The organism is Pseudomonas rhizozeae (assembly GCF_031583775.1).
Taxonomy (GTDB): Bacteria; Pseudomonadota; Gammaproteobacteria; order Pseudomonadales; family Pseudomonadaceae; genus Aquipseudomonas.
Map to the genome: position 1 here is coordinate 114,171 of NZ_JAVLSB010000059.1, position 55,331 is coordinate 169,501.

The 55,331-nt window shown below is 61.2% G+C and carries 55 protein-coding genes (2 of these 55 cut by a window edge); 30 read left to right on the plus strand and 25 right to left on the minus strand.

Annotation, left to right across the window (positions count from 1 at the left end):
- Together RG836_RS20860 and RG836_RS20865 are read left to right on the plus strand one after the other, a co-directional pair.
- A protein-coding gene (locus RG836_RS20860) for a sensor histidine kinase KdpD (protein ID WP_310849118.1) crosses the window boundary here: on the plus strand, positions 1-2,356 show its 3' portion. Its footprint begins 296 nt before the window's first position; 2,356 of the gene's 2,652 nt are visible here — the last part of the coding sequence; its start codon lies off the left edge, out of view; its stop codon occupies positions 2,354-2,356.
- A 63-nt stretch (positions 2,357-2,419) separates the two neighbouring features.
- Entirely contained in the window at positions 2,420-3,118 is a 699-nt protein-coding gene (locus RG836_RS20865) for a response regulator (RefSeq protein WP_310849120.1), read from the plus strand.
- A gap of 223 nt (positions 3,119-3,341) precedes the next feature.
- Here RG836_RS20865 and RG836_RS20870 read toward each other — a convergent pair whose 3' ends face one another.
- The gene (locus tag RG836_RS20870; RefSeq protein WP_310849122.1) at positions 3,342-4,379 is read right to left on the minus strand and encodes a patatin-like phospholipase family protein; all 1,038 of its coding nucleotides are present in this window, start codon (positions 4,377-4,379) and stop codon (positions 3,342-3,344) included.
- Between the two features lie 220 nt (positions 4,380-4,599).
- Here RG836_RS20870 and RG836_RS20875 point away from each other — a divergent pair, with 220 nt between their 5' ends.
- The 3 genes from RG836_RS20875 to RG836_RS20885 all read left to right on the plus strand — a co-directional run bounded on the left by RG836_RS20875 (position 4,600) and on the right by RG836_RS20885 (position 6,554).
- Positions 4,600-4,878, plus strand: coding sequence for a hypothetical protein (locus RG836_RS20875; protein ID WP_310849123.1), 279 nt, complete (start codon positions 4,600-4,602; stop codon positions 4,876-4,878).
- A gap of 23 nt (positions 4,879-4,901) precedes the next feature.
- On the plus strand, positions 4,902-5,660 hold the full coding sequence (locus tag RG836_RS20880; RefSeq protein WP_310849126.1) for a CHAD domain-containing protein: 759 nt from the start codon (positions 4,902-4,904) through the stop codon (positions 5,658-5,660).
- A 96-nt stretch (positions 5,661-5,756) separates the two neighbouring features.
- On the plus strand, positions 5,757-6,554 hold the full coding sequence (locus RG836_RS20885; protein ID WP_310849128.1) for an acyl-CoA thioesterase: 798 nt from the start codon (positions 5,757-5,759) through the stop codon (positions 6,552-6,554).
- 4 nt (positions 6,555-6,558) lie between these two features.
- On the opposite strand, the gene RG836_RS20890 is transcribed toward RG836_RS20885, so the two are convergent.
- From RG836_RS20890 to RG836_RS20900, 3 genes are all read right to left on the minus strand, one after another.
- A complete protein-coding gene (locus RG836_RS20890; RefSeq protein ID WP_310849130.1) occupies positions 6,559-6,921 on the minus strand; it encodes a DUF962 domain-containing protein in 363 nt (120 codons plus the stop codon).
- A gap of 209 nt (positions 6,922-7,130) precedes the next feature.
- Complete coding sequence (locus tag RG836_RS20895) at positions 7,131-8,612, minus strand: methyl-accepting chemotaxis protein (RefSeq protein WP_310849132.1); 1,482 nt, start codon at positions 8,610-8,612, stop codon at positions 7,131-7,133.
- 198 nt (positions 8,613-8,810) lie between these two features.
- Positions 8,811-9,617: a TatD family hydrolase gene (locus RG836_RS20900; RefSeq protein WP_310849135.1), complete on the minus strand. Its 807-nt coding sequence runs from the start codon at positions 9,615-9,617 to the stop codon at positions 8,811-8,813.
- 236 nt (positions 9,618-9,853) lie between these two features.
- Here RG836_RS20900 and RG836_RS20905 point away from each other — a divergent pair, with 236 nt between their 5' ends.
- The 3 genes from RG836_RS20905 to RG836_RS20915 all read left to right on the plus strand — a co-directional run bounded on the left by RG836_RS20905 (position 9,854) and on the right by RG836_RS20915 (position 12,365).
- Positions 9,854-11,275 carry an MltF family protein gene (locus RG836_RS20905; RefSeq protein WP_310849137.1) on the plus strand — a complete coding sequence of 474 codons (1,422 nt, stop codon included), beginning with the start codon at positions 9,854-9,856 and terminating at the stop codon, positions 11,273-11,275.
- Positions 11,276-11,374: 99 nt separating this feature from the next.
- Complete coding sequence (locus tag RG836_RS20910; protein ID WP_310849139.1) at positions 11,375-11,809, plus strand: DoxX family protein; 435 nt, start codon at positions 11,375-11,377, stop codon at positions 11,807-11,809.
- A 247-nt stretch (positions 11,810-12,056) separates the two neighbouring features.
- The gene (locus RG836_RS20915; protein WP_310849141.1) at positions 12,057-12,365 is read left to right on the plus strand and encodes a class I SAM-dependent methyltransferase; all 309 of its coding nucleotides are present in this window, start codon (positions 12,057-12,059) and stop codon (positions 12,363-12,365) included.
- Here the strand turns inward: RG836_RS20915 and greB are convergent, their stop codons facing one another.
- From greB to RG836_RS20930, 3 genes are read right to left on the minus strand one after another with little or no spacing between them, the layout of a single operon-like run.
- Positions 12,366-12,863 carry a transcription elongation factor GreB gene (gene greB / locus RG836_RS20920; protein WP_310849142.1) on the minus strand — a complete coding sequence of 166 codons (498 nt, stop codon included), beginning with the start codon at positions 12,861-12,863 and terminating at the stop codon, positions 12,366-12,368. It abuts the gene before it with no gap.
- Positions 12,864-12,897: 34 nt separating this feature from the next.
- Positions 12,898-15,402 carry an ABC transporter permease gene (locus tag RG836_RS20925; protein ID WP_310849143.1) on the minus strand — a complete coding sequence of 835 codons (2,505 nt, stop codon included), beginning with the start codon at positions 15,400-15,402 and terminating at the stop codon, positions 12,898-12,900.
- Complete coding sequence (locus tag RG836_RS20930) at positions 15,402-16,085, minus strand: ABC transporter ATP-binding protein (RefSeq protein ID WP_310849144.1); 684 nt, start codon at positions 16,083-16,085, stop codon at positions 15,402-15,404. Before RG836_RS20930 ends, RG836_RS20925 begins: the two co-directional genes overlap by 1 nt.
- A 10-nt stretch (positions 16,086-16,095) precedes the next feature.
- Here RG836_RS20930 and RG836_RS20935 point away from each other — a divergent pair, with 10 nt between their 5' ends.
- From RG836_RS20935 to RG836_RS20945, 3 genes are all read left to right on the plus strand, one after another.
- On the plus strand, positions 16,096-16,701 hold the full coding sequence (locus RG836_RS20935) for an arylesterase (RefSeq protein ID WP_310849145.1): 606 nt from the start codon (positions 16,096-16,098) through the stop codon (positions 16,699-16,701).
- Between the two features lie 56 nt (positions 16,702-16,757).
- Positions 16,758-17,051 (plus strand): hypothetical protein, encoded by a 294-nt coding sequence (locus RG836_RS20940; protein ID WP_047527147.1) that lies wholly within the window; start codon positions 16,758-16,760, stop codon positions 17,049-17,051.
- Positions 17,052-17,192: 141 nt separating this feature from the next.
- Positions 17,193-18,167: a L,D-transpeptidase family protein gene (locus RG836_RS20945; RefSeq protein WP_310849146.1), complete on the plus strand. Its 975-nt coding sequence runs from the start codon at positions 17,193-17,195 to the stop codon at positions 18,165-18,167.
- Between the two features lie 125 nt (positions 18,168-18,292).
- On the opposite strand, the gene oprI is transcribed toward RG836_RS20945, so the two are convergent.
- The gene (gene oprI, locus RG836_RS20950) at positions 18,293-18,544 is read right to left on the minus strand and encodes an outer membrane lipoprotei OprI (protein ID WP_002553018.1); all 252 of its coding nucleotides are present in this window, start codon (positions 18,542-18,544) and stop codon (positions 18,293-18,295) included.
- A 625-nt stretch (positions 18,545-19,169) separates the two neighbouring features.
- Between oprI and RG836_RS20955 the strand changes: the two genes are divergently transcribed.
- Positions 19,170-19,451, plus strand: a complete 282-nt coding sequence (locus RG836_RS20955) for a GNAT family N-acetyltransferase (protein ID WP_003183779.1) — start codon at positions 19,170-19,172, stop codon at positions 19,449-19,451.
- Positions 19,452-19,530: 79 nt separating this feature from the next.
- Here the strand turns inward: RG836_RS20955 and RG836_RS20960 are convergent, their stop codons facing one another.
- On the minus strand, positions 19,531-20,607 hold the full coding sequence (locus tag RG836_RS20960) for a 3-deoxy-7-phosphoheptulonate synthase (protein ID WP_310849151.1): 1,077 nt from the start codon (positions 20,605-20,607) through the stop codon (positions 19,531-19,533).
- A 130-nt stretch (positions 20,608-20,737) separates the two neighbouring features.
- Positions 20,738-21,181 carry a PilZ domain-containing protein gene (locus tag RG836_RS20965; protein WP_310849152.1) on the minus strand — a complete coding sequence of 148 codons (444 nt, stop codon included), beginning with the start codon at positions 21,179-21,181 and terminating at the stop codon, positions 20,738-20,740.
- Between RG836_RS20965 and RG836_RS20970 the strand changes: the two genes are divergently transcribed.
- The 5 genes from RG836_RS20970 (at position 21,180) to cysB (ending at position 25,130) form a co-directional block, all read left to right on the plus strand.
- A complete protein-coding gene (locus tag RG836_RS20970; RefSeq protein WP_310849154.1) occupies positions 21,180-21,566 on the plus strand; it encodes a thioredoxin family protein in 387 nt (128 codons plus the stop codon). The two genes, RG836_RS20965 and RG836_RS20970, sit on opposite strands and share 2 nt — an antisense overlap.
- Positions 21,563-22,519, plus strand: a complete 957-nt coding sequence (locus tag RG836_RS20975) for a putative 2-dehydropantoate 2-reductase (protein ID WP_310849156.1) — start codon at positions 21,563-21,565, stop codon at positions 22,517-22,519. The genes RG836_RS20970 and RG836_RS20975 overlap by 4 nt, the downstream gene beginning before the upstream one ends.
- Before the next feature lie 23 nt (positions 22,520-22,542).
- Positions 22,543-23,448, plus strand: coding sequence for a 5'-nucleotidase (locus RG836_RS20980; protein ID WP_310849157.1), 906 nt, complete (start codon positions 22,543-22,545; stop codon positions 23,446-23,448).
- A 92-nt stretch (positions 23,449-23,540) separates the two neighbouring features.
- The gene (locus tag RG836_RS20985) at positions 23,541-24,041 is read left to right on the plus strand and encodes a universal stress protein (RefSeq protein WP_310849159.1); all 501 of its coding nucleotides are present in this window, start codon (positions 23,541-23,543) and stop codon (positions 24,039-24,041) included.
- A gap of 114 nt (positions 24,042-24,155) precedes the next feature.
- Complete coding sequence (gene cysB, locus RG836_RS20990) at positions 24,156-25,130, plus strand: HTH-type transcriptional regulator CysB (RefSeq protein ID WP_310849162.1); 975 nt, start codon at positions 24,156-24,158, stop codon at positions 25,128-25,130.
- Positions 25,131-25,137: 7 nt separating this feature from the next.
- Here cysB and RG836_RS20995 read toward each other — a convergent pair whose 3' ends face one another.
- Both RG836_RS20995 and RG836_RS21000 read right to left on the minus strand, forming a co-directional pair.
- Positions 25,138-25,620, minus strand: coding sequence for a GreA/GreB family elongation factor (locus RG836_RS20995; RefSeq protein WP_310849164.1), 483 nt, complete (start codon positions 25,618-25,620; stop codon positions 25,138-25,140).
- Positions 25,621-25,622: 2 nt separating this feature from the next.
- Positions 25,623-26,030, minus strand: a complete 408-nt coding sequence (locus RG836_RS21000) for a hypothetical protein (RefSeq protein ID WP_310849165.1) — start codon at positions 26,028-26,030, stop codon at positions 25,623-25,625.
- Positions 26,031-26,152: 122 nt separating this feature from the next.
- On the opposite strand from RG836_RS21000, the gene earP reads away from it, so the two are divergent.
- Entirely contained in the window at positions 26,153-27,295 is a 1,143-nt protein-coding gene (earP, locus tag RG836_RS21005; protein WP_310849167.1) for an elongation factor P maturation arginine rhamnosyltransferase EarP, read from the plus strand.
- 48 nt (positions 27,296-27,343) lie between these two features.
- The gene (locus RG836_RS21010) at positions 27,344-27,913 is read left to right on the plus strand and encodes an elongation factor P (RefSeq protein ID WP_002554550.1); all 570 of its coding nucleotides are present in this window, start codon (positions 27,344-27,346) and stop codon (positions 27,911-27,913) included.
- A 154-nt stretch (positions 27,914-28,067) separates the two neighbouring features.
- Here the strand turns inward: RG836_RS21010 and RG836_RS21015 are convergent, their stop codons facing one another.
- The 4 genes from RG836_RS21015 to RG836_RS21030 form a co-directional block, all read right to left on the minus strand.
- Positions 28,068-29,078, minus strand: a complete 1,011-nt coding sequence (locus tag RG836_RS21015) for an alpha/beta hydrolase (RefSeq protein ID WP_310849173.1) — start codon at positions 29,076-29,078, stop codon at positions 28,068-28,070.
- A 39-nt stretch (positions 29,079-29,117) separates the two neighbouring features.
- Complete coding sequence (locus RG836_RS21020) at positions 29,118-29,537, minus strand: organic hydroperoxide resistance protein (protein WP_310849174.1); 420 nt, start codon at positions 29,535-29,537, stop codon at positions 29,118-29,120.
- Between the two features lie 312 nt (positions 29,538-29,849).
- Positions 29,850-30,311 (minus strand): MarR family winged helix-turn-helix transcriptional regulator, encoded by a 462-nt coding sequence (locus tag RG836_RS21025; RefSeq protein WP_310849176.1) that lies wholly within the window; start codon positions 30,309-30,311, stop codon positions 29,850-29,852.
- Between the two features lie 69 nt (positions 30,312-30,380).
- Positions 30,381-31,334, minus strand: a complete 954-nt coding sequence (locus RG836_RS21030) for a LysR family transcriptional regulator (RefSeq protein WP_310849178.1) — start codon at positions 31,332-31,334, stop codon at positions 30,381-30,383.
- A 144-nt stretch (positions 31,335-31,478) separates the two neighbouring features.
- On the opposite strand from RG836_RS21030, the gene RG836_RS21035 reads away from it, so the two are divergent.
- The gene (locus RG836_RS21035) at positions 31,479-32,189 is read left to right on the plus strand and encodes a sulfite exporter TauE/SafE family protein (RefSeq protein ID WP_409078100.1); all 711 of its coding nucleotides are present in this window, start codon (positions 31,479-31,481) and stop codon (positions 32,187-32,189) included.
- Here RG836_RS21035 and RG836_RS21040 read toward each other — a convergent pair.
- On the minus strand, positions 32,179-33,033 hold the full coding sequence (locus tag RG836_RS21040; RefSeq protein ID WP_310849341.1) for a LysR substrate-binding domain-containing protein: 855 nt from the start codon (positions 33,031-33,033) through the stop codon (positions 32,179-32,181). The two genes, RG836_RS21035 and RG836_RS21040, sit on opposite strands and share 11 nt — an antisense overlap.
- A 97-nt stretch (positions 33,034-33,130) precedes the next feature.
- Between RG836_RS21040 and RG836_RS21045 the strand changes: the two genes are divergently transcribed.
- A complete protein-coding gene (locus RG836_RS21045; protein WP_310849342.1) occupies positions 33,131-33,352 on the plus strand; it encodes a DUF1127 domain-containing protein in 222 nt (73 codons plus the stop codon).
- A gap of 57 nt (positions 33,353-33,409) precedes the next feature.
- Positions 33,410-34,645 (plus strand): winged helix-turn-helix domain-containing protein, encoded by a 1,236-nt coding sequence (locus tag RG836_RS21050; protein WP_310849182.1) that lies wholly within the window; start codon positions 33,410-33,412, stop codon positions 34,643-34,645.
- A 98-nt stretch (positions 34,646-34,743) separates the two neighbouring features.
- Here RG836_RS21050 and RG836_RS21055 read toward each other — a convergent pair whose 3' ends face one another.
- The gene (locus RG836_RS21055; protein ID WP_310849184.1) at positions 34,744-36,090 is read right to left on the minus strand and encodes a class II 3-deoxy-7-phosphoheptulonate synthase; all 1,347 of its coding nucleotides are present in this window, start codon (positions 36,088-36,090) and stop codon (positions 34,744-34,746) included.
- 149 nt (positions 36,091-36,239) lie between these two features.
- Here RG836_RS21055 and RG836_RS21060 point away from each other — a divergent pair, with 149 nt between their 5' ends.
- Positions 36,240-36,995, plus strand: coding sequence for a spermidine synthase (locus RG836_RS21060; protein WP_310849186.1), 756 nt, complete (start codon positions 36,240-36,242; stop codon positions 36,993-36,995).
- A gap of 199 nt (positions 36,996-37,194) precedes the next feature.
- On the opposite strand, the gene RG836_RS21065 is transcribed toward RG836_RS21060, so the two are convergent.
- Positions 37,195-37,998, minus strand: a complete 804-nt coding sequence (locus tag RG836_RS21065; protein ID WP_310849188.1) for a crotonase/enoyl-CoA hydratase family protein — start codon at positions 37,996-37,998, stop codon at positions 37,195-37,197.
- A gap of 423 nt (positions 37,999-38,421) precedes the next feature.
- Between RG836_RS21065 and RG836_RS21070 the strand changes: the two genes are divergently transcribed.
- Positions 38,422-40,095, plus strand: a complete 1,674-nt coding sequence (locus RG836_RS21070; RefSeq protein WP_310849190.1) for a DEAD/DEAH box helicase — start codon at positions 38,422-38,424, stop codon at positions 40,093-40,095.
- 138 nt (positions 40,096-40,233) lie between these two features.
- Here the strand turns inward: RG836_RS21070 and RG836_RS21075 are convergent, their stop codons facing one another.
- Positions 40,234-41,001: a DODA-type extradiol aromatic ring-opening family dioxygenase gene (locus tag RG836_RS21075; protein WP_310849192.1), complete on the minus strand. Its 768-nt coding sequence runs from the start codon at positions 40,999-41,001 to the stop codon at positions 40,234-40,236.
- A 102-nt stretch (positions 41,002-41,103) separates the two neighbouring features.
- Here RG836_RS21075 and RG836_RS21080 point away from each other — a divergent pair, with 102 nt between their 5' ends.
- Positions 41,104-41,760, plus strand: a complete 657-nt coding sequence (locus RG836_RS21080; protein ID WP_310849193.1) for a thiopurine S-methyltransferase — start codon at positions 41,104-41,106, stop codon at positions 41,758-41,760.
- Between the two features lie 70 nt (positions 41,761-41,830).
- Here the strand turns inward: RG836_RS21080 and htpX are convergent, their stop codons facing one another.
- Entirely contained in the window at positions 41,831-42,718 is an 888-nt protein-coding gene (gene htpX, locus RG836_RS21085) for a protease HtpX (RefSeq protein ID WP_310849194.1), read from the minus strand.
- Between the two features lie 305 nt (positions 42,719-43,023).
- The gene (locus tag RG836_RS21090; RefSeq protein ID WP_310849197.1) at positions 43,024-44,235 is read right to left on the minus strand and encodes a pyridoxal phosphate-dependent aminotransferase; all 1,212 of its coding nucleotides are present in this window, start codon (positions 44,233-44,235) and stop codon (positions 43,024-43,026) included.
- Positions 44,236-44,458: 223 nt separating this feature from the next.
- Here RG836_RS21090 and msrB point away from each other — a divergent pair, with 223 nt between their 5' ends.
- The 3 genes from msrB (at position 44,459) to RG836_RS21105 (ending at position 45,908) form a co-directional block, all read left to right on the plus strand.
- On the plus strand, positions 44,459-44,854 hold the full coding sequence (msrB, locus tag RG836_RS21095; protein ID WP_310849199.1) for a peptide-methionine (R)-S-oxide reductase MsrB: 396 nt from the start codon (positions 44,459-44,461) through the stop codon (positions 44,852-44,854).
- A gap of 110 nt (positions 44,855-44,964) precedes the next feature.
- Positions 44,965-45,450 (plus strand): glutathione peroxidase, encoded by a 486-nt coding sequence (locus RG836_RS21100; protein ID WP_310849201.1) that lies wholly within the window; start codon positions 44,965-44,967, stop codon positions 45,448-45,450.
- A complete protein-coding gene (locus tag RG836_RS21105) occupies positions 45,447-45,908 on the plus strand; it encodes a MarR family winged helix-turn-helix transcriptional regulator (RefSeq protein ID WP_310849203.1) in 462 nt (153 codons plus the stop codon). Before RG836_RS21100 ends, RG836_RS21105 begins: the two co-directional genes overlap by 4 nt.
- Here the strand turns inward: RG836_RS21105 and RG836_RS21110 are convergent.
- A complete protein-coding gene (locus tag RG836_RS21110; RefSeq protein ID WP_310849205.1) occupies positions 45,892-48,213 on the minus strand; it encodes a hybrid sensor histidine kinase/response regulator in 2,322 nt (773 codons plus the stop codon). The two genes, RG836_RS21105 and RG836_RS21110, sit on opposite strands and share 17 nt — an antisense overlap.
- 155 nt (positions 48,214-48,368) lie before the next feature.
- Here RG836_RS21110 and RG836_RS21115 point away from each other — a divergent pair, with 155 nt between their 5' ends.
- On the plus strand, positions 48,369-49,259 hold the full coding sequence (locus tag RG836_RS21115; protein ID WP_310849207.1) for an ATP-binding protein: 891 nt from the start codon (positions 48,369-48,371) through the stop codon (positions 49,257-49,259).
- Entirely contained in the window at positions 49,256-49,738 is a 483-nt protein-coding gene (locus RG836_RS21120; protein ID WP_310849209.1) for a GAF domain-containing protein, read from the plus strand. Before RG836_RS21115 ends, RG836_RS21120 begins: the two co-directional genes overlap by 4 nt.
- Here the strand turns inward: RG836_RS21120 and RG836_RS21125 are convergent, their stop codons facing one another.
- Together RG836_RS21125 and RG836_RS21130 are read right to left on the minus strand one after the other, a co-directional pair.
- Positions 49,739-52,681: an HD domain-containing phosphohydrolase gene (locus RG836_RS21125; protein WP_310849211.1), complete on the minus strand. Its 2,943-nt coding sequence runs from the start codon at positions 52,679-52,681 to the stop codon at positions 49,739-49,741.
- Between the two features lie 72 nt (positions 52,682-52,753).
- A protein-coding gene (locus RG836_RS21130) for a transporter substrate-binding domain-containing protein (RefSeq protein WP_310849213.1) crosses the window boundary here: on the minus strand, positions 52,754-55,331 show its 3' portion. It continues 1,046 nt past the right edge of the window; only the last 2,578 of its 3,624 coding nucleotides appear in the window; its start codon lies beyond the right edge, outside the window; the stop codon is at positions 52,754-52,756.

The following is a 55,331-nucleotide window of genomic DNA, read 5'->3' on the forward strand; positions in this document are numbered from 1 at the left end:
ACCAAAACTGGTGCTGGTCGATGAATTGGCCCACAGCAACGCCCCCGGCAGCCGTCACGCCAAACGCTGGCAAGACATTCAGGAACTGCTCGCCGCCGGCATCGACGTGTTCACCACGGTCAACGTCCAGCACCTCGAAAGCCTTAACGACCAAGTGCGCGGCATTACCGGCGTGCAGGTCCGCGAAACCCTGCCCGACTGGGTGCTGCAGGAAGCCTACGAACTGCTGCTGATCGACCTGCCACCGCGCGAGCTGCTCGAGCGCTTGCGCGATGGCAAGGTCTACGTGCCGGAGCAGGCGCGGGCGGCGATCGATGCGTTTTTCACCCAGACCAACCTCACCGCCTTGCGCGAACTGGCGATGCAAACCGCCGCCGCGCAGGTCGACAATGATTTGGCCCAGGGTTATCGGCAGCTGGGCCAGGCGGCGCCGGCCGTGCGCGGGCGCTTGCTGGTCGGCATCGATGGCGATGCCCAGGCCGAACGCCTGGTGCGTCACGCCAGCCGCGTCGCTCAGCGCCGGCATTTGCCCTGGAGCCTGGTGCATGTGGATAACGGCAGCGCCCGCGACGAACAATCGCGCCAGCGCCTGCAAAGTGCCCAGCAACTGGCCGAACGCCTCGGTGGCGAGGTGGTGCAACTGCGCGCCGGCGAGGTGGCGAAAACCCTGATCCAGCATGCCCGCGAGCGCCGCGCCAGTCTGCTGCTGGTGGGCCAGTCGCAATTGCGCTGGCGCCGTCGAGTGTTCGGCGGTGGCCTGGCGTCACGCCTGCTGCGCGATGCCCGAGGCCTGGAAATCAACGTGCTCGACAGCGATCACGAACAACAGGCGCCACGCCAGCGTTCGCCGCAGGCCTGGGTCTGGTTCGACTACGCGCTGGCGCTGCTGGCGACGGTCCTCGCCAGTGCTCTGGCTTGGGCGGTCGCCGGTGTGCTGGCGTTGCCGAACATCTCGCTGGTGTTCCTCGCGGCGGTGCTGCTAGTGGCGGTGCGCAGCAGCCTCGGCCCGGCGCTGGCCTGTGCGGCATTGTCGTTTCTGGCTTATGACTTTTTGTTTATTCCGCCGAATTTCTCCCTGAGCATCCAGCGCGAAGAAGACGTGCTGACCTTGCTGTTCTTCCTGCTGATGGCGGCGCTCACCGGCAACCTCGCGGCCCGTCAGCGCCGCCAGTTACAAGCGCTGCGCGACACCCAGGAAGAAACCAGCGAGCTGCTCGACCTGTCGCGCAAACTCACCGCCGCTACCGATCGCCAAGCGGTGATCAGCGCCGCCGCGCAACATCTGGAAGGCTGGAGCGAGCTGCAACTGTGCCTGCTCAATCGGGTCGGCCCGGCAGAATGGAAGGTCGAGACCGGCGGCCCGCTGAGCTTCACCGACAGCGAGCGCGCCGCCGCTGACTGGGCCTGGCAACACGATCAACCGGCCGGCATGGGCACCGGCACCTTGCCGTTTGGCCGTTGGTGGTGGTGGCCGTTGTCCGGGGAAGAAGGGCCGCTGGCGCTGCTCGGCGTCTGTGCCAAGGAGGGCACGCAACTGAGCGGCCAGCGCCGCCGCTTGCTCACCGCCCTCAGCCAACCGCTGGCCCAGGCCTTGGCCCGCGCGCAACTGGCCGAAGAGCTGGAAGCCGCGCGCCTGCACGGTGAAACCGAACAACTGCGCAGCGCCTTGCTGGCCTCGGTCTCCCACGATTTGCGCACGCCGTTGACGTCCATGCGCGGCAGCATCGACAGCCTGCTGGCGCTGGGCGAGGCGATCCCGCTGGAGGATCGCCGCGAACTGCTCGAAGGCACCCGCGATGAAGCCGAGCGCCTCGATCGCTACATCCAGAACTTGCTGGACATGACCCGCCTCGGCCACGGCGCGCTGAAACTGGCGCGGGACTGGGTGTCGCCGGCCGACATCGTTGGCAGTTCGCTCAATCGCCTGCGCGCGGTGCTGGCGCCGTTGCAGGTCAGCACCGAGGTCGAACCGCAGTTGCCGTTGTTGTACGTGCACGCGGCGTTGATCGAACAGGCGCTGGTCAATGTGCTGGAAAACGCCGCGCGCTTTTCCCCGGTCAACGGGCGTCTGCAATTGCGGGCCGGCGCCGACGACAACGAGCTGTATTTTTCAGTGGCCGATGAAGGTCCGGGCATTCCGGTGGAGGAGCGGGCGAAGATTTTCGACATGTTCTACACCGCCGCCCGTGGTGATCGCGGCGGCCAGGGCACTGGACTGGGGCTGGCGATCTGTCAGGGCATGGTCGGCGCTCATGGCGGGCATATCAGCGTCACCGAGGGCATCGACGGGCGCGGCACCTGCATCACCTTGCACTTGCCGTTGCAGGCACAGCCGGGGTTTGAAAGTGAAACCTGAGCCGGTGAAGTCGAAGCACGGCTACGTTACTCTCTTGCCACCCCTAATGTTTGATGTGAAACCATGAGCCAGACCGCGACCATTTTGGTCATCGATGACGAACCGCAGATCCGCAAGTTCCTGCGCATCAGCCTCACGTCCCAGGGTTACAAAGTGCTGGAGGCCGGCACTGGCAATGAAGGCCTGGCCCAGGCCGCGCTGAACAAGCCTGACTTGCTGGTGCTGGACCTTGGCTTGCCGGACATGGACGGCCAGCAAGTGCTGCGTGAATTTCGCGAGTGGTCGACGGCGCCGGTGCTGGTGTTGTCGGTGCGTGCGGGGGAAGGGCAGAAGGTCGAAGCGCTGGACGGCGGGGCTAACGATTACGTGACCAAGCCGTTTGGTATCCAGGAATTCCTCGCGCGGATTCGCGCCTTATTGCGCCAGGCTCCGGCCGGTGAAGCTCAGGAAGCGGCGCTGAGTTTCGGCCCGCTGACCGTCGACCTGGCCTACCGTCGCGTGCTGCTGGACGGCGCGGAAATCGCCTTGACCCGCAAGGAATACGCAGTGCTGGCGCAACTGGCCCGCCATCCGGGACGGGTCATCACCCAGCAGCAATTGCTCAAAGACATCTGGGGGCCGACTCATACTGACGACAGCCATTACCTGCGCATCGTCGTCGGGCATTTGCGGCAGAAACTCGCGGATGACCCGACCCAGCCCAGGTTTATCGTCACAGAAGCAGGGGTGGGGTATCGGTTGTTGAGTGATTCTGGGCTCTAGTTTTTGCGTTGGCTGATCCGGCCTCATCGCTGGCAAGCCAGCTCCCACCGGGTTTTGGGTTGTTGAAGTGATTTGCATCAGACTCATCTGTTGTGAGCACTGGGTTAGTTGGAGCGATCTGTGGGAATCTGGATCAGGCACATTTGTTGTGAGCACTGAAGACCCCTGTGGGAGCTGGCTTGCCAGCGATGGGGCCCTGCAAGTCACCCAAAAACCGGCGGCCTTACTCCCGCTCACTCTCATACCGATCCAATGTATCCCGCGCAATCTCGCGGCCCAACGCGATCAATTCCGGCGCTTTGTAAAACTCGAAAAACCGGCACACCCGCTTCGGCACGTTGATCAAAATGTCCGGCGGGTAGCCGGCAATCTTGTACTGCGCCAACGAGGTCTGCATCACCTCGAAACTCTGGTTGATCAAATCCAGCAGCGACGCAGGCCCAACGTTGTCGATGATGAACGATCCGGTGGCGGATTTCGGTGCGCCGGGGCTTTCCGGGGCGGCGGCAGGTTGCTGGGCCTCGGGCTCGGCGCTGTCGAGCCAGGGGTTGATCTCGGCGGCCTCGGCCTTGAGCGCTTCCTGTTCCAGCAACAGCAATTGCTCGGCCTGTTTACGCCGGAACGGCAGGTGCGAGCCGAGCGAACTGACCAGGTTGTTGAAGCGACTTTTGAACGCGGCCGGGCGCGGGATCACCGGCAGTTGGTAGTGCTTCTGATTGGTCGAGTTGAGGTTGACCGCAATGATCAAGTCACAGTGGCTCGACACCACTGGCACGATCGGCAGCGGGTTGAGAATGCCGCCGTCCACCAGCATCCGGTTGCCCTGCATCACTGGGGTGAACAAGCTGGGAATCGCTGCCGAGGCGCGCATCGCCTGGTGCAGGCAACCTTCCTGGAACCAGATTTCCTGCTGGTTGGTCAGGTCGGTCGCCACCGCCGTGTAGGGGATGCGCAGGTCTTCGATGTTGATCTCGCCGACGATCTTGCGGATCTGCCCGAAGACTTTTTCGCCGCGAATCGCGCCGAGGCGGAAGCTGACATCCACCAGCCGCAGCACGTCGAGATAATCCAGGCTTTCGATCCAGTTGCGATACTCATCCAGTTTGCCGGCGGCGTAGATCCCGCCGACCACCGCGCCCATCGAACAACCGGCGATACAGGCGATGTCGTAACCGCGTCTTTCAAGCTCTTCGATGACGCCAATATGCGCATAACCCCGGGCTCCACCAGAGCCCAACACCAGTGCGACACGCTTCTTCATGACTCGGACCTTGAGCGAACAAGGTTCAACAATGCACCCAACCCGGTGCCGGCTTCAATCGTTGTGGTGGCGCTGTCGCATTTGAATAAAAACGCACACACATTTAGCGCCACCTAACGGCCCGGCGCACGGCTATAGTGAGCGCATTGCAGCAAGGCACTTTTTGCCCGGCCCACCGTCTTAACCAGCACGACTGTTTCCCTACCTTGAGGTGTGATTGATGAAAGCCTGGATCTGCGTGCCCCTGATTGCCTTGGCATTGGCCGGTTGCGCCGGCAAGACCGCTTACCGCGACAGCTGCGGCAGCCAACTCGACAGCGCCTGGAAAGAGCTGGACCTGGCCAAGGCCGAAGGCTTTGCCGGCACCGTGAGCTATTCCAAGGCGTTGTCCTTGCTGACCGGCGCCAAGACCCAACAACAATTCGAAGCGTTCGAGGGCTGCGCCAACAAGGCCGAGAAAGCCCGCTTCTACATTCGTGAGTCCCGCGCGGGCCGCTAACCCTTGGTGGATGGAATGACCCGATGATCAATCGCCTGGTGGCGCAGATTCTCAGCCTGGATATTCGCTTGATCGCCTGCCAGGCGCGCCTGAGTGCCAACACCGACTCCGAGGCCCTGCACGATCTGCGCACCACGGTACGGCGTTTGCGCAGTCTGTTGCGTCCGTTGCGCGGATTGCCCGGTGTCGAACAACTGGAAGCGGCAGCCAAAGCCGTGGGCGACCTGACCACGCCGCTGCGTGATCTGGAAGTGCTGGCGGCGTATTTGCACGAGAAAGGTCATCACGTATTGGCCGAGCGCCGCGCCGCGCAACTGGTCGGCGTGTTTCCTGGCGTGGCCGACAGCGATGAAGTGGCGCGCTTGTTGTTGGTGCTGGATGCTTTTCCACGCTTTCTGCGAGCCTCGCAGCGCCAGGGATTGCTCAAGGGCTTGCGCCAGCGCATCGAAAAACGCCTGGCCAAGCAATGGAAGCAACTGGACGCGGCGCTGCATGACCCGGCTCACGACCGCCATCGCTTGCGCTTGCTGATCAAGCGTGTGCGTTACGCCATCGAAGCCTATCCCGAACTCGATCGTCTGCCGGCCAAAGCCATGCCACGCCTCAAGTCTGCACAAGCGGCGCTGGGCGATTGGCACGATAGTTTTCAATGGCTGGCCCAGGCTGAACTTCAGGCTGATTTGCGACCCTGCATTCCGGTGTGGCAAATGACCATGGCCAAGGCCGAACAGCGCGCCGACCGGGTGCTCGACAAACTCAGCGCCGATTGCTTCAAGGGTTGAGGCTCTTCTGTCCGCGCATTTGGCCGGAATGCGCGCTGTAGAGCACCCTTCGGCTGGTTAAGATCGCGCCATCCGATTCTTGCTTGCGAGGTTTCCATGCGCTTTTGCGATCTGCTCGATGCTGTCCGCCGCCAACCGCTGGATCTCTCCATCCCTGCCGAGTGGGCCCAGGGCCGCGCCAGCTTTGGCGGCCTGGTCGCTGCGTTGCAGTACGAAGCCATGCGCGCCAAGGTCCCGGCGGATCGGCCGGTGCGTTCGCTGGCAATTACCTTCGTCGGCCCGGTGGCGCCCAATACAGGCCTGAGTTTTGAAGTGGATGTGTTGCGCGAAGGCAAAGCCGTCAGCCAAGTGCTGGGGCGCGCGATGCAGAACGGCCAGGTGGTGACGCTGGTGCAGGGCAGTTTCGGCGCCTCGCGGCCCTCCGAAGTGACCGTGACAGCCGAGCCGGCGCCGGAAATGAAGCACTGGGACGAGTGCCAGGAATTACCCTATATCCCCGGCATCACCCCGGAATTCATGCGCCACCTGGCGATGCGCTGGACGGTAGGCGGCTTGCCCTTCAGCGGTAACACGTCACGACAAATGGGGGGCTGGGTGCGCTTGCGCGGTGACGTGAAAGAAGAGCCATTGGGCGAATCGCACATCCTGGCGTTGGTCGACGCCTGGCCGCCATCGCTGATGCCGCACCTGAGCAAACCGGCGGCGGGCAGCACGTTGACCTGGACGATTGAATTCGTTCAGCCGCTGCTGGAGCTGACCACGCTGGACTGGTGCAAATACCTGGTCACCATCGAGCATGCCCGCGATGGCTACGGCCACGCCGCCGCCAACCTGTGGAGCGCCGATGGTCGCTTGATCGCCCTCAGCCGGCAGACGGTGACGGTATTCGGCTGACAGATTAGCGCCGATGGCGATTGCGCCAGGCGCGCCACCAGCCACCACTGAGAATAAAGCGCGGAAAGGTCAGGAATTGCTCCACCAGCAGGCGCGAAACCGCGTCCTTGCGATCAGCGAACGGCTCGGAGGCTTGCGCCTCCAGGCTGTGGCCGTGGCGCTGCAAGGCCAGTGCGGCAATCACGCCGATCACCCCAATGGCCAGGTTGCCGAAGTGCAGGCCCAGCACTCCGCAGATAATCAGCAATGCGGCGACGATAAACAGCGGCACAGCGATCAGGTGCAACACCAGGTTGGTCGGATGCTGATGATTAGCCCCGTAGGCGCGCCATTGCCAGGCGGGCAGGTTGGGGTGGCGTTTACCCATGATCGAACTCCTCAATTCCATGCGTGGTACATAGCCTGAAGAATAGGCCTGGCCCGGTCGCTCGGCGAATCGCGGTTGGCTATGGGAGTGATAGGGCTTGATGGTTTGGATTGATGTTGGTCGGGGGCCGCTATTCGCGAGCAGGCTCGCACAGTGATCTCTGCAAGCATTCAGGCCTCTTGGGAACGAGTCTGCTCGCGAAGACGTCCTCAAAGCTTCAACTGACCAATCGCTCTGTTCAGTTCTCCCGCCAACACCGCCAATTCATGACTGGTGGTCGCCGAGCCCACAGTCTGTCGCACGGTGTTCTCGGTGACATCGCGGATGCTCACCACCGCGCGATTCATCTCCTCGGCGACATGACTCTGCTGCTGCGCCGCCACGGCAATCTGGGTATTGCTCTCGCGCATCTGCGCCACCGCGCCGGTGATCTCGGCCAAGGCCACGCCAGCTTCTTGGGCCTGTTGCACGCAATCGTCAGCCTTGAATGAGCTTTCCTGCATAAAATCCACCGCATCGCGGGTGCCCGCTTGTAGTGCGGTGACCATGCCGGTGATTTCGTCGGTGGAGGCCTGCACCCGTTTCGCCAGGTTACGCACCTCGTCCGCCACTACCGCAAAGCCACGGCCCATTTCCCCGGCGCGAGCGGCTTCGATGGCAGCGTTGAGCGCCAGCAGGTTGGTCTGTTCCGCAATGCTGTGAATCACCCCGACCACGCCGTTGATCTTCTGGCTGTCTTCGGCCAATTGCTCAATCATCCGCGCGGTTTGCTGCACCCCTGTGGATAACCCGCTGATCGATGTTTGCACCCTTAGCACCACGGCATGACCACTGCCGGCCAGGCTGTCGGCGGTTTGCGAGAGGTCGCGGGTGGCGCCGGCGTGTTGAGCGATGTGGTGAACCGTGGCCGACATTTGGTTGATCGCGGTGGCCGCCTGATCGGTTTCGCTTTGCTGGCCGAGCATACCGTGGCGCACTTCGCTCATGCTCGATGCCAGCCGCGCGGCGCCTTCATCCAATTGCCGCGCGGTGCTGGCGACGGTGCTGACCACACGCTGATACCCGGCTTGCATGGCGTTGAAAGCATTGGCCATTTGCCCGACTTCATCGGCCCCCGTCAACGGCACTCGCGCGGACAGGTCGCCCGTTTTTTCGACGTGCAGCATGACATCCTTGAGGGTGTTGAGTTGCGCCAGCAGAAAACGGATCAGCAATTGCGAAGCGCCGAGCATCGCCAGCATCAACACGAACACTGCTACTGCGTAGTGGACGAAACGGTCGCTGAATACCTGGCTCAGGCTTGGGCCATAGGCGAGTACTGCGACTTGCTGGGCATCGGCCCTTGTGAATACCTCGGCACCCATCAACGGATTGTCGCCGAACAGCGGCAGCGCATCGAAGGTCACCCACCCCTGAGCGTCGCGCAATGGCGTCAATGGCTGGTCGTTGAGTATCGGCGTCTGCCCGCGCAGGAAGGTCAGCCAGTCAGCGGCCTTTGGCAGTGGTTGCCCGGCGGGCCAGGCTTTCAACAACTGCGCCTGGCGTTGCGCGGCCATTTGCGACGCCTGGCCGCGCGCCTGTTGCTCTAGCTGCACGGCGTATAGCACCAGCAGCAGGGTCGTGACAAAGGCGACCGCATTGACCGCCCAGAATTTGTACTTCAGCGAGATATTGCTAAGCCAGGCACCCATGGAGGTCTTCTCTGATAGCGGGAACAGTTTCGGCAAGGTGCCATTATTGTGCCGCTACGAGAATGTCGGGATTTGACCCACATCAATGTGGCAATACAAAAACCTGAGCCCGCTCGCGAAAGCGATTTGTCAGTTGAATTCATATCGGCTGACACGCCGCCTTCGCGAGCAGGCTCCCCCACAAAGGAGTTCGGGTAGTCAGGGGAGGGTGGGCAATCCAAAAAACGCCCGCGCACACGCGGTGGTATGCGCCGCCAACTCTTCGTGACTTTCTTCCCGGTGCAACGCCACTTCCCGCAGCACTTCGGTCAAGTACGCCGGTTCGTTGCGGCCGTTTTTCGGCTTTGGGCGCAAGCTGCGCGGCAGCAGGTAGGGCGCGTCGCTTTCCAGCATCAGCCGGCCCCGCGGGATGTCGCGCACCAGCGGATGCAGGTGGGTGCCGCGGCGTTCATCGCAGATCCAGCCAGTGATGCCGATGTGCAGATCAAGGTCGAGGTAGCTGAACAGGGCTTTTTTCTCGCCGGTAAAGCAGTGCACCACTGCGGCGGGCAATTGATCGCGGAAGTCGCGCAGGATCTCCAGCAGACGCTGGCTGGCGTCGCGCTCATGCAGGAACACCGGCAGTTGCAAATCGACCGCCATCGCCAAATGCTCTTCGAGGACTTTTTCCTGCTGCGCGCGCGGCGATAAGTCGCGGTTGAAATCGAGCCCGCATTCGCCCACCGCCACCACGTTCGATTCTTTCAGCAAACTGCGCAGGCGCTGGGCGCTGTCAGCGTTCCATTCGCTGGCCGAATGCGGGTGGATGCCAGCGGTGGCGAACAGCCGCTGAGCGCTCTCGTCCAGTTGTTGGCACAACTCCAGAGCTTGCTCGCTGCCCTCTACACTGGTGCCGGTCAGCACCAGTTGGCAGACCCCGGCGGCATAGGCGCGATCCAGCACCGCTTGGTGTTTATCGGCGAAACTGGGGTTGGTCAGGTTGACGCCGATATCGATGAGTTGCATGGTGCTACCTTCAGGCCAGAGGCCGGAAAGCATATCAGAGCTGTAGATTTATAAGAAAAGCCAAGAACTACAACGAGTTAAAGCTGTCTTTTGATGCCGCGAGGCAGACCGGCTGATGGGTTTTTCCATCGCTGTGCCCGTCTCTCGCACTTTGTCAGCGCTCAGGCGCTCTGTTTCGGTCGTGCGGTTTCTCGATTTTCTGCAGAAACGACCCCCGTATTCTTTCCGGAGAGTGGATGATTCGTCCCTCGGTTTTATTACTGTTGTGTGGTGCGTTGCTGCTGCCCTTACCGGCGGTTGCGCGTTTGGCCGGGCCGGTCGAAGCGGCGGCGCCGAGCAGCGTCCGCGACTTGGCAGAAATCCGCGGCAGTCGCACCTTGCGCGTGCTGGTCAACCAAAGCCGCAACAGCTCCGGCGAAGTCCAGGGCCAATCGATCGGCGTCGAATACCACCGCTTGCGCGCGTTCGAGCAATACCTCAACGGTCACGCCCGTGACGGCCAGGAAATCACCCTCAAGATCATCCCCAAAGCCAAGGATCAACTGCTCGGCGCCTTGCAGCGCGGCGAGGGCGATCTGGTTGCGCCGGGTGAATTGCTCGACCCGACTTCCATGCACGGCATCAGCGCCAGTGAGCCGATCTCCAGCAAAATCCCGTTGATTCTGGTCGGCATCAAAGGCGAGCGCCGGTACACCAAGCTTGAGCAGCTCTCCGGTAAAACTCTCGCGTTGCCCACCGGCAGTGCGGCCGGTGATGCGGTGAGCCAGATCAACCAGAAGCTGGCGCTGCACAAACTGCCGCCGGTGAAAGTCGAGTGGGTCGACCCGAGCCTGGCAGTTGAGGATGTGCTGGAGATGGTCCAGGGCGGGATTTTCCACCTGACCATTGTCGAGCAACCGATTGCCGAGCGCTGGGGCAAGATCCTGCCGAAGTTGCGTTTCGATCGCCAGGTGATGATCAGCGATCCCGGCGAGGAGTTCTGGTTCGTGCGGCGCGATGCGCGGATTCTACGCGCGAGCATCGATCACTTTCTCAAGACCTACAAAACGCCGTCGGATCAGGACGTGGCGTTTCTGCGTATCTACCGGCGGCTGTATCAGGTGCACAATCCGCTGGCCAAGGCTGACCGCCAGCGTCTGGAAAAACTGCGCCCGGTCCTGCAAAAACATGCTGACGCGCAAGGCATGGACTGGCTGAACCTGGCCGCGCTGGCGTTCAAGGAATCGGCGCTGCAGCCCAAGGCACGCGGAGGCGGCGGGCCGACCGGGTTGATGCAGATCACCCCGTCCGCGGCACAGCGGGTCGGGGTCAATAACATTCAGGAACTGGACGCCAACGTCATGGCGGGGGCCAAATACTTGGCGATGATCCGCCGCAAATTCTTCTCTAGTCCCAAACTCAATGAGCGTGAGCGCATGGCCTTCGTCCTTGCCGCCTACAACATGGGTCCGGAGCGAGTGCAGGGCATGCGCGCAGAAGCCCGCCGCCGTGGGCTCAACCCGAATCAGTGGTTCTTCCAGGTCGAACGCATTGCCATGGAGCAGGTGGGAATGGGGGCCGTCAGCTATGTTAATAGCGTGAACAAGTATTACCTGGCGTACGACCGGGAGCGGGACTCGTTGGAGCCACCGACGCAAAAAGTGGCTACACGGAAGTGATCGATTTATTCGATTGTTATGGTGGAAATATTGCGCTTTTAACATAAACAAAACTGATTAATATTGCGGCCAACCAACACTAATTAGGGATAAGGCAACATGAGCACATTCGTCAACAAAGTACTGTTTACCCGCGCTGGCTACGGTTTGACGGTGCTGCGCATCGTGGTCGGGGTGATTTTCGCCGCCCACGGTGCCCAGAAACTGTTCGGTATGTTTGGTGGCTACGGCCTGGCTGGCACCGCGCAGTTCATGGAAAGCGTGGGTCTGACGCCGGGTTACCTGATGGCCGCTCTGGCCGGTGGTACCGAGTTCTTCGCCGGGCTGGCGCTGATCATCGGCCTGCTGGTACGTCCGGCGGCACTCGGCCTGGCAGTGCTGTCGTTGGTGGCGATCTTCTCGGTGCATTTGCCTAACGGCTTGTTTATGGCTAACAACGGTTACGAGTTCGCTCTAGCATTGTTGGGTGGCTCGATCGCGGTGCTGATCGAAGGCGCCGGCAAGTTGTCTGCCGATCGTGCCATCGCCGGCTAACGGCTCTGGCTCAAGGAAAAGGCCCGCATTGCGCGGGCCTTTTTTGTTGCTCGGGATTCTTGACACTCACCAGTCACGTTCTCTAGGATGCCGCTCATGCGCCGATTTAAACAGCTACTTGCGGGGCGCCAGGTAACCCATTCGTTACCGACAGAAGCCATAAACAGGCTTCGAAATACCGCTAAAGCGCTGGTTCGGTGTTGCCTCTCACCTGCCATGCAGACTTTTGAGGCAGAGACACGACACGATGAACGCACTACGCCCTCCAGTTCGCCCCGCGCCGATCACAGCACACCTCACCCAGCGCAATCCCAAAATTCTCCTTGGCGGTAAACACCAGCCGACGCTGCTGCGTTATCTCGATGGCTGGCCGCGTCGCACCGGTGGCCCGGCGGCGTTCCTGATCCAGTTTGTCGACGACGGCGATTCCCTCGCACGTTTTGCCAGCGACAGCTTTGACCTGGCAGTGATTCAGTCACCCAGCCTGGAAGAGGCGCCTGAGGTTATTCGCCACCTGACCCGCGTCGCACGCCAGGGGCTAATCGCACGGCGCTGACTACGGGTAACTGATGGCGGTGATGTAAACAAACTGTTCGCCCGTCGGTGTCTGCACCCGGACTTCAGCGTCCAGTGCCTTGCCGATCAGGGCGCGGGCCAATGGTGAATCGATGCTGATCAGGCCCAGCTTCAAGTCCAGTTCGTCAGGGCCGACGATGCGGTAGCGCGACTCCTTGCCGTCCTCGTCTTCGATTGTGACCCAGGCGCCGAAGTAAACCTTGTTCGGATCACTGGGTTTTTCGCTGACCACTTTCAGCGCTTCGAGACGTTTAGTGAGAAAGCGCACGCGGCTGTCGATTTCCCGCAGCATCTTTTTGCCGTAAGTGTATTCGGCGTTCTCCGAACGATCGCCCTGTGCGGCGGCTTCGCTCACCGATTGCGTCACTTGCGGCCGCCGTACGTGCCAGAGTTCGTGAAACTCGGCGCGCATCCGCGCTTCACCTTCCGGGGTGATCAGCGCGGTGCCAGCGGTGCGAGGAGGACGGTATCGGCTCATGACAGTTTCTTGTAGTGATGAAGGCGCGAGTCTATCAACCCTCGCGCAACACTGTCAGCGGACTGGCATTCAGCGCGCGGCGGGTGCCGAACACCCCGGCACCACCCACCAGCAACGCACCGATGAGCGGCAGGACCAATAACCAAGGGTGTGGATGCCAGGGTAGGTCGAAGGCGTAGCGATACAGCACCAGGCTCACCACTTCCGAACCCAACGCTGCCAATAGTCCGCTGACCGCACCAAGCAAGCCGAACTCAATCCGCCGCGCCTTCACCAGCAAGCGTCGTTCGGCACCCAGCGCCCTCAGCAGGGCGCCTTGGCGAATGCGTTCATCGAGCGTCGCCTGCAAACCGGAAAACAACACCGCCATGCCGGCCGCCAGTACAAACAACAGCACGTATTCCACCGCCAGGGTGACCTGGGCGAGGATGCTGCGCAGTTGTTCAAGCAAGGCCTCGACCTGCAGGATGGTCACCGCCGGGAACGAGCGTGACAGGTCGACGATCTGCTGATCGTTGCCCGCCGCCAGGTAGAAACTGGTCAGGTACGTGGCTGGTAAATCCTTCAGGGTGCCGGGCTGGAAGATCATGAAGAAGTTCGGCTGGAAGTTGTCCCAGTTGATCGTCCGCAGGCTGGTGACCTTGGCCTCGCGATTGACCCCGGCCACGGTGAACACCATGTGGTCGCCGATCTTCAGCTTGAGGCTCTCGGCGACTTTGGTTTCCACCGATACGCCCGGCACGTCATCCGAGGGCGCGGCGTTCCACCAGGTGCCTTCGGTGATGGCGTTGCCGTTGGGCAGGTCGGCAGCCCAGGTCAGGCTCAGGTCGCGCTGGATCGCCCGGTCGCCAGCACTGTCCTTGCTGACAATCTCCTGCACCGCTTCGCCGTTAATGCTGATCAAACGCCCTGGTACCACCGGGTACAACGGCGCCGACTGCGCTGACAGCTCGACCAGGCGATCGGTGAAGGCTTGTTTTTCGGCGGGCAGGATGTTCAGGGCGAAGTAGTTCGGCGCGTTTTTCGGCAACTGGTTTTGCCAGGTGTCGAGCAACTCGCCGCGCAACAGTGCGATCAGCGCCATGGACAGCAGGATCAAGCCAAAGGCCAGGGCTTGTCCGGCGGCGGCCAGTGGATGACGCAGCAACTGCCCCAGACCCAGGCGCCAGGGCAGGGCGGAACGCGCCAGCAATCGCCGCAGGCTTTGCAGCAGCAACAACAGCAAGCCACCGAGGATCACCGCCGCGACCACGCCACCGCCGAGCAGGGCGAAGGTCAGCACCAGATCGAGACTCAGGCGCCACATGATCAGGCCCAACGCCGCCAGTGCTGCGCCGTAAACCATCCAGGTACTGGACGGGATCGGCAGCATGTCGCGGCGCAATACGCGCAACGGCGGCACCCGCCCGAGCGCGGCCAGCGGCGGCAAGGCAAAACCGGCGAGAGCCACCAGCCCGGTGCCGATCCCGGCAATGGCGGGCAGCACGCCACCGGGAGGGACGTCGGCCGGCAACAGATCATGCAGCAGGGCGAACAGGCCGAACTGCGCCAGCCAGCCAATCACCGCACCGCTGACACTCGCCAGCAAACCCAAGACTGTCAGTTGCAAGGTGAACAGCACCATGGTTTCCCGGCGCGACAGGCCCAGGCAACGCAACAAGGCACTGGCGTCGAAGCGGCGCGTGGCGAATCGGGTCGCCGACAACGCCACCGCCACGCCGGCCAGTAGCACCGCCACCAGACTCGCCATGTTCAAGTAACGCTCGGCTTTGCCCAGGGCGCCGCCGATCTGCCGGTTGCCGTCTCGCGCATCCTGCAAGCGCTGGTTCGGTGCCAGCCCCGGTTTGACCAGTTGCCGATAGGTTTCCAGGGCCGACGCGTTGCCGCGCCACAGGTCGCGGTAGCTGACTCGGCTGCCCGGTTGCACCACGCCGGTGGCGTCGAGGTCTTGCAGGTTGATCATCACCCGCGGCGTCAAGCTATAGAAGTTACCGGCGCGGTCCGGCTCGTAGGTGAGGATGCGCGCCAGCGTCAAGGTTTTCATGCCGACATCGATGCTGTCGCCTATCTTCAGGTCGAGCGCGGTCAAGAGCCGCGCCTCGACCCAGGTCTCGCCAGGTTTCGGCCCACCGCCAACCTCCTCGGGGGCGAAGGGTTGCGGTGCGCTTTTCAGCTGACCTCGCAGCGGATAGACCTCGTCCGCCGCTTTGATGCTGGACAACTGGATGCCGTTGTCCGTGGCGATCACGCTGGAAAACTCCACCACCCGGGCGTGTTCCAACCCGAGTTCGGTGCCGCTTCTGATCTGTTCCGGGCGCGCCGGCGAGCTGCCTTCCAGCAACAGATCGGCGCCGAGAAATTCGGTAGCGCGCAACATCATTGCGCCATTGAGTCGGGCACCGAAGTAGCCGATGGCGGTGCTCGCGGCGACCGCCACCAGCAGGGCGAAGAACAACACGCGCAACTCACCGGCGCGGGCGTCGCGCAGCAATTGGCGGATAGCGAGACTGAACAGGCGCAACAGCGGCAAGCGTGCCATCAAGGCTCCAGAGGGGCGACCAGCAGGCCGGCTTCAAGGCGGATCAGGCGCCGGCAGCGATGTGCCAGGCGTTCGTCGTGAGTCACCAGCACCAGGGTCGTGCCGCGTTCTTTGTTCAACTCGAACAGCAAGTCGCTGATGCGCTCGCCGGTGTGGCTGTCGAGGTTGCCGGTGGGCTCGTCGGCAAACAGCACGTCGGGCTCGGCGGCGAAGGCGCGGGCAATGGCCACACGTTGCTGTTCACCTCCGGACAATTGCCGTGGCGAATGGGTCAGCCGCGCACCGAGGCCGACCCGCTGCAGCAACTCGGTGGCCCGTTCACGCGCATCTTTGCGGCCGTCCAGTTCCAGCGGCAGCATGACGTTCTCTAAAGCGTTGAGGCTGTCGAGCAGCTGGAACGACTGAAAGACAAAACCCACGTGCTCGGCGCGGATCCGTGCGCGCTGGTCTTCATCGAGGTTGCTCAGGGCCTGGCCAGCCAGGACCACTTCGCCGCTGCTGGGCAGGTCGAGCCCGGCGAGCAAGCCGAGCAAGGTCGATTTACCGGAACCGGACGCGCCGACGATGGCCAGGCTGTCGCCCTTGTTCAGTTCCAGGCTGAGTTCGTGCAGGATGGTCAGCTCGCCTTCCGCGCTGGGTACCACTTTGCTAAGGTGCTTGGCGATAAGAATGCTTGCGCCCATGGAGAATCCGATGCGTGTGTGGTTTTTGAGTGCTGGCCTGGCCTTGATGTGCATGGCCCAGAACGCAGCGGCGGGTACAGTCCTGATCGTTGGCGATAGTATCAGCGCGGGTTTCGGCCTGGATACCCGGCAGGGGTGGGTGGCATTGCTTGAACAGCGGCTCAAGCAAGAGGGTTTTGACGATAAAGTGGTCAACGCCTCCATCAGTGGTGACACCAGTGCAGGAGGCCAGGCGCGGCTGCCGGCGCTGCTTGCAGAGCATAAGCCGGAGCTGGTGATCCTCGAGTTGGGCGGCAACGACGGCCTGCGTGGACAGCCTCCGGCGCAATTGCAACAGAATCTTGCGAGCATGATCGACAGCTCCAAGGCAGCCGGTGCCAAGGTGTTGCTGCTGGGCATGCAAATCCCGCCGAATTACGGCGTGCGCTACACCAGCGCTTTTGCCAAAGTCTTCGGCGATGTGGCCAGCGAAAAAAACATCCCCCTGGTGCCGTTTTTTCTCAAGGACGTCGGCGGAGTTCCCGAGCTCATGCAAGCCGACGGCCTGCACCCGGCCGTCGGGGCTCAGGGCAAGTTGCTGGAGAACGTCTGGCCGACGCTGAAACCGCTGTTATGACGCTTTTCTCGTGGCAGGCTTTCGGCTAATGTGGCGCCCCCGATTTGGAGCCACCGATGCCGCGTCCTGCCTGGTCCCTTTTTGCTTATCAACTGATCGAGCCTGACGAACAGTTGGACCTGTTCGCCTGCCAGGAAGTACGGGTGCACCTGGTGGCGCGTCAGCTGGAATTGGGTGGCTCGGCCGATCGCACCTTGTGCGGCAGCCTGCTGCCGGCGCAGCCGCGCTGGTCGAGTGTCGATCGCCGGGTGTTTCAGGATCAGCGCCTGTGCTCGTTGTGCCGGGCGATCCTCGAGTCACAGAAGCGCGGCACTTCGCCGATCTGGCCGGAATTGCGTTTCGAACTCTAGTTCGACCCTGGCGCAATAATCGCCGGGCCATGAAACATACGTCATCCATCGTTGCTGCGCTTGCCGATCTCCCCGAAGCCGCGGGCGCCAGTGTACAATCGCGTTTTTATACCCTCAGTCGATCTGCGAAGGATTTACCGGATGTTGCCGCGATTCCCTGCCGTCACCCGCAGCCTGTCACTTGCCGCCCTGTGTGTGGCCGGTCCCGTCGCAGCTCTGGAGCTGCCTCTGCCGCCACCCGGTGAAGACATCATCGGCCAGGTGCAGGTGATCAAGGCCAAGTACGAAGACACCTTCGCCGACCTCGGTACAAAATACGATCTGGGCTACACCGAAATGCTGGCGGCCAACCCGGGCGTCGATGCCTGGTTGCCGGGGGAGGGTACCGAGATCGTCTTGCCGACTCGCTTCATCCTGCCGCCGGGCCCGCGTGAAGGGATCGTGATCAACCTCGCCGAATATCGCCTCTACTACTACCCGAAAGGCCGGAACGTGGTGTACACCTTCCCGCTGGGTATTGGTCGTGAAGGCTGGGGTTCGCCGATCGCTCACACCTCGATCACCGGCAAGGTGCCGAACCCGACCTGGACCCCTCCGGCGTCGATCAAGGCCGAGCACGCGGCCGACGGCGACCCGTTGCCGAATGTGGTGCCGGCCGGACCGGACAACCCCTTGGGGCCGTTCAAGTTCCAGTTGGCCACGCCTGGCTACTTGATCCACGGATCGAACAAGAAATTCGGCATCGGCATGCGCACCAGCCACGGCTGTTTCCGCATGTTCAATAACAACGTGCTGGAAATGGCCAGCATGACGCCGATCGGCACCTCGGTGCGGATCATCAACGACCCGTACAAGTTCGGTATGAGTGGCGGTAATGTCTACCTCGAGGCGCACACGCCGCTGGACGACAATGGCAACCCGTCGGTGGTCGACAAGCACACCGCGGTCATCAACGCGATGCTCAAGCGTGAAGACATCACCGGCAACATGCGCATGAACTGGGACGTGGTGCGCGACGTGGTCGCCGCCGAAGATGGCCTGCCGGTGGAAATCGCTGTGCCGAGCGGTGCTACGGCGCCGATGGTGTCGAGCGCGCCGGTCGATCTGCAGCAATAAGTCCGCGCGATAAAAAACCGCCCTCGCTGAACAGCCAGGGCGGTTTTTTTGCGCAGGACAAAAGTCCCGGCCATAAAAAAGCCGATCCAGTGATGGATCGGCTTGATAACAATCCCAAGGGATTATTATTTGCGGCTAGCTTTGTCCAGCATGCGCAGAGCGCGCTCGTTGGCTTCGTCAGCAGTCTGTTGCGCTTTTTGAGCAGCAGCCAGAGCTTCATCAGCTTTACGATACGCTTCGTCTGCACGAGCCTGGGAGCGAGCTGCTGCGTCTTCGGTTGCAGTCAGACGGGCTTCGGTTTCTTTCGATACGCTGCTGCAACCGGTAGCCAGAACTGCGGCCAGAGCCAGAGCAGAGAATTTCAGAACGTTGTTCATCGTGTTCCCCTTCAAGGACTTTCTATTAAGTAGCTATCTCCTCAGATTGAGGAATTAGCCGGCGTACATACTACCCATTACTTGTAGTAAGTAAACTGACGTAGTGCAAGAAGCAAAAAAAATTGTAGGCGTTGATTCTTTTTCGAGCAACTTTTCAGTCGTCTGTATAAAAAATATCCAGCCAGGAGCCCCGGCCTGAGCGATTCTCGGGCAAAAAGTTCCGTATCAAGGCAGCTCTTTTCGAGAGTTTACTAAAGTCGGTCTATATTGATTCGTCTACACTTTTGTTCGGTTTCTGCGGGCAGGGTCACGCATCTTTTTGATGTTCAGGTGACTTTAACAAAGCGTGCTCGTCTTAAGTCTCAACATCCGGCAATGTTACGCATGCGACCAGGCAACTCCCGGTCGAGCCACTTCTACGTGTTATGTCAGCCCCAGTCGACCTGATGACGAGCGTGCCTTGAGCATTTGTGCCAATGGTGCCTACTATTTAGACGTGCTAGTAGCGCGAGATCGGTGCAGCTCTTCTCGGTGTCCATTCAGGCACGGGGTGGCGTAGATGTTCCTTCGCCGGAAAAACATCGGTAAGGTAGGGGTCAGAATTCAAGACCCGCGAGGAGTAGTGATGAGCGAGGCGTTGTCCATCCACCATGACCAGGCTGGTCATCAGTTCGAGACCAATGTGGACGGTCATCGTGCCTACCTGACCTATATGGATCTGGGTAAACAGACCCTGGATATCTATCGCACTTTCGTGCCGAATGCGTTGCGTGGCCGCGGCATTGCGGCGGCGTTGACCGAACGGGCGCTACAGTACGCTGAAGAAATGGGCTACACGGTGATCCCGTCGTGCTCCTACGTCGAGCGCTACATGGAGCGCCACCAGCGCCACGCCGCCAAGTTATGAATGAATCGAACGCATAAAAAAACGCCGGGTTTGAAGCCCGGCGTTTTTGTGTGTTGCGCTTTTTACACGGTAGAGCCGATCAACCGCGAGCGCGGTTAGGCAACACGTTCTTGAGCTTGTTGTGCATGCTGCGCAGCGTGTTCTCGGTGGCGGACCAGTCGATGCAGGCATCGGTGATCGACACGCCGTATTGCAAGTCGGCGAGGTCTTTCGGGATAGCCTGGCAGCCCCAGTTCAGATGACTCTCGACCATCAGGCCGATGATCGACTGGTTGCCTTCAACGATCTGGTTGGCGACGTTTTCCATCACCAGCGGTTGCAGGGCCGGGTCCTTGTTGGAGTTGGCGTGGCTGCAATCGACCATGATGTTCGGCTTGATCTTGGCCTTATTCAGCGCTTGCTCGCAGAGCGCGACGCTGACCGAGTCATAGTTCGGCTTACCGTTGCCGCCACGCAGTACCACGTGGCCGTAAGCGTTGCCCTTGGTGGTGACGATCGACACGCCACCTTCCTGGTTGATCCCCAGGAAACGGTGGGGGCTCGAGACCGACTGCAAGGCGTTGATCGCCACGGTCAGGCCGCCGTCGGTGCCGTTCTTGAAGCCGACCGCCGAGGACAGGCCCGAAGCCATTTCCCGGTGAGTCTGCGATTCGGTGGTGCGCGCGCCAATCGCCGACCAGCTGATCAGGTCCTGCAAGTATTGCGGGGAAATCGGGTCGAGCGCTTCGGTGGCCGTCGGCAGGCCCATTTCGGCCAGGTCCAGCAGCAACTGGCGACCGATGTGCAAGCCATCCTGAATCTTGAACGAGTCGTCCAGGTACGGATCGTTGATCAGGCCTTTCCAGCCGACCGTGGTGCGTGGCTTCTCGAAATACACGCGCATCACCAGATACAAGGTATCGGAGACTTCTGCGGCGAGCAGTTTCAGGCGCTCGGCGTATTCGTGGGCAGCCTTGATGTCATGGATCGAGCAAGGCCCGATGACGACGAAGAGGCGGTGGTCGGTGCCATCCAGAATATTGCGAATGACCTCGCGGCCCTTGGTAACGGTGCGCAGGGCAGCGTCGCTCAATGGGATATCACGCTTTAGCTGATCGGGAGTGATCAGGGTCTCGTTGGAGGCGACGTTCAGGTCGTTGATCGGTAAATCAGCCATCGTGTTACTCGTCAGGTCACGGGTGCCGGCCGCCAGCGATCCCCGCGCGGCGGAGCACAGCAGATTTAAGCGCGTCGGGGAGCGGAACCTTAGCGCGTTACCCGGTTGTTCGGCAATGACGACGCGGCTTTTAATCCGGCAGGGCTTGGGCAAACGCCTTGCGCACGGTGTCGTGGGAGAACTCGTCGGCGTGTTGCTGGACCCATTGCAGTGCCATCGCCTGGACATCCTGTACATCGCGGTGGGCTTCATGCAAACGACAGTAGCGTTCGATCTGGCACACTTGTTCGCCCATGCGTGCGGTGAACAGCATCTGTTCGTCGACAAACGCGATGCCCACCAAGTAACCGCGTTTGCGCCGCAGGCACCACGCGACGTAGCCGAGGTAGCGCAGGTCGGGATTGAGCGTCGGCATGCGCACTTCCAGCGCCGTGCCATGGCGCCAGGCGCGGTGGTAATTGCAAGCCATGCCGCCGAGGCTGATAGTGTGCAGCCGTTGCCGTGAAATGCATTCATGCTTGAGCAGCGTCAGCTCCACGGGCACATCGTCAGGATGAGGAAGAAAACGTCCCATGAACACGGACTCCCTGTGTCGCCCAGTTGACAGCGTTTCCCCCAGTATAGTGGCCGAAGCGCAATTGACCGATTTCGACGCCGATCAGCGATTATTGGCGATGAGTGGCACTTCACTGGTGGTTTTTACCAGTGTCGGCTGCGCCAGTTGCCGTTTCGCCCGCGAGCAATTGCCACACTTGCCGCTGGCGGTTGACCGTCTGTGCTGGATCGACGCCGCCGAGAACGGCGGCGTGGTGCAGCGTTACCAAGTCTTTCACTTGCCGGCACTGTTCGTGGTGCGCGATGGTGAGTTCTACGGGGCGCTGCACGCGAAGCTCACCAGCGCCGACCTGAACGACGGCGTGCGCCGCGCGCTGCAACGAACAGCAGAGGAGTTGCCATGATGGGGGGCGTTGCCAAGCCGAGAATCGGCATTATCGGGACCGGGGCGATCGGCGGGTTTTACGGGGTGATGCTGGCGCGCGCCGGGTTCGATGTGCATTTTTTGCTGCGCAGTGAATTCAATGCCGTGGTCGAGCGTGGACTGCACGTCGACAGCGTGTTGCATGGGCCGCTGGTGCTGCACCCGGCGCAGGCTTATGCCCGGGCCGACGACATGCCGCCCTGCGACTGGCTATTGGTCGGTGCCAAAACCACCAGCAACGCCTCCCTCGCACCGGCAATCATCCGGGCCGCGGCACCGGGCGCCAAAGTCTTGCTGCTGCAAAACGGTCTCGACGTAGAAGATCAGTTACGGCCACTGTTGCCAGACTCGCTGCACTTGCTCGGCGGCTTGTGCCTGATCGGCGTCCACCGCACCGGCCCCGGGCTGGTCGCGCACACGGCGCTGGGCGCGGTGAATGTCGGCTACCACAGTGGCCCGAGCGCGGAGGTTGAAGCGCAAATGGCGATCGTCGAGGAGGGCGCCGGGTTGTTCCGCGCCGCCGGCATCGATTCCCAGGCCATGCCCAACCTGCATCAGGCGCGCTGGCAAAAACTGATTTGGAACATTCCCTACAATGGCCTCTCTGTATTGTTGCAGGCCGGCACCACGCAAATGATGGCCGACGCCGCCAGCCGCGAGTCAGTCCAGGCCCTGATGGCCGAAGTGGTGCGTGGCGCCCAGGCCTGTGGGCATGACGTGCCGCCGGGCTACGCACAGTTTCTGTTCTCGATGACCGAAAAAATGCCCGACTACTGGCCGAGCATGTACCACGATTTCCTGCACCGACGGCCCATGGAACTGGCCGCTATCTACGAGCGACCGCTGGCCGCGGCCAAGGCTGCCGGCTGCGAGTTGCCGAGAATCGAAACCTTGTATCACGCCTTGAGCTTCATCGATCGGCGCAATGGCTGAGCTTCAGACTTGGGGAATGCGACATGGCAAATGCGATAGATGACAAATTGGTGCTGGCGATTTCCTCGCGGGCGCTGTTCGACTTGAGCGAAAGCCACAAGGTGTATTTGTCGAGCGGCGTCGAGGCGTACCGGCAATATCAGATCGAACACGAAGACGAAATCCTCCAGCCCGGCGATGCTTTTCCGCTGGTGCAGAAATTGCTCAACCTCAACGCCCGTCTAGGCCGGGCGCGGGTCGAGGTGATCCTGGTGTCACGCAACAGTGCCGACACCGGTTTGCGCGTGTTCAACTCCATCGATCATTACGGCCTGGCGATTTCCCGCGCGGCGTTTGTCGGCGGACGCAGCCCTTACCCGTACCTCAAGGCTTTTGGTTGCGACCTGTTTCTCTCCACCCATGCCGAGGATGTGCGCAGCGCGCTGGACGCCGGGTTTGCCGCGGCCACCATTTTGTCCGGCGGCGCCAGTCGTGCCGAAAGCGAGGAACTGCGGATTGCCTTTGACGGTGATGCGGTGCTGTTCTCCGACGAGTCAGAGCGGGTTTATCAATCCGGCGGGCTGGCAGCGTTCCAGGCCAGTGAGCGCGAAGCGGCCCGCGAGCCGTTGCGTGGTGGGCCGTTCAAAGGCTTCCTGGCGGCGTTGAATGTGTTGCAGCGTGAGTTCCCCGACGACGCGTGCCCGATCCGTACGGCGCTGGTGACCGCCCGTTCGGCGCCGGCCCACGAACGGGTGATCCGCACCTTGCGCGAGTGGGACATCCGGCTCGACGAATCACTGTTTCTCGGTGGCCTCACCAAATCAGCGTTTCTCGAAGCCTTCGCCGCCGACGTGTTTTTCGACGATCAGGCCGGGCACTGCGAGCTGGCTCGGGAGGTGGTGGCCACCGGTCACGTGCCACATGGCATAAGCAACGAGCTAAAAGTTTAAGTCGAACCTTCAATGTCTTGCGTGCCGTCGTACTGCTCAAGGCGCTGCTAAGCTGAATCCATCTCGGTCATCCTGGCACGCGAGGAGGTCACATGATTGGTTCGATGCTGTACGCCACCGACCTCGGTTTGTATGCGCCGTATGTGATGCAGCATGCCTTGGCGTTGGCCCGCACGTTTGGCGCCGATCTGTACGTGGTGCATGCGGTGGAACCGATGGGGCTGTTCGCCGAATCGGTGTTGCAAAGTTATCTCGATGAACAGGCCCTGAGCGATCTGCACAGCCAGGGCCTGACCAACGTGATGGCCAATATTGAGCAACGGGTGCTCGATACGTTTCGTGAAGAGCTGGGGGAAGGGCAGGAGGATCTGGCGCTGATCACCTCGGTACGGGTGATCCAGGGCGATCCGTCACACGTGATTCTGGAACAAGCCAAAAAACTTTCCGTGGATTTGCTGATCGTCGGCAGCCATAGCCACGGAGCGGGGGGCGAAACGCCATTGGGCCGGACCGCTGCGCGAGTGTTGCAGCTGTCGCCAGTCCCGGTGTACCTGGTGCCGCTGACTCAGCATCGGCGCCATGGCGACACCTGAAACGAGAATAATGGCGTTCTGACAAAAAAGTTCTAGATTTATTGTCCCAACCATTAATATAGTTATATACCGTCGCTGATGCCCGTGGCGTCTACCTTGCTTTGAGGGATTCATATGAAGCTTCAACAATTGCGCTACATCTGGGAAGTGGCGCACCACGACCTCAACGTTTCTGCTACCGCCCAAAGCCTGTACACCTCGCAACCGGGTATCAGCAAGCAGATCCGTCTGCTGGAAGACGAGTTGGGTGTCGAGGTTTTCGCGCGCAGCGGCAAGCACCTGACCCGCGTCACCCCGGCCGGCGAACGCATCATCACCACCGCCGGTGAAATCCTGCGCAAGGTTGAAAGCATCAAGCAGATCGCCCAGGAATTCTCCAACGAGAAGAAAGGCACCCTGTCGATCGCGACTACCCATACTCAGGCGCGTTACGCATTGCCGCCAGTGATCAGCAATTTCATCAAGCAATATCCGGACGTCGCGTTGCACATGCACCAGGGCTCGCCGATGCAGATCGCCGAGATGGCTGCGGACGGCACCGTCGATTTCGCTATTGCCACCGAAGCCCTGGAATTGTTCGGCGACCTGGTGATGATGCCGTGCTACCGCTGGAACCGCTGCGTGGTGGTGCCACACGGTCACCCGCTGACCAAGCTGCCGAAGCTGACCCTAGAAGCCCTGGCCGAATACCCGATCGTGACCTACGTGTTCGGTTTCACCGGCCGTTCCAAACTCGACGAAGCCTTCAGCCATCGCGGCCTGACGCCAAAAGTGGTGTTCACTGCCGCCGACGCCGACGTGATCAAAACCTACGTGCGCCTCGGTCTGGGCGTGGGCATCGTGGCGAAAATGGCGGTCGACGCCAAGCTCGATAGTGACCTGGTGATGCTCGATGCCAGCGAACTGTTCGAGTCCAGCGTGACCAAGATCGGCTTCCGTCGCGGCACCTTCCTGCGCGGTTTCATGTGCGACTTCATCGAGAAATTCGCCCCGCACCTGACTCGCGAAGTCATGGCCAAGGCGATCCAGTGCCACAACAAGCAGGAACTGGAAGAGCTGTTCGACGGCGTCGAATTGCCGGTCCACTAAGCCCGGCCTAGATCACCTCGGTAACGGCGTACTGTTGCCGAGCCCCCGCCACCAGAATCTCCACTTCGTCGCCTTCGAACTTGCCCAACAGGCTTTTGCCCAAGGGTGAGCGCGGGGTGATGACGGTAATCGACTGGCCGACCATGTCGATCTTCAGCCCGGCGGCGTCGGGTGCCAGAAACAGCCACTGCTCACGACCGTTTTCGTCTTCCAGGCCAAGCAATGCCCCGACTTCGATGCCGCGCTGATCGTCATAGGCGCGCAGCGTGAGGTTCTGGCACACGCTCAATGATTGGCGGATTTCCTCCACGCGCCGGGCCTGGCCGGCCGCCAGGTACGAGGCTTCCAGGCCCAGGGTGTCGTACTTGTTTTCGGCAATGTTTTCTTCGTGGGTCGCAGTTTCATACGCGGTTTGCGCGGCGCGCTCGGCGATGTCGAGATCAATTTTGAGCTTGTCGATAATCAACTGGTGGACGGCGTGTTTGTTCATGATCAATCGCAGAACTGCATGACGTTGGCGCGGCTTTTCTCGCTCGGCGCGGTCTGGTCCTGCTGCAGCCAGAACTGGCATTTGGGATTGGACAGGTTGCGTGTATTGCCGCGGGCCTGATCCAGCGCTTGCTGCTGTTCGTACTTGTTGAGGTTCTGCTTGTACTGTTCGAACAATGGGCTTTGCGGCGGGATGTCCGGCACCGGTTGTGCCATGGCTGGCGGTTGCGTCAGCTGTTGCACGTTGGTGGCGACTGGGACCACTTGAGCGCTGAAGGCTTTCGACAGCAGCCAAGCCGTCAACGCAATCGCCAGGAAACCCAGCCACAGGCCAAGCGCAATGCCCAGACTCAACTGCAACGGTTTGACGGTGATCGACAGCGAACGGCGAGCGGCGGGACGGTAGGGCACGGCGGCCTCCTGGCGGTATGAGTCGGGCTGCGGCGATTGTCGCACGAAGATTAATCGCCGTCGGCTCTTCTGCGCGAACGCTTTTATGCGGACAATTGACCCCTTGCCGACTGGAGCCCGCAATGCCTGAGACGAAAATCCGCTGGGACATCTTCTGCACCGTGGTCGACAATTTCGGCGACATCGGCGTGACCTGGCGACTGGCCCGGCAACTGGTGGCCGAGCACCATTGCGAGGTGCGGCTATGGGTCGATGACCTGCGCGCCTTCGAGCGACTGTGTCCGGAACTCGATGTGCGGCGCGAGCAGCAATGGCAGCAAGGCGTCGACGTGCGGCAGTGGCCGGCGCAGTGGATCGCCACCCCGGCGGCCGACGTGGTGATCGCGGCGTTTGCCTGTCAGTTGCCGAGCGCTTATATGGAGGCAATGGCCAGTCGCGAGAACACCCCGCTGTGGCTCAACCTCGATTACCTCAGCGCCGAAGACTGGGTGATCGGCTGCCACGGCCTGCCTTCGGTGAAATACCAGCATGTGCAGAAATACTTTTTCTTCCCGGGTTTCCGCGCTGGTACCGGTGGCTTGCTGCGTGAAGGAAATCTGCTCGAGCGGCGTCAGCAATTTCAGCAGGACCCGCAGGCCCGGCGACAATTCCTGCACAGCCTGGGGATTGTTCAGGCACCCGATGCGCAACTGATCTCACTGTTTGCCTACGAGAACGCAGGTCTGGCCAGTTGGTTCGACACTTTGGCCAGCGGCGCCACACCGACCCACGTGCTGGTGCCGGAAGGGCGGATTCTCGGTGATGTGCAGACATGGCTTGGCGTTCAAGGGTTGGAGGCCGGCGATCTGCATGTTCAGCAGCGATTGACCGTGCAAGTGCTGCCCTTTGTCCGCCAGGATCAGTACGACCTGTTGCTCTGGAGTTGTGATTTCAACGCGGTGCGCGGTGAAGATTCGTTCGTCCGTGCGCAGTGGGCGGGACGGCCGCTGCTGTGGCACATCTACCAGCAGGAGGACGACGTTCATCTGGACAAGCTCGAAGCGTTCCTTGCGCTCTACACGCGGGGCTTGTCTGCGGAGGCGAAAGAGGCGACCAACGGTCTATGGCGAGCCTGGAATGCCGGGCAGGACATGTCCGGACCTTGGCTGGAAAGCCGCAAACACCATCAGGAATTGGCTGAACACGCCGAAGCGTGGTGTCTGGAACAGGCCTTGCAGGCCGATCTTGCCGCAGCGCTGGTGCAGTTTTACCTAAATTGGATATGATACGCGGCCTAGATTTTTGTAAATCCCATCCAAATTCGGATATTCGCAATGAAAACTGGTAAAGAACTGAAACCCGGTACCGTGATCCGTCTCGAAAACGATCCTTGGCTGGTTCAGAAAGCTGAATTCACCAAGTCCGGTCGTAACAGCGCGATCATGAAAACCAAGCTGAAAAACCTGCTGACCGGTTACAAGACCGAGATCGTTTACAGCGCTGACGACAAACTGGACGACGTGATCCTCGACCGCAAAGAAGCGACCCTGTCCTTCATCAGCGGCGACACCTACACGTTCATGGACACCACCGACTACACCATGTACGAGCTGAACGCCGAAGACATCGAAAGCGTTCTGCCATTCGTGGAAGAAGGCATGACCGACGTCTGCGAAGCCGTGTTCTTCGAAGATCGCCTGGTATCCGTAGAACTGCCGACCACCATCGTGCGTCAGGTTGACTACACCGAAGGTTCCGCTCGCGGTGACACTTCCGGCAAGGTGATGAAGCCTGCCAAACTGAAGAACGGTACCGAACTGTCGGTGGCTGACTTCATCGAAATCGGCGACATGATCGAGATCGATACCCGCGAAGGCGGTTCCTACAAAGGCCGTGCTAAATAAGCAGCGCTTTGCAGGTACGAAAAAGCCCGACTTAGTGTCGGGCTTTTTTGTGTCTGCCATCTGAGTAGCACCGCTGACCTTGTAGGAGCGAGACTGCTCGCGAAAGCAGTTGGCGCCTTCGCGAGCGGGCTCGCTCCTACATTGAATCGCGCTGTTACTTCAGATGTTCCTTCAGTTCCTGCGACGCTTGCAGCATCGCCGAGCGCACCGCTGGAACCTGGCTGATCACGTTGAGCAAACCGTAATCGTGGATCAGGCCGTTGTAGCGTACTGCGGTCACCGGAACCCCGGCAGCGTCGAGTTTGCGGGCGTAGGCTTCGCCTTCATCACGCAGCACGTCGGCACCGGCCGTCTGGACCAGCGCAGGCGGCAGGCCTTTGAGCTGTTCCGGAGTGGCCCGCAGCGGCGAGGCGTAGATCTCGTTACGCTGCTTGGCGTCGGTGGTGTAGTTATCCCAGAACCACTTCATCATGTTCTTGGTGAGGAAGTGACCTTCGGCGAACTGATTGTACGAACCGGTTTCGAAGCTTGCATCGGTCACCGGCCACAACAGCACCTGATAACGAATCGCCGGGGTGCCTTTGTCTTTGGCCATCAGCGCAACCACTGCGGCCATGTTGCCACCGACACTGTTGCCGGCGATGGCCAGGCGCTTGCCGTCGACGTTGATCTCTTTGCCGTGTTCGGCCACCCATTTGGTCGCGGCGTACGCCTGGTTGATGGCAACCGGGTAGTGCGCTTCCGGCGAAGGGGTGTAGTTGACGAACACCGCCACCGCACCGGAGCCAGCCACCAGATCCCGAACCAGGCGTTCGTGTGTCGGGAAGTCACCCAGCACCCAACCCCCGCCGTGGAAGAACATGAACACTGGCAACGTACCCTTGACCCCGGCCGGGCGGACGATGGTCAGCTTCAGGGGCTGGCCGTCGACCTGGATGGTCTTCTCGCTGACATCCGCTTTCGGCAGGGTCAACTTGACCCCGGCCTGAGCGCCGACCAACACCGCACGGGCGTCTTGCGGCGAGAGTTGCTCGATCGGCTTGCCGGTGCCGGCATTCAGTGCATCGAGAAACGCCTGGGTCTGATGCTCTACGCCTTCAGCGAAAGCGCTGCTGACGGAGAGGGCGAGAAGGGTACCGGTCAATACTTTGCTGAACCTGTTCATGTTCTTCGTTTTCCTGATTCGGGACGTTTATCGGCGTTTTTAAACAGTGACGTGCAGGCGCACATCAACGTTGCCACGGGTGGCGTTCGAGTACGGGCAGACTTGGTGAGCCGCGTCGACCAGGCTTTGTGCGTCGGCTTGTTCCAGGCCTGGCAGGCTGATGTGCAGGTCGATGTCCAGACCGAAACCACCAGGGATCTGGCCGATGCCGACGTGGGCAGTGATGGCGGCGTCGTTCGGGATTTGGCGTTTGGTTTGGCTGGCGACGAATTTCAAAGCGCCGATGAAGCAGGCCGAGTAGCCCGCGGCGAACAGTTGCTCAGGGTTGGTGGCCGCGCCGCCAGCACCGCCGAGTTCTTTCGGGGTGGCCAGTTTGACGTCGAGGATGCCGTCGTTGGAGATCGAACGACCGTCACGGCCGCCAGTGGAGGTTGCGATTGCGGTGTAGAGAGTTTGCATGGTGTAGGCCTCGTTCGGATATTGGTTGGTTAGTCTGCGCTAAATATTTGCGCGCTAAGTGACTGCGAGGTAAATGTACGACGCCAATAGTTAGTGCGCAAGATAAATTTTCAAAAAAGTTTGAAATAGTTCGAGCGGGTGCGAGAAGGTGGGCGCCAAAAGCCCGATCTAGAAAGGTTTCAAAGCTGATGCAGGGGATAATTTTTGTGGGAGCGAGCCTGCTCGCGAAAGCGCAGTGTCAGTCAAAGCATCTGTAACCGACTAAACGCATTCGTGAGCAGGCTCGGTCCCGCAGGGAATTGTGTTGGGGGATTAGAGGCTGTCCTGCAGATGACTGCGCAGTTCTTGCAAGTCCATTTGCAGTTTCTTCAGTTGCTCCAGGGTTTGGCCGCTGGCGCCGAGGATGCACTGCGGCAGACCCCGCGCCTTGTCGCGCAAGGCGCGGCCCTGCGGCGTGAGTTCGACAATCACTACACGCTCGTCGGTCTTGCTGCGGGTGCGGCTGAGCAGCCCTTCGACTTCCAGCCGTTTGAGCAGAGGTGTCAACGAGCCAGGATCGGTCAACAGCCGGGTGCTGATTTCTCCGACCGTCATGCCGTCCTTTTCCCACAGCACCATCATCGCCAAGTACTGCGGATAGGTCAGGTTTAACGCTTGCAGCAGCGGTTTATAAACCTTGGTCATCATCAGTGACGTGGAATGCAGGGCGAAGCAGACCTGGTTATCCAACAGCAGGTCGTCAGCGTTGTCCGGGGTGTCGCAGGTGGTGTTCATGTCGGAGCCTTGATAGTGATGCTATGAATCTAGCGGTCGAATCTTTAACGCGCCAGATAATTCTCGGAATCAACGACCCAAGGTACTTTGTAGCGCCAGATCCCAGGGCGGCACGGGGCTGAAGCGGCTCTTGAGGTATTCCAGCAACAAACGGCTGCGCGAATTGGTGTTTTGTCCCAGCCGCAAGGCATAAATGCCAGTAGTTTCCGGTTCGGGCAAACCCTGCTCGCAAAACAGTGGCAGCAATTCACCCCGAAGCAGGTGCTCGCTGGCCAGCCAGGTCGGCAGATGCGCAATACCCAGGCCCGCCAGTGCGCCGCTCAGCAACGCTTCAGCGTTATTAGAGAGTAGCCGCATGCGCTGCGGCCGATGCAGTTGCATTTGCCCGTCGAGTTCGAAGCGCCAGGCGAAGTGTGGCGCCAGTCCATCCCAGCCGAGGCCATCGTGCTCGGCCAATTGCTGCGGCGTGCTTGGAATGCCGCGCTGTTGCAGATAAGCCGGGCTGGCGCAGGCGATTCGCACCATGCTCGCCAGCGGCGTGGCCACCAGTCGGGTGTCGGCGATCATACCGGTGCGCAGCACCAGGTCCACCTTGCCCAGATTTGAACCCTGCATGTCGACGAAGCTGTCGATCATATGCAGTTGCACGTCGAGGCCAGGGTAGAGCACCAGAAAATCGGCGATGACCGGCGCCAAGTGCCGTCGCCCGAACGCGGCGGGCGCGTCCACACGGATCAAACCTTCCGGCGCATTGCTCAACGACACCGCTTCGGCCCGCGCCAGGCGCAATTCCGTGACAATTCGGCGGGCCCGTTCGGCAAATGCCAGGCCCGCCGGTGTCGCCGTCACGGCGTGGGTACTGCGGATAAACAATTGGCTGCCGACGGCGTTTTCCAGGCTGTCGATACGCCGTGCCACGGCCGAAGGGGTGAGGGGATGACGGCGGGACGCGGCGGAAAAGCTGCCGGTTTCCAGAACATCGAGGAACAGCCCGAGCTGGTCGGTGAGTTGGTTGGGGTTCATGCGTGATCAATGCTTATGCGAAGTTGGCACAGCCATTGTGCGCTGCTGTGCGTTTCCCCACCAGCGCCGACTGCGTACCATGAAGGCCTACGTGAGGAGTCCGGTGTGATTGAGTCTGTGTTGTTTTTGCTGTTCGGTGCGGCGATGGGGACCTTGGGCGGCTTGTTCGGGATTGGCGGTGGTTTGGTGGCGATCCCGCTGCTCGGGGTGTTTGTCGGGCTCGATCAGCAGATTGCCCAAGGCACAGCGCTGGTGATGGTGGTGCCGAACGTGGTGCTGGCGCTGCGCAAATACCATCAGCGCAATCGCATCGAGTTGCGCCATGCGCTGCCGCTGGCGGTGATGGGATTCATCTTTGCCTGGCTCGGTTCGATCTGGGCGGTGGGCATCGACGCTCAGGCCATGCGCATCGGCTTCGTTGCGTTCCTGGTGGCACTGTCGGTCTACAACGTGGCGCGCATGTTTATCGCCAGCGCGCCGCCGTCCGCTGAGTTGAAGCAACCCTGGCCTTGGCTGGGCGTGCTCGGTGCGGCGTCCGGGACCATGGGCGGTTTGTTCGGCGTAGGCGGGGCGGTGGTGGCGACGCCGGTGCTGACTAGCGTGTTCGGCACCACGCAGGTGGTGGCGCAGGGCCTGTCGCTGGCGCTGGCATTGCCGAGTACCGGCGTCACGCTGGTGACCTACGGCGTTCACCATCAAGTGGACTGGCACGTCGGCATTCCGCTGGCGATTGGCGGTTTGCTCAGCATCACTTGGGGCGTGAAAGCCGCCCACGCCCTGCCAGAGCGCACGTTGCGCGGGTTGTTCTGCGGCTTTTTGGTGGTCTGTGCGGTGATGCTCGCATTTAAAGTTTGAAGCCCTCGACGATGTGCTCGGCCAGGCATTCAGTGATCGGCGACGGTTTGTTAAGGTTGCGCAGCAGCATGATGCTGGCTTCGGGCAATTGTGGCAGGCCTTCAGCTTCACCAAGGATGCGCATGTCCGGGGTGATCAGGCTTTCCAGTTGCGCGGTGACCGCCAGCCCGGCGCTGACCACTGCCATCAAGGCCGAGAGGCTGGAGCTGTTGTAGGCAATCCGATAATCGCGGCCCATGGCGTCCAGCGCATTGCAAGCCCAGGCGCGGCAGAAGCAATCGTCATTGAACATCGCCAGCGGCACCGACGCCTGTTCGTGGGGGCTGTAGCACAGCGCTTCGGCCCAGACAAACCGTTCTTTGCGCAGCAACTGGCCGATCTCGTTGCCCGGCTCGCGAGTGACGATCGACAGGTCGAGGTCCTGGCGTTGTAGCAGTTGCCGGGAGGACTCGCAGTGCACTTCGATCTGAATCAGCGGATAAATCTGCGCGAATCGCGAAAGAATCCCCGGTAAAAACCGCATCACATAGTCGTCGGGCGTGCCAATGCGCACCGTGCCGACCATGTGCGGCTCGCGCAGGGTATTGAACACTTCGCTGTGCAACTTGAGGATGCGCCGGGCGTAACCCAGCAACACCTGGCCTTCGGCGGTGAGCTTGACCTGCCGGCCATCGCGCTGGAACAGCTGACGCTGCAGCACATCCTCTTCCAAGCGTTTCATCTGCATGCTCACCGCTGACTGCGTGCGGTTGACCAATTCACCAGCGCGGGTAAATCCGCCCTGATCGGCAATCGCGACGAAGGTGCGTAGCACTTCGGTGTCGATACTGGGGAAGCTGGACAAATCATCAATCTCCGAGATGTCTACCATCAGAAACATTCGTTGGATTGATCTTAGTCGCGAGCAGAGACTTGAGCCATCCCCAACGGAGGGCAACATGATGAAAGGTCAACACGATTATGCGTTAGCAGAACAGTCCGCAGAACACGGTCATTCCCTGAGCGCGTTGCTGCATAAATTCAGTCGTTGGTACGAGCTGCACCGCGAGCGCGAACTGCTCGCTGGTTTGAGTGATGAGGCGCTCAAAGACATTGGCGTCAGCCGCGCCGACGTCGAGCACGAAGCCGTTCGACCCTTCTGGGATGACCCGATACACAAATGAGGTCTACACAAGTTGTCAGTGATTCAGGTAGGTTGCGGGCAGGAAAGGAGACGTTCCATGCCCGCACCGCCTGCCGCATCCTCGCTGTCCCTCAAACAGGCTCGACGCCTGGCCCTCGCTGCCCAAGGCTTTAATGGTCGGCCCATTAGCGAAGTCAAACCGGCGCATCTCAATCGCCTGATCGATCGCCTGGGTATCCTGCAAATCGACTCGGTCAACGCGGTGGTGCGCTCGCACTATCTGCCGCTGTTCTCGCGCCTTGGCCACTATTCCCCGACGCTGCTCGACCAGGCTGCCTGGAGCCACGGCCGCCGCCGGACCTTGTTCGAATACTGGGGCCATGAAGCTTCGTTGCTGCCGATTTCGATGTATCCGCTGATGCGCTGGCGCATGGCCCGGGCCCGTCGCGGCGAGGACATCTATCAGCACTTGGCCAGGTTCGGCCGCGAGAACCAAGACACGGTTCGTCGGGTATTGGCCTCGGTTGAAGAGCGCGGTGCCCTGGGCGCCGGGAGTTTGTCTACCCGTCAAGACAAGGCCGGGCCCTGGTGGGACTGGAGCGCGGAAAAATCAGCGCTGGAATGGTTGTTCGCCGCCGGTGAAGTCACGGTGGCTGGGCGGCGCGGTTTCGAGCGGTTATACGACTTGCCGCAGCGGGTGTTGCCGGCTTCCGCCCTGCAACAGCCCGAACTCGATGAAGCCAGCGCCCAGCGCGGTTTATTGCTGCATGCCGCCACAGCGTTGGGGGTCGGCACGGAAAAAGACTTCCGTGATTACTTTCGTCTGAACCCCGGTGACAGCCGCGCGCGTCTGGCGGAGCTGGTCGAAGATGGTCAGTTGCAAACCTTCAACGTGCAAGGCTGGACGCAGATTGCCTACGGCTTGCCGTCGCTGGTGGTGCCGCGCAAAGTCAGCACCAGCGCCTTGCTCTCACCCTTCGATTCGCTGATCTGGGAACGCGGCCGCACTGAGCGTCTGTTCGATTTCCGCTATCGACTGGAGATCTACACCCCGCAAGACAAGCGGGTTTATGGCTATTACGTGCTGCCGTTCCTGCACAACGAGCGCATCGCCGCACGGGTCGACCTGCGCACCGAGCGTGCGGCAGGGCGCCTGGCGGTGCATGCGGTGCATGAGGAAGAGCCCGGGCTGGACGAGGAGGGCATGCGGGCGTTGGCGGTCAACCTGGGGCGGATGGCAGATTGGTTGGGGTTAGAGCAGGTTCAGGTGAATTGTGGGCGGGTGAGCGGGGTGAGATTGGTGGCGGCATTGGCGGGGATTTTGGGGGACTGAGCGGGCGCTATCGCGAGCAGGCTCGCTCCCACAGGAAAATGTATTTCAATGTGGGAGCGAGCCTGCTCGCGAAGAGGATCTTACCGCTCCCCCAAATCTCAGCGCCGAACCTGCTTCAACGTCTCGGCAATCAAAAACGCCAGTTCCAGTGACTGGTCGGCGTTCATCCGCGGATCGCAGTGGGTGTGATAGCGGTCCGACAAGCCATCTTCGGTGATCGGCCGTGCGCCACCGATGCATTCGGTGACGTTCTGGCCGGTCATCTCAATGTGAATCCCGCCGGCGTAGCTGCCTTCGGCCTCGTGCACCTGGAAGAACTGTTTGACTTCGCCAAGGATCTGCGCGAAATCGCGGGTCTTGTAGCCACTGCTGGCCTTGATGGTGTTGCCGTGCATCGGGTCGGAGCTCCACAGCACCTGCTTGCCCTCGCGCTGCACCGCGCGGATCAGCGCCGGCAAATGATCGCCGACCTTGTTCGCGCCCATCCGCGCAATCAGGTTCAAGCGGCCGGGATCGTTTTCCGGGTTGAGCACGTCGATCAGGCGAATCAGGTCGTCAGTGTTCATGCTCGGGCCGACTTTTACCCCGATCGGGTTCTTCACCCCACGCAAAAATTCGACGTGAGCGCCGTCCAACTGACGGGTGCGATCACCGATCCACAGCATGTGCGCCGAGCAATCGTAGTAATCGTTGGTCAGGCTGTCGCGCCGCACGAAGGCTTCTTCGTAGTTCAGCAGCAGCGCTTCGTGGGCGGTGAAGAAACTGGTTTCGCGCAATTGCGGCGAACTGTCCATGCCGCAGGCGCGCATGAAGGCCAGGGTTTCATCGATACGATCGGCCAGGTGGCTGTACTTTTCCGCCAGCGCCGAGTTGGCGATGAAGTCCAGATTCCACTTATGGACTTGATGCAGGTCGGCAAAACCGCCCTGGGCGAAGGCGCGCAGCAGGTTAAGGGTCGCGGTGGACTGGTGGTACGACTGCAGCAAGCGCTCCGGGTCGGGCACGCGGCTTTTTTCATCGAAACCGATGCCGTTGACGATGTCGCCACGATAGGCCGGCAGGGTGACGTCGCCGATGGTTTCGTCATTCGCGGAGCGGGGCTTGGCAAACTGCCCGGCCATGCGCCCGACCTTGACCACCGGGCAGCCGGCAGCGAAGGTCATGACGATCGCCATTTGCAGCAACACCTTAAAGGTGTCGCGGATTTTAGCGGCGGAGAACTCGGCGAAGCTTTCGGCGCAATCGCCGCCCTGCAGCAGGAACGCGCGGCCCTGGGTCACTTCGGCGAACTGGCGGCGCAACTCCCGGGCCTCACCGGCAAACACCAGCGGCGGATAACTGGCCAGGGTTTGCTCGACCTGGCGCAAATGCGCCGCGTCCGGGTAGTGGGGTTGTTGCTGGATCGGCAGGGCGCGCCAGCTGTCAGGGCTCCAGGGTTGGCTCATTACGGTCTCTAGTTGTTTTACGCTCGGGCCGTCATGTTAGCAGCAATTAGTGCGTGACCTGTTCCCGCTGCTTGGCCGACAATCGCGCCTTTGCCGCGCCGGGTGCGGTGACCATTGCGTTGCCGCGCCGGTGACGATCAGGAGACGAAATGACTGAGGAGCGCGTCGAGCATCTGCTCGCCGAGGTGCACGACGAATTCGGCATGATCCGTGTGCTGGAAGTGGCCGATTACCGTTTTCTGGAATTCGGCGATGCCATCGAGCAGAGCTGCGTGTTCACCGCCGATCCGAGCTGGCTGGAATACGATTACACCCGCGCGATGCTGATCGGTGCGCTGTGCCATGAACAGCCGGAGAGTGCGCTGTTTCTTGGTCTCGGCGCTGGCACTCTGACCCAGGCGTGTCTGAAGTTCCTGCCGCTGGAAGATGTCGAAGCCATCGAATTGCGCCCGGACGTGCCGCGCCTGGCCATCGAATACCTCGGCCTGGACGATGATCCGCGGCTGTACATCCGCGTCGGTGATGCGCTGGAACTGCTGGAGACCGCCGAGCCGGCCGACCTGATTTTCGTCGACCTGTACACCGACGTCGGTCCGGGTGTCGGGCATCTCGCCTGGGGTTTTCTGGAAAACTGCCAGAAGCGCCTTAATCCCGGTGGCTGGCTGGTGATCAACCAATGGGCCACGGATGACGGCAAGCCGCTGGGCGCGGCGCTGTTACGCGGTTTGTACCACCGTCATTATTGGGAACTGCCGGTGAAGGAGGGCAATGTGATCCTGATCGTGCCGTCGGAGCTGGATCAGGAACTCGACCTGCCGGGCCTGACCGCCCGCGCCGAAGCCTTGGCGCCACGGTTGGGGTACTCGTTGCAGTCGCTGATCAAAGCGATTCGCCCGGCGACGTGATGACTTGGCTTCCGCGGCGAGCGCGCTCATGGCGTGACGTGGATATTCTGGCTGGCGGGCTTTTTGTGGCGAGGGAGCTTGCACCCGCTGGGCTGCGCAGCAGCCCCAAAAACCCGAAGCAAGCTTACCTCTGCCTTGAAACGCGGTCCCTGTGGGAGCGGGCTCGCCCGCGAAGGCGGCCTGACTGCCAACGCATGAATCAGAGCCCTTTGAACACCCCGGGCCGCCGCTCCACCATCGACCTGACCCCTTCCTTGGCATCCTCGCTGGCCAGCAACTTCTTCACCAGCGGCGGCAAGCCCTGGGCCGCCGCAGTCTCGCCTTCATAACGGGCCTGGCGCGCCGACATTAATGTCGCCTGCACTCCCAGCGGCGCCTGCCGTGCAATGCGTTGCGCCAGCTCCATTGCCCGTGGCAGCAAGTCTTCGCTGGCCATCACTTCTTGCACCAGCCCCAAATGCAGCGCCTCATGGGCGTCGAACTCATCGCCGGTCAGCAACCAGCGCATCGCATTGCCCCAACCGGCAATCTGGTGCAGGCGCAAGGTCGCGCCGCCGAAGGGGAAGATGCCGCGTTGCACCTCCTTCTGCGCGAAGCGGGTGTTGCTGGCGCACAGGTTGATGTCCGCCGCGAGCATCAATTCGATGCCGATGGTCAGGCAATACCCCTGGGCGGCGACGATCACCGGTTTGCTCACCCGCGGGCCGGCGAACACGCCCCAGGGATCGCAGCCGCCAACGGGGACTTGCCAGCCTTCGGCCAGCGCGGCGCCGACGCTGACCAGATCGAGCCCGGCGGTAAAATGCTCACCGTGCCCGAACACCACCGCCACCCGTAGTTCGCTGTCGGCCTCGAACTCGCCGTAGGCCAGGCTGAGGTCGTTGAGCAGAGCGATATCGAAAGCGTTGCGCTTGGCCACCCGATCCAGGCCAATCAACAGGACGTGGCCCTGGCGCTCTCGAGTGACCTGGCTGGCTGTGGCGCGGGGAGCGGGCTGATTCATTGGGGCATTTCCTCGGAGGGGAAGGTGGACTCGAGTGAAGAGACAGGGTTATGCAAGGTGAATCGTTTAAGCGCCATCAACCCGCTGGGGCGGGCCTGTGCAAAATAGACCTATCCGCCGTTATCCGCAAAGCCTGTGACAAGCGTGCTTACGTGGCTGGTTTCCGACAAATAAAGCTCCCTTTTTGGGCGAATTCCGGTATAGTGCGCGCCGGTCTTTAGCCAGGCCGCGTTCAGGTAGCGCAATTCCCCGAAGTCAGCTTCGGCTGCACGTCCGCATAGCGGGCTCTTCCTAGACGACTCTTTTCATTCATTCGTTTTCGCAAATCCCCGCCGACAAAGCAGCCAGGGCGACTCTTGAGTCTTACACGGCATGCGCAGCTTTGGAGCATGGGTCTTTGCGGATGCACTTAGAGGCAGACCCATGACCCAGGAAACCGGCGGCTTCGCCGCTTTTAATCTTAATCCGAACATTCTTGCAGCCGTCGCCGCAACCGGCTACGAAGAACCTTCGGCTATTCAGCAGCAATCGATCCCGATCATCATGGCCGGCCAGGACATGATTGGTCAGGCGCAAACCGGTACGGGTAAAACCGCTGCGTTCGCCCTGCCTATCCTGCATTGCATCGATCCTGCCAAGCGCGAGCCGCAAGCCCTGATCCTGGCGCCAACCCGTGAGTTGGCGCTGCAAGTAGCAACCGCTTTTGAAACCTACGCCAAGCAAATGCCAGGCGTGACCGTTGTGGCCGTCTACGGCGGCGCGCCGATGGGCCCGCAACTGAAAGCCATCCGCAACGGCGCACAAATCGTCGTCGCCACCCCGGGTCGCCTGTGCGACCACCTGCGTCGTGACGAAAAAGTCCTGTCGACCGTGAACCACCTGGTTCTCGACGAAGCGGACGAAATGCTCAAGCTCGGTTTCATGGACGACCTGGAAGTGATCTTCAAGGCACTGCCAGCGACCCGTCAGACCGTGCTGTTCTCGGCGACCCTGCCACAGTCGATCCGCGCCATTGCCGAACGCCACCTGCGCGATCCGCAACACGTGAAGATCCAGACCAAGACCCAGACCGTTACCGCGATCGAACAGGCTCACCTGTTGGTTCACGCTGACCAGAAGACTTCGGCCGTTCTCAGCTTGCTGGAAGTGGAAGATTTCGACGCCCTGATCATGTTCGTGCGCACCAAACAAGCAACCCTGGACCTGGCCAGTGCCCTGGAAGCCAAAGGCTATAAAGCCGCTGCGCTGAACGGTGACATCGCCCAGAACCAGCGTGAGCGCGTGATCGACTCGCTCAAGGATGGCCGTCTGGATATCGTTGTGGCCACTGACGTTGCCGCCCGTGGCCTGGACGTTCCGCGTATCACCCACGTGTTCAACGTGGACATGCCTTACGATCCGGAATCCTACGTGCACCGTATTGGCCGTACCGGCCGTGCCGGTCGCGAAGGCCGCGCGCTGCTGCTGGTAACGCCGCGTGAGCGTCGCATGCTGCAAGTCATCGAACGTGTAACGGGTCAGAAAGTCGCCGAAGTGCGCCTGCCGGACGCCCAAGCCGTTCTCGATGCCCGCATCAAGAAATTGACCAACAGCCTGTCGCCGCTGGTCGCTGATGCCGAGTCGACCCACGGTGACCTGCTGGATCGTCTGACCGCTGATATCGGTTGCACCCCACGTGCCCTGGCGGCTGCGCTGTTGCGCAAAGCCACCAACGGTCAGGCCCTGACCCTGGCGGCGATCGAGAAAGAGCGTCCACTGGTGCCGAACAACGCACCCCGTGGCGACCGTCCTGAGCGTACCGGCGACCGTCCGGACCGTGGTGATCGTGAGCGTCGTGCGCCGATCCCGTTGGCCGAAGGTCGTGCCCGTTGCCGTACCGCGCTGGGCGCGCGTGACGGTATCGCCGCGAAAAACCTGCTCGGCGCGATCCTCAACGAAGGCGGCCTGGCCCGCGAAGCCATCGGCCGCATCCAGGTGCGCGACAGCTTCAGCCTGGTCGAGCTGCCGGAAGACGGTCTGGAAAAACTCCTGACCAAACTGAAGGACACTCGCGTTGCCGGTAAGCAGTTGAAGCTGCGTCGCTACCGCGAAGATTGATCCGCTTGCGCTGATTGATCGCCCATAAAAAATCCCCGACTGGTTCGGGGATTTTTTTTGCCTGCTAACGGTGCTTGAATTCTCCCGAGACCTTGTGGGAGCGAGCCTGCTCGCGAACGCCGCACCTCGGTCCAACTGTCAGCCAAAGCGATAAATATCCATACCCAGCGCGCCCATGGTGAACCCCGTGTGCGCCACGCTGAACTCGCCCCCAGCGCCACGGGCGAAGTACAACGGCAACAAATGCTCGTCAGTCGGATGGCTGCGCACCGCGTTCGGTGCCTGGCGACGGTAGTCGTGCAGTGCGATTTCATCGCCGGCCGCCAGTTTGTCGATCATCCAGTCGCGGAAGGCCTGGGCCCAAGGTTCGACGCTTTCCGGGCCGGCGCGCCAGTCCAGCTCCCGCAGGTTATGAGTAATGCTCCCGGAACCCACCAGCAACACACCTTGTTCGCGCAGACTGGCCAAGGCATGACCGACGCGGGTTTGCAGGGCAGGGCCGGCCTGGCTCGGCAGTGACACCTGCACGATCGGGATGTCGGCCTCGGGGTACATCAGCGACAGGGGCACCCATACTCCGTGATCGAATGGCCGGCGAGTGTCAATGCGCGCCGGCAAGTCGCTGGCCTTGAGTAACTCAACCACTTCGCTGGCCAGTTGCGGATCGCCGGGCGCCGGGTATTGCACGGCGAACAGCGCCGGCGGGAAGCCACCGAAGTCGTGCCAGGTTTCAGGGTGTGGATTCCCACTGACCAGCAGCTCCCGACTTTCCCAATGCGCGGAGACCATCACAATGGCTTTAGGCCTCGGTAGCTCGTTCGCCAGGCGTTTCAGGGCTGGGCCGCTCTCGCCGGGTTCGAGGGCCAACATAGGTGAACCATGAGAAATAAACAGGCTGGGAAACATAAAGGGTTCCTGAGCGTTAAGATGGCACCATCTTCAGTCAGATCATTGATCTAAATCTAATATAAGTTTTAGGGTCTTTTGATCGAATTTTTGGGATTAAATATGCAGCCGGAATTTTGGCACAAGCGCTGGGCGTCGAATCAGATCGGCTTCCATCTGCCGCAAGTGAATCCCTATCTGCAACGGTTCTGGCCGCAACTGGCGCTGGAAGAGGGCGCGCGCGTGCTAGTGCCGTTATGCGGCAAGACGCTCGACCTGCTGTGGCTGGCCCGCTGTGGTCACGAGATATTGGGCGTCGAGCTGTCGGAAAAGGCCGTGGAAGATTTCTTCAGCGAGCATCAGCTTGATCCCTACGTCAGTGAACAGGGGCCATTCAAGGTCTACCGCGCCGGTTCCATCGAGCTGTGGTGTGGTGATTTCTTCGAATTGACCGCCGGTGACGTCGCCGATTGCGCCGGCCTGTACGACCGCGCGGCGCTTATCGCCTTGCCGTCGAAGATGCGCGAGCAGTACGCGGCGCACCTGAACCGGATTCTGCCCAAAGACGCTTGCGGACTGTTGATCACCCTGGATTACGACCAGACGCAAAAGGACGGACCGCCGTTTGCCGTGCTCGATGATGAAGTGCAGCGATTGTTTGGCAGTGCCTGGTCGTTAAAGATTCTGGAGGATCAGGATGTGCTGGGCGAAAGCTGGAAATTTGCCGAGGCGGGAGTGACGCGATTGGAGGAGCGGGTGTATCGGCTTTCCGGTCGGTAATCGGCCCGCGCCACCCGCCAGACAAAAAAAGGCCCGCATCTGCGGGCCTTCTCTTTTAGCGCAGTCGCTATCAACCGCGACGACGCAGCGCGTCAATCCGCTCTTCCAGCGGTGGGTGGCTCATGAACATGCGAGCCAGGCCCTGCTTGATGCCGCCATTGATGCCGAATGCGGTCAGGGTGTCGGGCATGTGCACCGGCAGGCCTTGCTCAGAGCGCAGCCGTTGCAGCGCACCGATCATCGCGCTGGTACCGGCCAGACGGGCACCGGCTTCGTCGGCGCGGAATTCGCGTTTGCGCGAGAACCACATGACGATGGCGCTGGCGAGGATGCCCAGGACCAGTTCGGCGAAGATGGTCGCCACGTAGTAGGCGATGCCGCGGCCTTCTTCGTTCTTGAAAATCACCTTGTCGACGAAGTTACCGATGATGCGCGCAAAGAACATCACGAAGGTGTTCACCACGCCTTGCACCAGCGCCAGGGTCACCATGTCACCATTGGCCACATGGCCGATTTCGTGAGCCAGTACGGCTTTCACTTCATCGGGCGAGAAACGCTCGAGCAAACCCTGGCTGACCGCAACCAGCGCGTCGTTCTTGTTCCAGCCGGTGGCGAATGCGTTGGCCTCGTACGCCGGGAAAATCCCCACCTCGGGCATCTTGATCCCGGCTTCGCGGGACAGCTGCTCGACGGTTTGCAGCAGCCATTGCTCGTGGCGGGTGCGCGGCTGGCTGATGATTTGCGTGCTGGTGCTCATCTTCGCCATCCACTTGGAGATGAACAGCGAGAACAGCGAACCGGCAAAACCAAACACCGCACAGAAGATCAGCAGCTGATTGAGGTTCAGATCAACCCCATTGGCCGCCATGAACCCGTTGAAGCCGAACAGGCTCAGGGTGATGCTGGCAATCAGCACGACCGCCAGGTTAGTGGCCAAGAACAGCAGGATGCGCATCATGTTGGTAGAAATCTCCTCATGCTTAAGATGTAGCTTACTGCGGGGTATATAAGGTGCCGCACCGGTCGATTCAACAGAGTGACTATTTCAAACTGTGTCCTAGGACCGAATCCCAATCATCCGGGCGTTTTCCCACGGCCAAAAGCGACACGTACTACAGACACCCGCAGCCCGCCGCCGTTACGCAGCGCGCCGAAACCGGGTTCGAATCGGTAGTGTAGAAGGCGTAGGGAAGTGAGTTGAGCAGATGTGTTGCTGAATCAGACAGCGCGCAACCGATCGGGCGGTCACGCGCGGGTCCCCGGTTACTGGCGGTAGGACTTGAGGAAGTGGCCGATGCGGCCAATCGCCTGTTCCAGGTCATCGACCCGGGGCAGGGTGACAACGCGGAAGTGGTCCGGCCATGGCCAGTTGAACGCAGTGCCCTGGACCACCAGCAGCTTTTCCGAGAGCAGCAGGTCGAGCACGAATTTCTCGTCGTTGTGGATCGGACAAACCTTCGGGTCGATGCGCGGGAAGGCATACAACGCGCCCATCGGCTTCACGCAGCTGACGCCCGGAATGTCATTGAGCAGTTCCCAGGTGCGGTTGCGCTGTTCCAGCAAGCGGCCTTGCGGGAGCACCAAGTCATTAATGCTCTGGTAGCCGCCGAGGGCGGTCTGGATCGCATGCTGGCTCGGCACGTTGGCGCACAGGCGCATGTTGGCGAGCATGTCGATGCCTTCAATGTAGCTCTGGGCGTGCTGTTTCGGCCCGGAAATGGCGATCCAGCCAGAGCGGAAACCGGCGACCCGATAGGATTTCGACAAGCCGTTGAAGGTCAGGCACAACAGGTCCGGCGCCAGCGAGGCGGTGCAGATATGCACGGCGTCGTCGTACAGAATCTTGTCGTAGATCTCGTCGGAGAACACCACCAGATTGTGCTGTCGCGCCAGTTCGAGCATGCCCAGCAGCACTTCTTTGGAGTACACCGCGCCGGTCGGGTTATTTGGGTTGATGATCACCAGGGCCTTGGTGTTCGGGGTGATCTTAGCCTTGATGTCATCCAGGTCCGGCCACCAGTTGGCCTGTTCGTCGCACAGATAATGCACCGGGTTGCCGCCGGACAGGCTGACAGCAGCGGTCCACAGCGGGTAGTCCGGAGCCGGCACCAGCACTTCGTCGCCATTGTTGAGCAAGGCTTGCATCGACATCACGATCAGCTCGGACACACCGTTGCCCAGATAGATGTCTTCGATGCCCACGCCTTCTACCTGCTTCTGCTGGTAGTACTGCATTACAGCCTTGCGCGCGCTGAACAGGCCTTTGGAGTCGCTGTAGCCTTGGGCAGTGGGCAGGTTGCGGATCACGTCCTGGAGGATTTCATCCGGCGCTTCGAAACCAAAAGGCGCCGGGTTGCCGATGTTCAGCTTGAGGATGCGATGGCCTTCCTCTTCCAGGCGTTTGGCGTGCTTGAGCACTGGGCCGCGAATGTCGTAGCAGACGTTGGCGAGCTTGTTCGATTTGCTGACCTGCATGGCAATGTGTTCCCGAAAATGAACGATCCAGGCGGCGTTTGCACGACCGTGCTGGTACTCCTGCGTTTGAACGCGGGCCGATAGCCAGGGGAGTGCGCCGACATTCCGTTTGAATGGGCGTAATCTGGCTGCCAGACTGGCGTCTGACGAGGCGCAATCATACGTGCCGTCCGATCCGTGGAAAAGGTTCAGATCGGGCTTTTTAAGCTGCTGAGGAATGACGATGGAAAAGCTGGATAAAACCCTGGAAGAATGGAAAGCCATGCTCGACCCCGAGCAGTACAACGTGTGCCGCCTCAAGGGCACCGAGCGGCCGTTCTCCGGCAAATACAACGACACCAAGACCGACGGCATTTACCACTGCATCTGCTGCGACGCGCCGCTGTTCGATTCTACGACCAAGTTCGATTCCGGCTGCGGCTGGCCGAGTTTCTATCAGCCCATCGGCGACAGCGCCACGACCGAGGTGCGCGACGTCAGCCACGGCATGATCCGCACGGAAGTGGTCTGCACCCAATGCGACGCGCATCTGGGCCATGTGTTCCCGGACGGCCCGCCGCCGACTGGCCTGCGCTATTGCATCAATTCGGTGTGCCTGGACCTGGTACCGCGCGGGTAAACGAACTGACGCAGGGCGACCGATCCGGTCGCTCTCGGCATTAATTAGATTGCACACAATTCAATTGCACTCTATGTTTGGCGTTTCCCGCCCACCCCGAGAGCGATTTCATGTCCGATACCCTGTTGAATATCCCGTGCACCACGATCAAGGGCGAACAGAAGACCCTGGCCGATTTCGCCGGCAAGGCCGTGTTGGTGGTCAACACCGCCAGCAAATGCGGGTTTACTCCGCAGTACAAAGGCCTTGAACAACTGTGGCAGACCTACAAGGACCAAGGCCTGGTGGTGCTGGGCTTTCCTTGCAACCAGTTCGGCAAGCAGGAGCCGGGCAACGAAGGGGCGATCTCTGAGTTTTGCGAGATGAATTTCGGCGTCAGTTTCCCACTGTTCAAAAAGATCGAGGTCAATGGCGCCGGTGCGCACCCGCTGTTCGTGCAACTGAAAAAACGCGCTCCGGGCCTGCTCGGTTCACAGGGCATTAAGTGGAACTTCACCAAGTTCCTGATCGGCAAGGACGGCCAACTGGTCAAGCGCTTCGCCCCGACCACCAAACCCCAGGACCTGACCCGCGAGATTGAAGCCCTGCTCAAATGAACAGTGGGTCAGCCGATTCGCTGCAGCTCGACAGACAGTTGTGCTTCAAGCTGTACGCCGCGTCCCGGGCGGTGATCCGTGGTTACAAGCCGATGCTCGATCAACTCGGCCTGACCTACCCGCAGTACCTGGTGATGCTGGTGTTGTGGGAATGGCAGGAGCAGGCGCCGGAACTGCCCACGGTCAAGGCCTTGGGCGCGCGCTTGGCGCTGGATTCCGGGACGCTGACGCCGTTGCTCAAGCGTCTTGAACAACTGGATCTGGTGCAGCGTCAGCGTTCCGCCCGGGATGAGCGAGAAGTGCACCTGGGGCTGTCCGCGGCCGGCCTGGCCCTGCGTGAGCGGGTGGCGCCGCTCAAGGCCCAGCTGTTGTGCGACAGCGGCGTCGATCCCGACAGCCTCGGCGTATTGCGCGAGCAACTGGATCAACTGCTCAAGCAGATCAAAGACTTGTCGTAGTCGGCACCCAGAGCTCCAGCAACGCCGCCAGTTCTTCGCGGCGGAACGGTTTGGCCAGGTAATCGTTCATGCCGGCGGCGCGGCAGCGCTCCCGTTCTTCGGGCATGGCGTTGGCGGTCAGCGCTACGATCGGCAGGTCCGGCCAGCGTCCGCTGCGGCGGATTTGCCGACTGGCCTCGTAGCCGTCCATCACTGGCATGTTGCAGTCCATCAGCACCATGTCGAATTCGCCGTGTTCCAGTTGCTCCAGCGCCTCGGCGCCATGGGCGGCCACCGTTACTTCGCAACCCAGTTTGCCGAGCATGCCCTTGGCCACCAATTGGTTCACCGGATTGTCCTCCACCAACAGGATGTGTCCGCGCCGACGGGCCGAGGTCTGCTGCAGCTGTGTCTGGTTGATCGCGGTCATCGGCCCCTGAAGCGTGCGGCTGAGGGTTTGATACAACGCCGTGCGCGCCAGTGGCCGTGCCTGTTGTTGCAAGGGCGCGAGTGCGGTGGCCTCTTCGCTGGGCATGAAACTGCCATAGGCGGTCACCAGCAGAATCGGCGCGGTCAGCCCTGGCCGCAAGGCGAACAGGCATTCCGGGCAATCGGTAATCAGCACGTCCGGGTCAAGCCCGATCAACGAGTCATCCAGCGTGCGCTGCTGATAATCCAGGCCCCAGCCCGGCAACAGGCTCTTGAGCAGTTCCGCCAGGCCGCTGCTGGTGGCGGTAATCGACACGACCTTACCGTGCAACGGCGTGGGTGGCAGCATCGCGGTGTGGCAGGGCAGCGGCAGGTCGGCGCAGAACTGGCTGCCGAAACCGGCCTCGGAACTGATGGTCAACCGGCCCTGCATGGCTTCGCAAAGGTTGTAGGTCAGCGCCAACCCAAGGCCGGTGCCGCCGAATTGTCGGGTGATGCCGGCGCCGGCCTGGGTGAACGGCTGGAAGATTTTCACTTGGGCATCCTGGGCAATGCCAATGCCGGTGTCGCAGACTTCGATGCGCACGCCGTCTTCATGTTGTTTCAGGCGCACGTCAACACGGCCGAAACGGGTGAACTTGAGCGCGTTGGACAGCAGGTTGCTGACGATCTGCCGCACCCGTGTCGGGTCTCCAAGCACCAGCGCCGGAAACCGCGGATCGATCAGGCAGGTGAGTTCGACACTCGGCGCGGCGTTCTGCGACAGCAGGTTGGCGGTGTCTTCGATCAAGGCACCGAGGTCGAACGGGATGTGTTCCAGCTCCAGTTGGCCGGCATCGAATTTCGACAGGTCGAGAATGTCGTTGAGCAGCTCCACCAAGACCTTGCCGGAGTCATGGGCAATCGACAATTGCTGTTGCTGTTCAGCGGTCAGCGGGCCGTCCAGTGACAGCGCAATCATGCCCAGCAGGCCGTTGAGCGGGGTGCGGATTTCATGGCTCATGTTGGCCAGGAACACCGAACGCGCCTGGGCCATGTCCAGCGCGGTGCTGCGAGCGGCCTCCAGCTCTTCGTTGGACTGGCTGAGCCGGGTGTTGATGGCCTTGAGTTCAGCGGTGCGAGCCGAGACGATGTTTTCCAGTTGGCCGAGGTAATCGGTCAGGCGATTTTCGGCGCTGCGCCGTTGCTGGATTTCCGTGGCGATGTTTTCGAACTGCTGGTTGGCGACGCGCACCAGCACGCCGATCTCGTCGTTTTCATGGCCGCCGGGGCATTCCAGGCGTTTGGGCTCGGCGCTACGCGAATCGCGCCCGCTGAGTTCGCGAATCACCCGTACCAGTGGCTTGGTCAGCATCACGTAAAACAGCGCCAGAAGAATCCCGGTCAGCAGCAGGCTGCGCACGAAGCCGTTGAGCAAGGTCACTTCGGCCCGGCGCAGAAACCGGCTGCCGAAGGCGAAGGTGTCGACTTCCAGGCGCAGGGTGCCGAGGGATTCGTTGGGCATGTTGTCGAGATACAGACGATCTTCGAACTGTCGGTTGGCGCCGAACAGCCAATCGCTGATCATCCGATAGCCGCTGTGCAGGCCGGGACGGTTGACGTTGGCCAGCACGTTGCCGTTGTTGTCGCTGAGCTGCGCGGCGATGATCGCCGGTGAGCGCAGCAGGCCGAGGGTCAGTTCCTGGGCCAGTTCGGCGTCAATGTTATAAGCGATGCGCGACGCCGGGTTGTGGCTGATTTCCAATAGCGAGACTATTTCACGATTGATGGACGCGTCTTCACTGGCATAATCGATGCCTATTTGCAGCAGACTGAGCAGCGTGCCCAAGACGAAGCCGACCAGCACGGTCAGCCTGGCCTGTTTAAACGACAGGCGGTGGGTGAACTTGATATCCATAGGGTGTTGAACCACTTCCGTTTCCCTTCGCTGCTCAAGCATAGTCGATCGTCGCGTTATTCAGACGTCGAAGCCGAGGGATAAATTCGCCGGCCTGCGCTATGTGTCGGCTGTCTGCCGCCCATCATTACTGTGAACGAGCCCGAGGAGAAGACGTGGATTCCCGATTGAATGCTTTTCTTGAACGCGCCGACGCGGTCCTGGCGCGGATCGAGCCGCTGCTGCCGGCGCCTCGGCCAGTCATCGACTGGTCGCAATGTCTGGCCGCACGCTGGCAGCGCGAGGGCCGCAGCGGCTTTCTGCTGCCGCTGGAAGTCAGCCTCGACATGCGCTTATCCGACCTGATCGGCGTCGATCGCCAGCGCGAACAACTGTCGCGCAACACCCAACAATTTCTCGACGGCATGCCCGCCAACCATGCGTTGCTGTGGGGTTCGCGCGGCACCGGCAAGTCGTCGCTGGTGCGCGCGTTGCTGGCGGAACACGCCAAGGGTGGCTTGCGCCTGATCGAGCTGGAGCGCGATCACCTGGCGGACCTGCCGCGGGTGGTCGAGCAAATCGCCAAGCTGCCGCAACGCTTCGTGCTGTTCTGTGATGACCTGTCGTTCGAGGCCGGCGAGGGCGATTACCGGATCCTCAAAAGCGTGCTCGACGGCTCGCTGGAGCAGGCCCCGGACAATGTCTTACTGTACGCCACCTCCAACCGTCGCCATCTGGTGCCGGAAAAGGAAAGCGATAACGAAAACTGGAAACGCGTCGACGGTGAATTGCACCCGAGCGAGGCGGTGGAAGACAAAATCGCCCTATCGGATCGCTTTGGCCTGTGGCTGTCGTTCTACCCGTTTACCCAGGAACATTTTCTCGACGTGGTCGAGCACTGGATCGGTGAACTCGCGACCAAGGCCGGGCTGGCCTGGCAGCGGGATGAAGCACTGGATATCGAAGCCGTGCGCTGGGCGACCGGGCGCGGTAACCGCAACGGTCGTTGCGCGTATCAATTTGCCCGCTATTGGGTGGGCCTGAAGTTGTTGGAGCACAAAGCATGATCGATTTGAACCAGACTGGCGCCGGCCTCGAAGGCTACCGCTTGCTCTGCGCACAGCTGGAATCGCTGCTGGCGGGCGAGCAGGATTTCATCGCCAACGCGGCGCAGTTCTCCGCTTTTCTGTACAACCAGATCGACGATTTGAATTGGGCCGGGTTTTACCTGAACCGCAACGAAGAACTGGTCCTCGGCCCGTTCCAGGGACAGATTGCCTGTGTGCGCATCCCGTTTGGTCGTGGGGTTTGCGGCGCGGCGGCGGCCAGTCGGCAGACGCAATTGGTCGAGGACGTGCACGCGTTCCCCGGCCACATCGCCTGCGACAGCGCTTCTAACAGTGAGCTGGTGGTGCCTCTGATCAAGGACGGACGCCTGATTGGCGTGCTCGACCTCGACAGCCCTAAGCTGGCGCGTTTCACCGAGGCCGACCAGGCCGGCATCGAGCAACTGGCGGCCATCTTCCTGCGCCTGACCGACTGCTGATCACTCTCGCAGGCCTGCCTTGACCAGCAGGCCTTCGGTGTCCACTTCGTCGAGTTGCTGCGGGTCGAGGTAGCGGCGGGCGTAGGTCAAATACACCCCTTCGCCGATAAACAGCTCGAACAGTTGAGGGTCGATGTGGGCGTCGCGGCACATGGTGGCCATGATCCCGAGTGCCTCGCTCAAGGTCTTGGCCTTCTTGTACGGGCGGTCAGCTGCGGTCAATGCTTCGAAGATATCGGCAATTGCCATCATCCGCGCCGGCAGGCTCATGTCCTCGCGTTTCAAGCCTTTCGGGTAACCGCTGCCGTCCATTTTTTCATGATGGCCGCCGGCGATTTCGGCGATGTTGCCCAGGTGGCTGGGGAAGGGCAGGTGGCTGAGCATCAGGATGGTCTGCACCATGTGATGGTTGATGATGTAGCGCTCTTCCCGGGTCAGGGTGCCGCGCGCGATGCTCAGGTTGTACAGCTCGCCGCGATTGTATTTGTGCTGGGGCACATCGAGTTTGAATCCCCAGGGATTGTCTGCGGGAATCAACTCTTGCGGGGCGCGTTCCACAAGGTGTTCGGGCTTGTCCGCGAGCAAGGTTTCACTGACCGGCAACGGCGGCGCCGGGGTCCGCGCCTGACGGCGGTTTTCCTCCCACGACACCCCCAAGCGATCATCCAGGGTGCGGGTCCAGCGCTGTTCGGCAATCAGTCGCAATCGTTGCAAGTCGCTGTCGGCCATTGCTTCGCCGCCCAGATTGCAGCGGGCAACAAACGCGAAGTCGTCGTCCAGCCCTGCCAGGCAGGCGTCGCGCAACGAAGCCAGCTGTGCTTCGTCACCACCCAGGGCTAACGACTGCCAGTAGCTGATCCAGGCATCGCGCTTGAGCACTTCGAAGCGGGTGCGGATTTCGTGGATGCGGTCGTTAATGGTTTCCAGTTTGGTGGCTTTGTCGACCACGTACTCGGGCGTGGTGACCTTGCCGCAGTCATGCAGCCACGCCGCGATGTGCAAGGCTTCCCATTCGTCTTCGGTCGGCTGATAGGCACTGAATGCCGGGGACTGGCTGGCAGCAGCGGCTTGGGCAAGCATCAGGGTCAGCATCGGTACTCGCTGGCAATGGCCGCCGGTGTACGGACTTTTCGCATCGATGGCGCCGGCCAGCAACTGGATGAACGAATCCAGCAGTTGCTTCTGCCGTGCCTGCAAGCGCTGGCTCTCGATACTGACTGCCGCCGCGCCGGACACCGCTTGCAGAAACGCGATGCGATCGGGTCGCAGTTTTTCCAGATCACCCGCGCTGCCGCTGTCGGCCAGTAGCAGAACCAGCAGACCGACGGTTTCGTTATGCCGGTTGTGCAGGCGCAGGCCGATCAGGTGCACTCGTGGGCTTTCCAGCGCCAGCAGCACCTGCTGCAAATCACCGGCCTGTTCGAAACCGAGGCTGGTGACGATATTGTTGGCGTTGGCCAGGCGGTGCAGCCAGGCGGGGCTGCCGGTCGCCAGCAGATCATGGCTGCCGACGCCGAAGGCACTGGCCGGTTGTGCGTCACCTTTGATGATTAACCCTTGCGGGTCGAGCTGATTGCCATCGCCTTCACGCAGGTAGATCAAACCGGCCTGGGCCTGGGCGATGTTCATGGTTTCACTCAACACCCTCTGCAGCAACGGGGCGAAGCGGGTTTCGGCGCTGAGGCTGTCGGTGATCCGGAAAAAACTGCCCAAAGTGTCTTTCATCCGCGACATCGACAGGCTCAGCTGATCGATTTCCAGTACCAGCGAGCGGGTGACCGGGTAATGGAAGTCGAAGCTGCGAATCGCGTCAGCCTCGTTCACCAGCGCGTGCAGCGGCTTGACCAGGATCCGCGAGGTCAGCCAGCCCAGTGGCAGGCATAACAACAATGTCGCCAGGGTGATCAACGCCCCTTGCCAGCGCAGGCGATAAGCATCGGCGAGCAATTCGTCCTCGGGCACCAGCAACGCCAACTGCAAACCTTGCGGCGCGCCGACGGCAATCTTACTGCGCGCGACGATCCATTGGCGCCCGGCGGCTTGCAGGCGATTGTCCTGCTGCGTGTCGGCGATCAGCGCGGCCAGCACCGGGCTGAGGTCCCGCGCCTTGACCAGATGTGCGCTCTGGTCATCGACGATCAGCCGCTGGCTGTCGGGGTAGGCGACGGCGTTTCCGTCGGCGTCGATCAGGGCAATCTCGGTGTTGGGGCTGATCACATGCTTGGCCAGGGTCGCCGAAAGATCAGCCAGGGTCAGGTCGGCGCCAATCACCGCTTGCGCGCCGCTGCGCCGGGCGAGGGTGGTGCCGACGTTATGGGTGGAAAAGAACACGTAAGGCGCGGTGGTGATCTGATCGGCATCGGCCATGGCGCTGCGATACCAGGCCCGCAGGCGTGGATCGAAGGCACTGTCGGGGTTGGGCTCGCGAGCGAGAAGCGTCAGTGTGTCGTCGAAGAACAACGATTGAGACTGCACATTACCGTCAGGCTGGCGCTCGAGGCTCCACACCTGATAACGCGCGCCGGGCGGGGCCTCGAGTTGATCTTTCAGGGCCTGGGTGCGCAACGGCCGGACCATGAAAAAATCCCCGCTGGCGTAACCCAGATACAGCGAGGCCAGGTTGGGGTTGTCGTCGAGGGCCTGGCCAAACGATCTGAGCAGCGCCAGGCGTTGCTCCAGCGATGGCGCCTGAGCCGCATCATGGAGTGCCAGCAGGCTCAGCAGATGACGGATCGGCTGGTACGTGGCCTGCACATCCAGGTGCACATCCTGCTCGATCCTCTCGAACAGTTTTTCGCTGCTCGACAGGATGATCTGCGTGGTTTGCCGGTAGTTGAAAACGCCCAGCACCACGCCGGTCAACAGGAGGAGAGAGGTGAACATGATGCTGATATGGATGTGCAGCGGAAAGCGGCGTCGATCCGGGCGCAGTGGGCTGGGCATTACTGAACTCTCTCCATGTCGTTTTACGCACTGCTCAGCGTTCAAGCATAGTTAAGGCTCGGTCATCACGCTCTATTCCTTTTGCTCGATCTGGCCCAGCAATGCCTTCTCCAGTTCGGTGATCGCGGCGTCGAGGTCCGACCGGCAGCGGGCGATTTCATCAAGGTCGCTCTCGTCGTGGCAGGCGCGCTCCAAGGCCTCGCAGCGCTTGAGCAGGCGCGATGCCTGGACGATCCGCGCGGCGCCTTTGATTTTATGCGCCAGATCCCGGCAGCCCTGGGGGATGTCGTTCGTTAACCCGCGCAATTCCTCGCGGTCGGCGCGGCAACTGTTCAACAGTTCGCTGAGCAAGCGCTCGACCTGCTGCGGATTGCCGCCGGTGAGTTGGCTCAAGGCATCGAGGTTGAAAATGCGCTGGCTCGACGACTGTTCCAGCGCCTGCATCCACTGGTTCAACGCCGCAAGGCTGATCGGCTTGAACAGGCAATCGTCCATGCCGGCCTGACGGCAACGTTGCACTTCTTCCGGTTGCGCGTTGGCGGTGAAACCGAGGATGGTGCAAGGCGTCAGGTGCAATTGGCGCTCGTGCTGGCGAATGGCGCGGGTCAGTTCATAGCCGTCCATCACCGGCATGTTGCAGTCGGCGATGACCAGATCGAAACAGCCTTGTTGCCACGCCTGGAAAGCCGATTCGCCGTTGTCGCTGGCGTGGTGGCGATGGCCGAAGTAGCCCAGTTGCTGGCACATCAACAAACGGTTGGCGGGATGATCGTCGACCACCAGCACGTTCAGCGGCTCGGCGGCGACTGGCTCCACGGGTGCCTCCAGCCGAGCGGGCAACAGTTGGGGCGCCAGGGCTGGCAGCGGCAACTGCAACTGCACCTGGGTGCCGACCCCAGGCTGGCTGCGCATCTGCAAGTGCCCGCCCATCATTTCGCAGAGCGTGCGGCAGATCACCAGGCCCAGGCCAGCGCCACTGCGGGCGGACTGGCCACTGTTGTCGGCCTGGGCAAAGGGATGGAACAGGCGCAGTTGATCTGCTTCGCTGATGCCGATACCGGTGTCCTGCACCCGAACCTGCAACGCCACCTGATCGGCGTCGCCGGTCGGTTGCACACTCACCTGGATCCGCACTTCGCCCCATTCGGTGAACTTGATGGCGTTGCTGATCAGGTTCGACAGCACCTGCTTGAAGCGCAACGGATCCAGCAGTACTTCTGGCATGCCGTGGTCGGGGCTGAAGTCCAGCAGCAATTTGAGATTCTTCTGTCGCGCCAACCCTTCGAACACGCGGATCACCGATTCGACCAATGCGCGTGGGTGGCTGCGCTCGGGACTCAGGCTCAAGCGCCCGGACTCGATCCGCGCGATGTCGAGAATGTCGCCGATCAAGCCCAGCAGATCGTTTGCCGACTGATAGGCGACTTCGATGGCTGGGCGGTCGGGCTGTTCCGGGTCCATGCGTTTGAGGGTCAATTCGAGCATGCCGATGATCGCATTCATCGGCGTGCGGATTTCGTGGCTCATGGTCGCCAAAAAGGTGCTTTTTGCCCGGTTGGCTTCATCGGCACGGTCCTTGGCGTTGCGCAGTTCTTCGAACAATTGGCGCCGCTCGCTGATGTCGATCCAGCCACCGATGATCCCTTGCACAGTCCCCCGTGAGTCACGGTACGGCAGAATCCAGTGGTAGACGGTCAGGCGCTGGTCGCCGATCTGCAGGGAGCGGTCGAGGATCAACGGCGTGCCTTCGGCCACCACGCGCCGGTAATCGGCCTGGTATTCCCGGGCTTCGACTTCATTGCCCAGGGTGCCGGGCATTTCGCGCTTGCCGATGATGTCTTCACGTCTGACGTTGAAGGCTTGCAGATAACTGTCGTTGCAGGTTTGCAGGCGGCCCTCGCGGTCACGCACGTAGAGCGGATGCGGCGTACCGTTGACCAGCGAGCGCATGAATTCGAACTGGTCGTTGAGCGCTCGTTCGGCGCGCCGGCGCTGCTTGATCTGGTGCCGCATGTAGGTGTTCCAGGCCAGCATCAGCGCGAGCAGCAGGCCGGCGCTGATCACCACTTGATAAAACAGCCGGCGGAAGTTGTGCCAGGTGCTCTGCGGCGTCGCCGAATAGCCGCGCCAGCGACTGTTGATCACCCCCAGTTCGTCCGGGGCGATGCTCAGCAAGGCTTTGTCGAGGATTGAGTTCAACTCGGTGGCGCTGCGATCGGTGGCCATCGAGAACGTCGCCTGGCGGGTGCCGATGGTGGAGCTGATGCTCAGCTTGTCCTGGAACACTTGGGAGGTGATGAAGTAATTAGCGATCACCAGCGAACTCACCGCGCCGTCGGCCTTGCCGTTGGCCAGCAGTTCGGCGGCGCTGAAGGTGTCGCGGGTTTCGATCAACTGAATGTCGGGGTGCGTTTGCCGGATGTAGTCCATCAGCGGATTGCCCTGGGCCAGGGCCAGGCGCTGATGGTCCAGTTGATCCAGGGTGACGGGGCCATCGGCGGATCGGCGGCTGAGCAGCACGAAGGAGTTTTCCAGATACGGCCGGCTGAAATTCAGTTGCGCCTCGCGTTCGCCGCTGGGCAGCAGGGCAGCAATGATGTCGGCGCGGTGGTTTTTGACTTGCTCGATCATCTCGTTATCGCTGCGGCTG

Bases quoted from the DNA above. Each gene is read 5' to 3' on its own strand.
- RG836_RS20865 (WP_310849120.1), top strand. From the start codon at position 2,420: ATGAGCCAGACCGCGACCATTTTGGTCATCGATGACGAACCGCAGATC.
- RG836_RS20870 (WP_310849122.1), bottom strand. From the start codon at position 4,379: ATGAAGAAGCGTGTCGCACTGGTGTTGGGCTCTGGTGGAGCCCGGGGT.
- RG836_RS20875 (WP_310849123.1), top strand. From the start codon at position 4,600: ATGAAAGCCTGGATCTGCGTGCCCCTGATTGCCTTGGCATTGGCCGGT.
- RG836_RS20880 (WP_310849126.1), top strand. From the start codon at position 4,902: ATGATCAATCGCCTGGTGGCGCAGATTCTCAGCCTGGATATTCGCTTG.
- RG836_RS20885 (WP_310849128.1), top strand. From the start codon at position 5,757: ATGCGCTTTTGCGATCTGCTCGATGCTGTCCGCCGCCAACCGCTGGAT.
- RG836_RS20890 (WP_310849130.1), bottom strand. From the start codon at position 6,921: ATGGGTAAACGCCACCCCAACCTGCCCGCCTGGCAATGGCGCGCCTAC.
- RG836_RS20895 (WP_310849132.1), bottom strand. From the start codon at position 8,612: ATGGGTGCCTGGCTTAGCAATATCTCGCTGAAGTACAAATTCTGGGCG.
- RG836_RS20900 (WP_310849135.1), bottom strand. From the start codon at position 9,617: ATGCAACTCATCGATATCGGCGTCAACCTGACCAACCCCAGTTTCGCC.
- RG836_RS20905 (WP_310849137.1), top strand. From the start codon at position 9,854: ATGATTCGTCCCTCGGTTTTATTACTGTTGTGTGGTGCGTTGCTGCTG.
- RG836_RS20910 (WP_310849139.1), top strand. From the start codon at position 11,375: ATGAGCACATTCGTCAACAAAGTACTGTTTACCCGCGCTGGCTACGGT.
- RG836_RS20915 (WP_310849141.1), top strand. From the start codon at position 12,057: ATGAACGCACTACGCCCTCCAGTTCGCCCCGCGCCGATCACAGCACAC.
- greB (WP_310849142.1), bottom strand. From the start codon at position 12,863: ATGAGCCGATACCGTCCTCCTCGCACCGCTGGCACCGCGCTGATCACC.
- RG836_RS20925 (WP_310849143.1), bottom strand. From the start codon at position 15,402: ATGGCACGCTTGCCGCTGTTGCGCCTGTTCAGTCTCGCTATCCGCCAA.
- RG836_RS20930 (WP_310849144.1), bottom strand. From the start codon at position 16,085: ATGGGCGCAAGCATTCTTATCGCCAAGCACCTTAGCAAAGTGGTACCC.
- RG836_RS20935 (WP_310849145.1), top strand. From the start codon at position 16,096: ATGCGTGTGTGGTTTTTGAGTGCTGGCCTGGCCTTGATGTGCATGGCC.
- RG836_RS20940 (WP_047527147.1), top strand. From the start codon at position 16,758: ATGCCGCGTCCTGCCTGGTCCCTTTTTGCTTATCAACTGATCGAGCCT.
- RG836_RS20945 (WP_310849146.1), top strand. From the start codon at position 17,193: ATGTTGCCGCGATTCCCTGCCGTCACCCGCAGCCTGTCACTTGCCGCC.
- oprI (WP_002553018.1), bottom strand. From the start codon at position 18,544: ATGAACAACGTTCTGAAATTCTCTGCTCTGGCTCTGGCCGCAGTTCTG.
- RG836_RS20955 (WP_003183779.1), top strand. From the start codon at position 19,170: ATGAGCGAGGCGTTGTCCATCCACCATGACCAGGCTGGTCATCAGTTC.
- RG836_RS20960 (WP_310849151.1), bottom strand. From the start codon at position 20,607: ATGGCTGATTTACCGATCAACGACCTGAACGTCGCCTCCAACGAGACC.
- RG836_RS20970 (WP_310849154.1), top strand. From the start codon at position 21,180: ATGAACACGGACTCCCTGTGTCGCCCAGTTGACAGCGTTTCCCCCAGT.
- RG836_RS20965 (WP_310849152.1), bottom strand. From the start codon at position 21,181: ATGGGACGTTTTCTTCCTCATCCTGACGATGTGCCCGTGGAGCTGACG.
- RG836_RS20975 (WP_310849156.1), top strand. From the start codon at position 21,563: ATGATGGGGGGCGTTGCCAAGCCGAGAATCGGCATTATCGGGACCGGG.
- RG836_RS20980 (WP_310849157.1), top strand. From the start codon at position 22,543: ATGGCAAATGCGATAGATGACAAATTGGTGCTGGCGATTTCCTCGCGG.
- RG836_RS20985 (WP_310849159.1), top strand. From the start codon at position 23,541: ATGATTGGTTCGATGCTGTACGCCACCGACCTCGGTTTGTATGCGCCG.
- cysB (WP_310849162.1), top strand. From the start codon at position 24,156: ATGAAGCTTCAACAATTGCGCTACATCTGGGAAGTGGCGCACCACGAC.
- RG836_RS20995 (WP_310849164.1), bottom strand. From the start codon at position 25,620: ATGAACAAACACGCCGTCCACCAGTTGATTATCGACAAGCTCAAAATT.
- earP (WP_310849167.1), top strand. From the start codon at position 26,153: ATGCCTGAGACGAAAATCCGCTGGGACATCTTCTGCACCGTGGTCGAC.
- RG836_RS21010 (WP_002554550.1), top strand. From the start codon at position 27,344: ATGAAAACTGGTAAAGAACTGAAACCCGGTACCGTGATCCGTCTCGAA.
- RG836_RS21015 (WP_310849173.1), bottom strand. From the start codon at position 29,078: ATGAACAGGTTCAGCAAAGTATTGACCGGTACCCTTCTCGCCCTCTCC.
- RG836_RS21020 (WP_310849174.1), bottom strand. From the start codon at position 29,537: ATGCAAACTCTCTACACCGCAATCGCAACCTCCACTGGCGGCCGTGAC.
- RG836_RS21025 (WP_310849176.1), bottom strand. From the start codon at position 30,311: ATGAACACCACCTGCGACACCCCGGACAACGCTGACGACCTGCTGTTG.
- RG836_RS21030 (WP_310849178.1), bottom strand. From the start codon at position 31,334: ATGAACCCCAACCAACTCACCGACCAGCTCGGGCTGTTCCTCGATGTT.
- RG836_RS21035 (WP_409078100.1), top strand. From the start codon at position 31,479: ATGGGGACCTTGGGCGGCTTGTTCGGGATTGGCGGTGGTTTGGTGGCG.
- RG836_RS21045 (WP_310849342.1), top strand. From the start codon at position 33,131: ATGAAAGGTCAACACGATTATGCGTTAGCAGAACAGTCCGCAGAACAC.
- RG836_RS21050 (WP_310849182.1), top strand. From the start codon at position 33,410: ATGCCCGCACCGCCTGCCGCATCCTCGCTGTCCCTCAAACAGGCTCGA.
- RG836_RS21055 (WP_310849184.1), bottom strand. From the start codon at position 36,090: ATGAGCCAACCCTGGAGCCCTGACAGCTGGCGCGCCCTGCCGATCCAG.
- RG836_RS21060 (WP_310849186.1), top strand. From the start codon at position 36,240: ATGACTGAGGAGCGCGTCGAGCATCTGCTCGCCGAGGTGCACGACGAA.
- RG836_RS21065 (WP_310849188.1), bottom strand. From the start codon at position 37,998: ATGAATCAGCCCGCTCCCCGCGCCACAGCCAGCCAGGTCACTCGAGAG.
- RG836_RS21070 (WP_310849190.1), top strand. From the start codon at position 38,422: ATGACCCAGGAAACCGGCGGCTTCGCCGCTTTTAATCTTAATCCGAAC.
- RG836_RS21075 (WP_310849192.1), bottom strand. From the start codon at position 41,001: ATGTTTCCCAGCCTGTTTATTTCTCATGGTTCACCTATGTTGGCCCTC.
- RG836_RS21080 (WP_310849193.1), top strand. From the start codon at position 41,104: ATGCAGCCGGAATTTTGGCACAAGCGCTGGGCGTCGAATCAGATCGGC.
- htpX (WP_310849194.1), bottom strand. From the start codon at position 42,718: ATGATGCGCATCCTGCTGTTCTTGGCCACTAACCTGGCGGTCGTGCTG.
- RG836_RS21090 (WP_310849197.1), bottom strand. From the start codon at position 44,235: ATGCAGGTCAGCAAATCGAACAAGCTCGCCAACGTCTGCTACGACATT.
- msrB (WP_310849199.1), top strand. From the start codon at position 44,459: ATGGAAAAGCTGGATAAAACCCTGGAAGAATGGAAAGCCATGCTCGAC.
- RG836_RS21100 (WP_310849201.1), top strand. From the start codon at position 44,965: ATGTCCGATACCCTGTTGAATATCCCGTGCACCACGATCAAGGGCGAA.
- RG836_RS21105 (WP_310849203.1), top strand. From the start codon at position 45,447: ATGAACAGTGGGTCAGCCGATTCGCTGCAGCTCGACAGACAGTTGTGC.
- RG836_RS21110 (WP_310849205.1), bottom strand. From the start codon at position 48,213: ATGGATATCAAGTTCACCCACCGCCTGTCGTTTAAACAGGCCAGGCTG.
- RG836_RS21120 (WP_310849209.1), top strand. From the start codon at position 49,256: ATGATCGATTTGAACCAGACTGGCGCCGGCCTCGAAGGCTACCGCTTG.
- RG836_RS21125 (WP_310849211.1), bottom strand. From the start codon at position 52,681: ATGCCCAGCCCACTGCGCCCGGATCGACGCCGCTTTCCGCTGCACATC.